Below are 56533 nucleotides of genomic sequence, written 5' to 3' on the forward strand. Positions count from 1 at the left end.
TCGCGCTGGGCGCCGCCGTGCTGTGGCTGATCCTCGGCGTCTCGGCGGGTGTGCTCTCCGCGCTCAAGCGCGGCAGCCTCTGGGACCGCGGCGCGATGGTCGTCGCGCTCTCGGGCGTCTCCCTGCCGATCTACTTCACCGGCATGGTCGCCCTGTCGATCTTCGTCTACGGACTCGATCTGTTCGACGGGCAGTTCGTGCCCCTGGACGAGAGTTTCACCGGCTGGTTCGGCGGCATGATCCTGCCGTGGATCACCCTCGCGTTCCTGTACGCGGCGATGTACGCGCGCATCACCCGGGCCACCATGCTCGAGATCCTCGGCGAGGACTACATCCGTACCGCCCGCGCCAAGGGCCTCAAGGAGCAGACCGTCATCGGCAAGCACGCCATGCGCTCCACGATGACGCCGCTGCTCACCATGCTCGGCATGGACCTCGGCGCCCTCATCGGCGGTGCGATCCTGACCGAGACGGCGTTCAACCTGCCCGGCCTCGGCCAGGCCGTGCTCAACGCCATCAAGACCCAGGACCTGCCCATCATCCTGGGCGTGACCCTGATCACTTCTCTCGCGGTGCTCGTCGCCAACCTCGTGGTGGACATCCTGTATGCCGTGATCGACCCCCGAGTGAGGCTCGCATGACCGAACTCAGCAAGAGCGGAGCGGCCGTGGGCGAGCCCACCCCCGCCTCGCCCGCGCCGTCCGCCTTCCTCGAAGTGCGCGACCTCAAGGTGCACTTCCCGACCGACGACGGCCTGGTCAAGTCCGTCGACGGGCTCAGCTTCCAGCTGGAGAAGGGCAAGACGCTCGGCATCGTCGGCGAGTCCGGCTCCGGCAAGTCGGTGACCTCGCTCGGCATCATGGGCCTGCACACCGCCGGCCAGTACGGCAAGCGCAAGGCCCAGATCTCCGGTGAGATCTGGCTGGACGGCACCGAACTGCTGTCCGCCGACCCGGACTACGTGCGCAAGCTGCGCGGCCGCGAGATGGCGATGATCTTCCAGGATCCGCTGTCGGCGCTGCACCCGTACTACACGATCGGCCAGCAGATCGTGGAGGCGTACCGTGTCCACCACGACGTCGACAAGAAGACCGCCAAGCGCCGTGCGGTCGAGATGCTCGACCGGGTGGGCATCCCGCAGCCGGACAAGCGCGTTGACAGCTACCCGCACGAGTTCTCCGGCGGTATGCGCCAGCGCGCGATGATCGCGATGTCGCTGGTCAACAACCCCGAGCTGCTGATCGCCGACGAGCCGACGACCGCCCTGGACGTGACCGTCCAGGCGCAGATCCTCGACCTCATCCGCGATCTGCAGAAGGAGTTCGGCTCCGCGGTCATCGTCATCACCCACGACCTGGGCGTCGTCGCCGAACTCGCCGACGACATCCTGGTGATGTACGGCGGCCGCTGCGTCGAGCGCGGCCCGGCCGAGGACGTGTTCTACCAGCCCCGGCACCCCTACACCTGGGGGCTGCTCGGCTCGATGCCGCGCCTCGACCGTGACCAGCAGGAGCGGCTGATCCCGGTCAAGGGCTCCCCGCCCTCGCTGATCAACATCCCGTCCGGCTGCGCCTTCAACCCGCGCTGCCCGTACGCGGACCTCCCGAAGGACAACGTCACCCGCACCGTCCGGCCCGAGCTGGCCGAGGTCGGCAGCCGGCACTGGGCCGCCTGCCACCTGGGCAAGGAGCAGCGGGAGCGTATCTGGACCGAAGAGATTGCGCCGAAGCTGTGAGTGACGACGAGAAAGCGGTGAAGATTCCCGCGCAGGCCGACGCGTCCGAGCAGGGTGCGACCCTCACCAAGGGCGCCGCCACCCTGACCGAGGACCCCGCCCCGGGCGAGGTCCTGCTCAAGGTCACCGGGCTGCAGAAGCACTTCCCGATCAAGAAGGGCCTGCTCCAGCGGCAGGTCGGGGCGGTGCACGCGGTCGACGGCATCGACTTCGAGGTGCGCTCCGGCGAAACGCTCGGCGTCGTCGGCGAGTCCGGCTGCGGCAAGTCCACGATGGGCCGGCTGATCACCCGGCTGCTGGAGCCGACCGGCGGCAAGGTCGAGTTCCAGGGCAAGGACATCACGCACCTCGGTGTGAACGGCATGCGCCCGCTGCGCCGTGATGTGCAGATGATCTTCCAGGACCCGTACTCGTCGCTGAACCCGCGCCACACCATCGGCACGATCGTCGGCGCTCCCTTCAAGCTCCAGGGCGTCGAGCCCGAGGGCGGCATCAAGAAGGAAGTGCAGCGGCTGCTGTCGGTCGTGGGTCTCAACCCCGAGCACTACAACCGCTACCCGCACGAGTTCTCCGGCGGTCAGCGCCAGCGCATCGGCATCGCCCGCGCGCTCGCCCTGAACCCGAAGCTGGTCGTGGCGGACGAGCCGGTCTCGGCCCTGGACGTGTCGATCCAGGCCCAGGTCGTGAACCTGCTGGACGACCTCCAGCAGGAGCTCGGCCTCACGTACGTGATCATCGCGCACGACCTCTCGGTGGTCCGGCACGTCTCGGACCGCATCGCGGTGATGTACCTCGGCAAGATCGTGGAGCTGGCCGACCGCGACCTGCTCTACAAGTCGCCGATGCACCCGTACACCAAGGCCCTGATGTCGGCGGTGCCGATCCCGGACCCGCGGCGCAAGAACGCCAAGAGCGAGCGGATCCTGCTCAAGGGCGACGTGCCCTCGCCGATCTCCCCGCCGAGCGGCTGCCGCTTCCACACCCGGTGCTGGAAGGCGACGCAGATCTGCACGACGACGGAGCCGGCGCTCGTCGAGCTGCGCACCGGCCAGCAGGTCGCCTGCCACCACCCGGAGAACTTCGCGGACCAGGCCCCGCAGGACACCGTCCTGCTGACCGCCGCGAAGGAGGCGGCGGAGCTGGTGGCCGACGAGGTGCTCGCCGAGTCGGCGGAGACCTCGGCAGCCGTGGCGGCGGAGGTCGCGGCGGAAGCGGAAGCGGCGGAGACGGAAGCCGGGGAGCCGGAAGCGGCGGAGGCCGCCGAAGCCCCCGAGGCCGCCGAAGCCCCCGAGGCTCCGGCGGAGGCCGTCGAAGCCCCCGAGGCTCCCGAAGCGTCCGAGGCTCCCGAAGCGTCCGGTGATGACGGTCCTGCCAAGGAGAAGTAAGTAACAGTGAGCCCCCGCCTTGCAATGTAAGGCGGGGGCTCAGTGCTGGGTGACAATGTAAGGGTGCTTCTGCAGATCTTCAGCCCTTCCATCCAGCACACGCTCGACCTGGCCGGCATCTTCGTGTTCGCCATCTCCGGCGCGCTGCTGGCCGTCCGCAAGAACTTCGACGTGTTCGGCATAGCCATGCTCGCCGAGGTCACGGCGCTGGGCGGCGGGGTCTTCCGGGACTTGGTCATAGGCGCCGTGCCGCCGGCCGCCTTCACCGACCTGGGGTACTTCCTCACGCCCCTGCTCGCCGCCCTGCTGGTCGTCTTCCTGCACCCGCAGGTGGAGCGGATCCAGGCGGGCGTCAACGTCTTCGACGCGGCCGGCCTCGGCCTGTTCTGCGTCACGGGCACGATGAAGGCGTACGACTACGGACTGGGCCTGACCGCGTCGGCCGCACTGGGGGTCGCGACCGGCGTCGGCGGCGGTGTGCTGCGCGACGTGCTGGCCAACGAGGTGCCCTCGCTGCTGCGCTGGGACCGCGATCTCTACGCGGTCCCGGCGATGGTCGGCGCCACCATGGTGGCGCTCAGCATCCGCTACGGCCTGCTCACCGAGCTGGCCGGCGGCCTGGCCGCGATCACGGCTTTCGTCCTGCGGCTGCTCGCGATGCGGTTCCACTGGCGAGCGCCTCGCGCGTGGAATCGTCGCTCGACCGTCCGCGAGGAGTAGCCCCCTTCTCCTTCCCCTTTCCCGGCTTCTCCGCTCCGGCCCTCCCCTCGCCGCCCACCCGGTGCTGGTCCAGCTGCGTCGTCAGCCAGCGGAACGCCGGCGACACCTGCGGCCGCCACAGCGCCATGGTGTGACCGCCCGCGCCGCTCGGGATGCGGACGACGTGCACGGTCGTCGGCGCCTTCGCCTCCTGCCGCATGGCCAGGGCGGCCTCGTAGCCGTCGTGCGGCTGGCCGGAGAGGTAGAGGGCCACCGGGGGCGGGACGGCCGCCCGGCGCAGCAGCAGGTACGGGTCGTTGGCCCGGCGCAGCCGCGGGTTCTGCGCGGCGAGCGAGTCGGGCTCGACGATCGGGTCGCTGTACCCGGACAGGCTCACGGCCGCGCGGTAGCGGTCGGGGTGGGCGACGGCGAGCTTGGACGCGCAGTGCCCGCCCGCCGAGTAGCCGGCGACCGCCCAGCCCTTGGGCGCGGGCTGGACCCGGAAGTTGTCCGTGACCATCTTCGGCACGTCGAGGCTGAGCCAGCTGTCGGCGTTCACGGTGCCCGGCACATTGGCGCAGCCGGTGTCCACGCCGGGCAGCAGGGTGGTGCGCGGCGCGACGAGGATGAACGGCGCGACCTTGCCCGAGCGCATCAGCGGGGCGAGCTGCTCGTGCACGCGCAGCGTCCCGTACCAGGCCTTCGGGGAGCCCGGGTAGCCCGGGAGCAGCTCCACGACGGGGAAGGTGCGATGCGCGTAGGCGGGCTCGTCGTACTGCGGCGGCAGCCAGACGTAGACCTCGGCGTTCACGCCGGAGATCCGGCCCTGGAGCTGGGTCACGCGCACCCCGCCGACCGCACGCATCCCCGGGCCCTGGGCCTGGGTGAACTTCTGCGCGACCCTGGGCAGCCGGTCCAGCGCGATCCCGCCGGTGCCGTCGGCGCCCAGGTCGGCGGCCTGCTGCACATGCGTGCCGGTGCCCAGCAGATCGTCCCAGGTGTCGTACAGGCCGTTGGCGTTGTTGACCGTCACGAAGACCAGGGCGACGGCCGTGCCCTGCGCGAACATCAGCATCAGCACCCGGGCCGCGGCGCGCAGGATCCGCGGCCCGCGCAGCCGCGACCACACCAGCAGCGGCAGTGCGACGGCGAGCACGGACAGCGCGATCAGGGTGTAGAGGAACGGAGTCCCGGTGAGGCTCATGTCCTTGCAGAGGGGAATCCGGGCGTCGAGGTCACGGACGAGTTCGGACACTTACCAAGAAATTGCGAGTGTTTCACGCGGAGGCAGCAAGGCGGGGCCAGGGCCGGGCCAAGGCAGGACCGACGCCGGACCGATGCAGGGCCAAGGCGGGGGCGCGGGGAAAGCTACCGCTTAGTATTATTCTGTTGTAGCGTTCAGGCATGCCAGAAGCAGCTATCGCGTGCGCGCGCATCGGCGACAGCGAGTTCGACCGCGACACCGCCCTCACCCCACGCGAGCCCGGCGTCTACGACCTCGATCTCTCGGCCGGCTGGACGATCATCAGCGCCGTCAACGGCGGCTACCTCCTCGCCGTCCTCGGTCGCGCGCTCGCGGACGCCCTGCCGCACCGCGACCCGTTCACGATCTCGGCGCACTACCTCACGGCCTCGCACCCCGGCCCCGCGGTCGTCCGCACGGACGTCGTCCGCACCGGCCGCACCCTGTCGACCGGCCAGGCCTCGCTCTTCCAGTACGACGACAGCGGCACCGAGGTCGAGCGGATCCGCGTCCTCGCCTCCTACGGCGACCTGGACTCCCTGCCGGACGACGTCCGCACGGCGGCCGCGCCGCCCGCCATCCCGCCCATGGACCAGTGCTTCGGCCCGGAGGACGGTCCGGCGCCCGTGGACGGCAGCTCCGCCATCACCGACCGCCTGATGCTCAAGCTCGACCCGTCGACCCTCGGCTGGGCGCTCGGACAGCCCTCCGGCAAGGGCGAGATGCGGGCCTGGTTCGGTCTGAAGGACGGCCGCGACCCCGACCCGCTCTCCCTCCTCCTCGCCGTGGACGCCCTGCCGCCCACCGCCTTCGAGATCGGCCTGCGCGGCTGGGTCCCCACGGTCGAGCTGACGGTCCACGTCCGCTGCCGTCCGGCCCCCGGCCCGCTGCGCGTCTCCATCACCACCCGCAACCTCGCCGGCGGCTTCCTGGAGGAGGACGCCGAGGTCTGGGACAGCGCGGACCGTCTCGTCGCCCAGTCGCGGCAGCTGGCGCGGGTCAGGCTCGGCTGAGCGGCTCCCGGCCGAGCCAGGCCGCCAACTCCGCGTAGGCGTCGGCCCCTTCGGGGACCGGGCGGGCCGGCTCGAAGGGCCGTCCGTCACGCGGGCCGTCGGGCAGCCCCGCCCGCGCGGCGGCCAGCGAGAACTCGGCCAGCTCCGGGTCGAGCGGCACCGGCCGGCCGAGTCCCTCGGAGAGATCCCAGGTGTGCGCCACGATCTCCATCACGTACGCGGACAGCGCCTCCCGGCCCGGGATGTCGCCCCGCGGCACCCGCACCGACCCGGCCATCCGCTCGTCGCTCGCCCAGGCCCTGAGCACCCGGGCCCTGATCTCGTCGTACGCCTGCGGCCAGCCGTCGTCCTCGACGCCGTCCACGAACATCCGTACGGCGAGCCCGTCGCCGCCCTCCCCGACGACCGCCATCCGCACGCTGCCGCCGACGATATGGCTGAGCAGCGTGCGGACGTCGTACTCGGTGCAGGGCGTCGGGCCGGTCAACTGCTCGGGCCGTACGGTCCCGATGAGCTCGGCCGCCTGCGCGGTGGCCCGGGTGTACAGGGGGCGTGGGTCGGTCATGGCGGAGCCTTTCGGATCGGAACCGGTGCTGCTCCTCGCAGACTTCCCGGAAAACCCGGCGACCGCCGTCGGCGACGGCGAGGCCGACCCGTATGGCGGGCCCGGTCCACGGTCCGGCCGCCGCCCCCCCCGTGGTCCGTGCGCTGTCCCCCGCGGTCCGTGCTCTGTCCCCCGTGGTCCGTGCGCTGTCTTCTGTCACGGAGCTGTACCAGCGCACTGACCGGGCATCAGGGGAGAACTCCCAGGTCAGCAGGGTTTGTTGGGTCGCGCTTGACCTGATTGACAGGCGGCGGACAGAGGAGGCTCAAGGTAGGCCTAAGCGCTGTTGGTTGAGTTCGCGGCCTCAGGTCCCCTTCATCTTCCATGGAGCTGTCTCTCATGAAGCGTGCGCTGATGCCCGTCCGTCTCGTCCCCGCGGTGGCGCTGCTGGCGCTCTCGCCCCTCGCCCTGGTGGCCTGCGGCTCGGGCGACTCCTCGTCCTCGAACAGCGGGACGACCAGCCAGCAGTCCTGCTCGCCGCCGACCGGCAACGCCTCGGGGATGCCCAGCGGTGCGCCCAGCGGCGCGCCGAGCGGCGCCCCCTCGGGCGCGCCCACCGGCGCCGCGGCCTCGGGCCAGCCGACGGGCGCCCCGACCGGGATGCCGACCGGTGTCCCGTCGGGCGCGCCGAGCGGCGGCCCCGGCGGCGGCGGTCAGGGCGGTCCCGGCGGGGGTCAGGGCGGCGGCTGCGGCGGTCCCGGCGGCGGCCAGGGGGCCGGCCAGGGGCAGCAGGCCCAGCAGCAGGGCTGACCGGCGGCTCATCCGCGGCGGTTCACCCACAGGGGCGGCGCACTCGGCATCGAGTGCGCCGCCCCTGTGCCGTACGGGCCGTCAGTCCCGCCAGTAGCGGCGGCCGATGCTGATGAGCCGCATCTGACGGGTCGCACGCCGGCGGATCTGCTCCCGCTCCTCCGGTGCGGCTTCCAGAGCCTCCAGGAAGAGCGAGGCGGTGCTGAGCATCTGGTCGACGTAGAGGTGCGAGAGCATCGACAGGTCGTCCTCGCTCCAGCCCTCGGCCTCGGCGTCCTTGGCCAGTTCGACCTGCACCTCCACGGCGAACCGGCCCAGTTGGTCGCGGATCGCCTCCCGCACCGGCTGGACCCCGCCGTGCCGTTCGCGGGCGATGAAGCGGACGTGCGCGGGGGACGCGCTCACATGACCGTCGATCAGTTCGACGGCCCGGTTGATGCGTTCCTCGCTGGAGTCGGCCGTGGTCACGGCGGTCCGGATCATCGGGTGCAGGCTGCCCAGCGCCTCCTCGACGAGCGCCACGCCCAGATCCGCCGTCGAGCGGAAGTGCCGGTAGAAGGCGGTCGGGGCGACCCCGACGGCCCGGGTGACCTCGCGCAGGCCCAGGCTGCTCAGGCTCTGCTCCTCCAGCAGCCCGAGCGCCGCGTCCAGGAGCGCCTGCCGGGTCTTCTGCTTCTGGGCCTGCCGGATGCCGAGGGTGTGACTCATGTCATCCAGTTAACAACTGTTCTCCGGAATTGCAAAGCCGTGCGGCGCGCTAGACTCAAGAGTCAGTGAACAACTGTAACCACAACTGTTCACCGAAACATAACGAGAGGCGGCCGAAGAGCCGTCCGGAGGGGGTTCCGTCCCATGCTGTTCCTTGTCGCCGCACTGCTGCTGTTCGGCGTCGTGATGGGCACAGTGGCCCACGCGTCGTTCACCTTCAGCCTCGTCGCCGCCACCGTGATCGCCGCCTGGCTCGGCGTCTTCGCGCTGCGCGAGCGCCACAGCCGCCGCCGGACGTCGGCCCACTGACCGCCCACCGACCGCCCGCGGCTCACGCGCGGATCACCCGTTCGCCGATCCCTCGACCGACAGGAGCTGAACGACCATGCGACTCACCGCACCGGCCGACCCGACCCCCGCCTCCGACCTCACCTCCAGCCCCACCCCCGCCCGCTCCACCGGCGTCCGGGACACGGACGGCATGGCCGTCGCGTCCTTCGTCCTGGGCCTGTTGGGCCTGCTCGTGCTCAATCTCTTCCTCGGCCCCATCGCCATCGTCCTCGCGACGGTCGCCCTGTGGCGGGGCACGGCCCGTCGTGGCCGCGCCTTCCTCGGTCTCGCCCTCGGCGTCGCCGATCTGCTGGTCCTGCTGGCGTTCATGCAGGCCGACTCCACGATCTCCTGGAACTTCTGAGCCGCGCGGCGCACCGCCCGGCCGCGGCCCAGGCCGACCTGGCAGCGAGGGCCTCTGTACAGCCCCCGTAGAATCGTGGCCACCATGGCATACCTCGACCACGCCGCGACCACGCCGATGCTCCCCGAGGCGGTCGAGGCACTCACCGCGCAGTTGAGCATCACCGGCAACGCCTCCTCGCTCCACGCCGCCGGCCGAAGGGCCCGCCGTACGGTCGAGGAAGCACGTGAGACCCTCGCGGAAGCGCTCGGCGCCCGCCCCAGCGAGGTCGTCATCACCTCCGGCGGCACCGAGGCCGACAATCTCGCGGTCAAGGGCCTGTACTGGTCGCGCCGTGACGCCGACCCGGCCCGCACCCGCGTCCTGGCCAGCCCCGTCGAGCACCACGCCGTCCTCGACGCCGTGCACTGGCTGGGCGAGCACGAGGGCGCCACGATCGAGTACCTGCCGGTCGACTCCTACGGGCGGGTCCACCCGGACGCCCTGCGCGAGGCGATCGCCCGCAACCCCCACGACGTGGCGCTGGCCACCGTCATGTGGGCGAACAACGAGATCGGCACGGTGCTGCCGGTCCGTGAACTGGCCGACGTGGCCGCGGAGTTCGACGTCCCGCTGCACGCCGACGCGGTCCAGGCCTTCGGCCAGGTCCCCGTCGACTTCGCCGCCTCCGGCCTCGCCGCGATGACGGTCTCCGGCCACAAGATCGGCGGCCCGTACGGCATCGGCGCCCTGCTGCTGGGCCGCGAGTACACCCCCGTGCCCGTCCTGCACGGCGGCGGCCAGGAGCGCCATGTCCGCTCCGGCACCCTCGACGTCCCCGCGATCGCCTCCTTCGCCGTCGCCGGACGCCTCGCCGCCGAGCAGCGCGAGTGGTTCGCCCGCGAGATCGGCGGCCTGCGCGACACCCTGATCGACGCGGTCCGCACGGCCGTCCCGGACGCGATCCTCGGCGGCGACCCCGTGGACCGGCTGCCGGCCAACGCCCACTTCACCTTCCCCGGCTGCGAGGGCGACTCGCTGCTGCTGCTCCTGGACGCGCAGGGCATCGAGTGCTCCACCGGCTCCGCGTGCACCGCCGGGGTCGCCCAGCCCAGCCATGTCCTGCTCGCCACCGGCACCGACCCCGATCTGGCGCGCGGCACCCTGCGCTTCTCCCTCGGCCACACCTCCACCGAGGCCGACGTCGAGGCGGTCGCGACGGCCATCGGACCGGCCGTGGAGCGCGCCCGGGCGGCGGGACTGATGTAGCGCGGCAGCATGACAGCGATGTCTAGTGTCGACACTCGGGCCGAATCTAAGGGTCACCTGTCAATATAGTGACTAGGTGTCGACAGTAGGTGACGCTTGCTCTACCTTCTGGCACAGGTTCCCGCCACCGCTGTCGACAGAAGGTCCCCTCATGACCCTCGTGCCATCGGGTGAACGCCGTCGCGTCGCCTTACCCGCCTCGGCCGCCGCCCTGCTCCTCCTGGGCGCCCTGGCTGCCGCGCCGGCCGCAGCAGTGGTCCCGCAGGCCGTGAGCGCCTCCTGCGCGGGCCCCCTCTCCTACGTGCAGTCGGCCGCCTCCGCGCCGGCCGCCGCGCAGACCCGGCACGTGGCCGCCGCCGACCTGGACGGCGACGGAGTGCTCGACCTCGTCGCCGCCAACCTCGACGCGGACTCGGCGACCGTGCTGCTCGGCAACGGCGACGGGACCTTCGCCGCCGGCGCCACGTACGCGGTCGGCACGCGCCCCTACCAGAGCGTCGTCGCCGACTTCGACGGCCGCGACGGCCCCGACCTCGCACTCGCCGACTTCGGTGGCGCCCAGGTCAGCGTGCTGCTGAACGAGGGCGACGGCACGTTCGGCACCGCCTCCGCCTCCGCCATCGACGTCGGGGCCTCGCCGCGGGCCCTGGCCACCGGCGACCTGGACGGCGACGGCGCGCCCGATCTCGTGGTCGTCGAGCAGGGCCCGAGCACCGTGCGCGTGCTGCTCGGCCGGGGCGACGGCACGTTCGACGACCGGGGCCAGACCGCCACCGGCAGCCAGCCGCACGGCGTCGTCATCGGCGACTTCGACGGCGACGGCTCACCGGACGTGGCCACGGCCAGCGTCGGCAGCGCGGGGGTGAGCGTCCTGCTCGGCGACGGCACGGGCGCCCTCGGCGCCTCGACCGAGTACGCGGCGACCTCCCGCCTCTACTCCCTCGCCCAGGGCGACTTCGACGGCGACGGCGCTCTCGATCTGGCCACGGTGAGCAACGGGACCGCCGCCCTGGACGTGCTGCTCGGCGCCGGCGACGGCACCTTCGGCGCGGCGACCGCCTACGCCGTCTCCGCGCTGCCGGTCGCGGTGGGCGCCGCCGATCTGGACGGGGACGGCCTCGACGACCTGATGGTCTCCTCTCTGCGGGGCGGCTCGGTCACCCTCTTCCAGGGCGCGAGCGGTGGCGGACTCACCGAACTCGCCGAGCTGCCCGCCACCGGCGCGTACGACGCGACGGCGGCCGACCTGGACGGCGACGGGATACGCGACCTCGCGGTGGCGAACAGCACCGCAGGCCAGGTGGACGTGTTCACAGGCGCCTGCCAGCCGCCGCACTCACCATGAACCTGGCCCGGGTGCGCTGGGCCAGGGGCTGCCGCCGGCACTTCCACTGCCGGCGGCAGCCTGCTGATGAGGCCCGGCCGAGCTGACGCGAAACGCCTAACTTTCCGTGACCATGAGGGACGCCATCATTCCCTCGTCCTCGTGCTGGAGCAGATGGCAATGGAGCATGTACATGTACGTGTCGTCGGTGAAGTCGGTGAACTTCATCGCGATCTTGATCGAGCCGCCGCCGACCACCTCGTAGGTGTCGAACCAGCCGAGGTCGACGCCGGTGGGCGTCTCACCGTTGATCGCGATCAACTGGAACGGCACGTCGTGCAGATGGAACGAGTGCTCCAACTGCGTGCTGTTGCTGATCGTCCACACCTCCTCGGCGTCCAGCGTGGTGCTGATCATCGCCATCCCGGCCATGGTGGTGCCCACCGAGCCGTTGATCGTCATGGTCCCGCCGGTGCCCTGGCCGAGGGTGATCGTCCGCGCGGCGAAGTCGGCCGTGTCGTACCGGGTGATGGTGTTGAGCGTGCTCGGCAGATCGGCGGGCGTGTCGGTGGCCTCCGGAGTCACCGTCAGGAAGTCGTACGTGCCGCTGCCGCCCCGGATCCAGCCCGTGGTGACGACGGCCTGAAGGGTGACCGCCTCCTCCAGGTCGAGGACGAACTCGGCCCGGGCGCCGGCCACCAGCCGGATCGTGGTCACCTCGGTGGGCGCGGTGAGATAGCCCTGGTCGGTGGCGATCTGGGTGAGCGTGCCGCCGTCGCCGCGCTGGACGGTCATGATGTCGGCGGGGGAGGCGTTCAGGACCCGGAAGCGGGTGCGCTTCTTGGTCGCGGTGAAGCCGAGGGTCGTGGAGTCGACGTTGGTGCCGTTGACCAGCACCGGGAAGCTGACGGTGGAGCTGCGATAGCCGGCGGCCTCGTACTTGATGTCGCCGGCGGTGTCGACCGCCAGACACTGCAGGATGATCGGGATGTCGTCGACGCCGTACTCGCTCGGCAGCGCGGCCGAGACCTCCGAGTCGTCCTCGACGATGATCATGCCCGCGAGCCCGTGCACGACCTGCTCGGCCGTGGTGCCCAGGGCGTGCGGGTGGTACCAGAGGGTCTTGGCCTCGTCCTTGATCTCGAAGGTGGGCGACCAGGTCTCGCCGTCGGCGAAGGCGTTCTGCGGGCCGCCGTCCATCTTGGGCGGGATGTGGGCGCCGTGGAAGTGCACGGTGGTCTCCGCGCCCAGGCTGTTGGTGATGTTCAGCAGGGCGGTGGTGCCGGTGGTCCACTTCATGGTCGGGCCGAGGTACGACCCGTTGTAGCCGGCGGTGGTGCTGGTGACGCCGGTGATCACCTCGTTGGTGCCGGTCTTGGCGGTCAGGGTGTAGGTGGTGGTGCCGTCGGCGGTGGTGCCCTCCAGCAGCTCCGGGATGGCGAGGGTGCCGGTGGCGGTCGTCGCCGCGGACGCCTTGTCGTTGTTGGCGCCGGTCAGCAGCGCGAAGGTCGCGCCGGCCGCCCCCAGCCCGACCCCGGCCATCCCGCCGAGGAACTTGCGCCGGTGCAGGCCCTTGCCGCCCCGGCCCTTCGTCTCCTTGGAGTGCTCGTCCTTGCGGCCCCGGCCGCTGCGTGCGTGGGCGCCCCTGCTCTGCTCTCCCGCGCCGGAGGCGGGATCTGTGGTGTGGGTCATGAGCGTGGAGCTTTGGGGTAAAGCCTATGTAAGGACTGAGCTGAACTTTGGAGCGAGCCGAGGACTCTGTGCGAGGGCCGTGTGCCACAACGTCCTTGAAAAAAGCCCAAGTTGGCAGGCCGCAGGTCATCTTCGGGGCGCGGGACACAACGGACGGCCGGCTCTCATCAACTGTTCACGATATTGAGCACATATGACCTGTGTCACAGGCGCTCATCAGCCGGCGACGGTCTGCGCCGTCTTCCGCGCCGCTTCGACGAGCCGCAGATACCGGTCCCAGTCCCAGTGCTTCCCGGGGTCGGTGTGATCCGTCCCCGGCACCTCCACGTGCCCGATGATGTGCTCGCGGTCCACGGATATGTCGTACCGCCGGCAGATCTCCGCGGTCAGCCGGGCCGACGCGGCGTACATCGCGTCCGTGAAGTCCTGCGGCCGGTCCACGAAACCCTCGTGCTCGATGCCGACACTGCGCTCGTTGTACGCGCGATTGCCCGCGTGGTACGCCACGTCCAGCTCCCGGATCATCTGCGTGACGCGCCCGTCCTGGCCGACGATGTAGTGCGTGGCGGCCTTGTGCCCCGGGTCCTCGAAGGCCTTCACGGCGCTGGCGAGATCGCCCTGCGTGACATGGATGACGACCATGTCGATCCCGAAGTCGTCCGGCCGGTCCGCCCAGCGGAAGTTCGCCTCCGACGCCGCCAACCAGCGCGCGCCCGTGTAATCCACCGCGCCCTCGACCCGTGCGCGGCGCACCCCGGGCAGCCGCCAGTACAGCCGCTCCAGTTCCTCCCACGCCAGCACGCCCGTGCCGACGGCGGCCGCCGCGCCGCCGATCAGCAGAGCACGCCGCCCGATCCGGCGGTCGGAGTCGCCTTTCCTCTCCCCCATGCGCAGTCCTTTCTCGGCCCTCGGGATCGTCAACGGATACTCGCGGGCTCCGGTTCCCGGCGCCCCGTACCCTGGGAGGGCTATGACTGAGACTGAGACCTCGCAGCGCCCCCGCCCCCTTCGCGTGCTCGCCGCCATGTCCGGCGGTGTCGACTCCGCCGTCGCCGCCGCCCGCGCCGCCGAAGCCGGCCACGACGTGACCGGCGTGCACCTCGCGCTCTCCGCGAACCCGCAATCCTTCCGTACGGGCGCGCGGGGCTGTTGCACCATCGAGGACTCCCGCGACGCCCGCCGCGCCGCCGACGTGATCGGCATCCCGTTCTACGTCTGGGACCTCGCCGACCGCTTCCGCGAGGACGTGGTCGAGGACTTCGTCGCCGAGTACGAGGCCGGCCGCACCCCCAACCCGTGCCTGCGCTGCAACGAGAAGATCAAGTTCGCCGCGCTGCTCGACAAGGCGCTCGCGCTGGGCTTCGACGCGGTGTGCACGGGCCACTACGCGCAGGTCGTCGTCCGCGAGGACGGCACGCGCGAACTGCACCGGGCCTCCGACATGGCCAAGGACCAGTCCTACGTCCTCGGCGTCCTGGACGACCGTCAGCTCGCCCATGCGCTCTTCCCCCTCGGCGACACCGTGACGACGAAGGACGAGATCCGCGCGGAGGCCGAGCGGCGGGGCCTGGCCGTCGCCAAGAAGCCCGACTCCCACGACATCTGCTTCATCGCCGACGGCGACACCCAGGGCTTCCTCGCCGACAAGCTGGGCCGGGCCGAGGGCGACATCGTCGACGAGTCCGGCGCGAAGATCGGCACCCACGAGGGCGCGTACGGCTTCACCATCGGCCAGCGCAAGGGCCTGCGCATCGGCACCCCGGCCGCCGACGGCAAGCCGCGCTACGTCCTCGACATCTCCCCGGTGAACAACACCGTGACGGTCGGCCCGGCCGCCTCCCTCGACGTCGGCGCGCTCACCGCGATCAAGCCCCGCTGGTGCGGCGCCGCCCCGACCGGCCCCGGCGTGTACACCGCCCAGCTGCGCGCCCACGGCGGCGAGACCGAGGTGACCGCGGAACTGATCGACGGCCGCCTGGAGGTCACGTTCACCGAGCCCGTCCGGGGCGTGGCCCCCGGCCAGGCGATCGTGCTCTACGACGACACGCGCGTGGTGGGCTCGGCCACGATCGCGTCCACGGTGCGGGCGACGGCCGGGGTCTCCTGAACCCGCGGGCCCAGCGGCCCCCTCGGCCCCGCGGCAGGCGGGCTTCCGGCCGTCAGTCCGGCTGCCCGAAGAACTCCGCCAGCACCGGCGCGAGAACGGTCGGGTCCACCATGTGGGTCTGGCCCTCGAGGGTGAGGTACGTGCCGTCGCCGACCGCGTCCGCGACGGCACGGACGGCCTCGCGCAGCCACGGCGGACTGGCCCCGCCCGCCACCGCCAGCACCGGCACGCCCACCGAGGCCAGCCGCTCCCGGGGGACCGCCCCGCCGGCCATGACGGCGTCGTCGTAGGCGAGGGTCGGCGCGATGGCCTCCATGCCCTCCCACATGGGCGACCGGCGCGCGCCCTGGATCATCTCCTCGGCCAGCCCCGTCAGCCGCAGGAACAGCTCGACGGCGTCCCCGAGGCGCCCGCGCGCGAGCGCCTCGGTGAGGTCCGCCGTGTACGCGGCGCGCTCCCGTACGCCCTCCTCGTCGACGGCGAACGGCGTCTCGTACACGGCCGCCCGGCGCACCGGCAGCCCGCTCGCCGCCGCCTCCAGGACCAGCGCACCGCCCGACGAGACGCCGTAGAGCGCCGCCTCGCCGCCCGCCGCGTCGACGAGGGCCGCCAGATCCTCGACCTCGCGCCGCACGTCGTACGGCGCCGTGTCACCGCTCCCGCCGCGGCCCCGGCGGTCGTACCAGAGGACGGTGAAGCGGTCCGCGAGCAGCCGGGCCAGGGGCGCCACGGTGCCGCCCGCGGACATCGCCCCGCTCACCAGGATGACCGCGGGGCCCTGTCCGGCGCTGGTGTGCGCGAGCTCGGTGCCATCGCGGGAAATCGTCTTCTTGTCCATGTCTGTCGAGACTGCCGCACGGCGGTGCGGTCATCGGGCTACGACACTTCCACCTCGTAGAAGCAGAGGTGGTTCCTGATCGCGGCGACGTCCGGCATGGGGTCGGGATACGACCACACCAGATCGGCCGCGTCCGGCAGCGACCAGTAGGAGGCCGTGCCCTTGAACGGACAGCGGGTGTGGGTCTCGGAGGCGGTCAGCAGGTCCATGCGGACGTCCGCCTCGGGGATGTAGTACCGCGCGGGACAGCCGGTCTCGTGCAGCACGAGGGCCCGGTCGGTCTCGGCCAGCACCCGGCCCGCGTGGACGGCCCTGATGTGCCGGTCGGCCTGCTCGACGGTGATCGTGTGTCCTCGGGTGTCTCCATGAGTCATGCCGGAAAAGCACTGGCGTGCGCCTCGTTCTTCCCGGATACGGTGACGGGATGCGCATCTGTGTCTTCCTCTCCGCCGCCGACCTCGCCGACCGCTACACGCGCCCCGCGCGCGAGTTCGCCGAACTGCTCGGCAAGGGCCGGCACACCCTCGTGTGGGGCGGTTCGGACACCGGGCTGATGAAAGTCGTCGCGGACGGCGTGCAGGAGTCCGGCGGCCGGCTGTGCGGGGTGTCGGTGACCTTCCTGGCGGCCAAGGCGCGGCCCGGCGCCGACGAGATGGTCATCGCCCGCGACCTCGCCGAACGCAAGCGGCTGCTCCTGGAGAAGGCCGACGCGGTGGTGGTCATGGTCGGCGGGACGGGCACCCTGGACGAGGCCACCGAGATCCTGGAGCTCAAGAAGCACGGCCACACCGACAAGCCGGTCGTGCTGCTGAACACGGCAGGCTTCTACGACGGCCTCAAGGAGCAGTTCCGGCGCATGGAGGACGAGGGCTTTCTGCCCCGCCCCCTCGCCGACCTGGTGTTCTTCGCCGAGGAGCCGGTGGGAGCGCTGGCCTACCTCGAAGAGAGCCAGGGCATCGCCTAGGTACGCCGTGATGCGAGCATGGCGGGCATGGCTATTCATGTGATCACCGGAGCGGGCTCCGGCATCGGCGCCGCCGTCGCCCGTCGGCTGCACGCGCGCGGGGACGAACTCATCCTGCACGCGCGCGACGCGGGCCGCGCGAAGGAGCTCGTGGCGCAGTTCCCCGGGGCCCGGACCCTGGTCGGCGACCTGGCCGACCCCGACAAGCTGAGCTGGGCCTTCTCCCACCAGTCGCTGCCGGACCGGGTGGACTCCCTGCTGCACATCGCCGGCGTGGTCGACCTCGGCCCGGTGGGCGAACTGACCCCGAAGTCCTGGCGCCACCAGCTCAACGTCAACCTGATCGCGCCCGCCGAGCTGACCCGGCACTTCCTGCCCCCGCTGCGGGCCGCCCGCGGCCAGGTGGTCTTCGTGAACTCCGGCGCGGGCCTGCGGGCGAGCGCCGACTGGTCCGCCTACGCCGCCTCCAAGCACGGCCTGAAGGCCCTCGCCGACGCGTTGCGGGCCGAGGAGCACGACAACGGCGTCCGCGTCACCTCCGTCTACCCCGGCCGCACCGCCAGCCCCATGCAGGCCAAGGTCCACCAGCAGGAGGGCCGCGAGTACGACCCCGCGGAGTGGATCGACCCGGAGTCGGTGGCGACGACGATCCTGACGGCGATCGACCTGCCCGCGGACGCGGAGCTCACCGACCTCACGGTACGACCGGGCCGCTGAGGGCCCGGGGGCTACGTAGGCTGCACCCGTGCACCCACATTTCAGTTTCGGCCCCGCCACCGGCATCGGCTCCATGCCGGGCGGCGACGCCCGCGAGACCGCCAAGACCGTCACCGGGTCCTTCGAGGACTTCCCCTTCCTGGCCGAGCTGCCGGCCCGCGGCCCCGGCGCCGACATGATCGGCCGGACCGCGGGGATGCTGGCCGAGCTGTACGCGCGCGTGGAGCCCAGCGGCTGGCGGCTCGGCGACCGGCCCGGGCGGGACACCAAGCGGGCCCGGTCCTGGCTGGGGGAGGACCTCGACGCGCTGGAGGAGTTCACACAAGGCTACGAAGGCCAGGTGAAGGTGCAGGCGGTCGGGCCCTGGACGCTCGCCGCCGCACTGGAGCTGAAGAACGGCGAAGCGGCCCTCTCCGACCCCGGCGCCTGCCGCGACCTCGCCGGCTCCCTCACCGAGGGCCTGCGCCAGCACCTCGCCGAGGTACGCCGCCGGCTGCCCGGCGCGCAGCTCGTGCTCCAGCTCGACGAGCCCTCGCTCACCTCCGTGCTCCGCGGCCATGTGAAGACCGCCAGCGGCTACCGCACCCACCGCTCGGTCGACCGGCAGGTCGTGGAGGCGACGCTCCGGGACGTCGTCGGGGTGCAGGGCGAGGACCCCGTCGTGGTCCACTCCTGTGCACCGGACGTCCCGTTCGCCCTGCTGCGCCGGGCCGGCGCGGCGGCCGTCTCCTTCGACTTCTCGCTTCTCACCGAGCGTGACGACGATGTCATCGGCGAGGCGGTGGAAGCCGGCACCCGGCTCTTCGTCGGTGTCGTGCCCGGCACCGATGCCGCATTGTCAGACCCTGCCGGTAGCGTCATGGGTGTCAGGACGCTGTGGCGCAGGCTGGGGCTGCGACCGGGGCTGCTCGCGGAGGCCGTCACCCTCACTCCGTCGTGCGGCCTCGCGGGGGCTTCCCCCGCGTACGCCCGCCATGCTCTCGCCCACTGCGTCCGGGCGGCGAGATCCCTCGCGGACAACCCAGAGTAACGGGAGGACCACACGGTGGCCGGCGACAGGCAAGCGGAGACGACGGTGCCCAGCGAGGCACGGGAGCAGCACGCGCAGCTCGCTGAGCAGATCGAGGAGCACCGCTTCCGCTACTACGTGAAGGACGCTCCCGTCGTCAGCGACGCGGAGTTCGACCGCCTCCTGCGCGCCGTGGAGGCGCTGGAGGAGGAGCACCCGGCGCTGCGCACGCCCGACTCGCCGACCCAGAAGGTAGCGGGCGCGTACGAGACGGAGTTCACGGCCGTCCAGCACCGCGAGCGCATGCTGTCGCTCGACAACGCCTTCGACGACCTGGAGCTCGCCGCGTGGGCCGAGCGCGTCCACAAGGACATCGGCGCCTCCGCCTACCACTTCCTGTGCGAGCTCAAGGTCGACGGCCTCGCCGTCAACCTCACGTATGAGAACGGCCGCCTCACGCGCGCGGCGACCCGGGGCGACGGCCGCACCGGCGAGGACATCACGCCCAACGTGCGCACCATCGCCGAGATCCCGGACCGCCTCGCGGGCGATGGAGTGCCCTCGCTGGTGGAGATCCGCGGCGAGGTCTTCTTCCCGATGGACAAGTTCGAGGAGCTCAACGCCCGGCTGGTCGAGGCGGGCGACAAGCCCTTCGCCAACCCGCGCAACGCGGCGGCCGGTTCGCTGCGCCAGAAGGACCCGCGGGTCACCGCCTCCCGCCCGCTGCACATGGTCGTGCACGGCATCGGCGCCCTGGAGGGCTACGAGGGCATGGACCGCCTCTCCGCGGCCTACGACCAGCTCAAGGGCTGGGGCCTGCCCACCTCCCCGCACAACAAGGTCGTCGGCGACCTCGACGGCGTACGGCAGTTCATCGCGTACTACGGCGAGAACCGGCACTCGGTGGCGCACGAAATCGACGGCGTCGTCGTCAAGCTCGACGAGATCCGGCTCCAGGGGCGGCTCGGCTCCACGGCCCGCGCGCCGCGCTGGGCGATCGCCTACAAGTACGCGCCGGAAGAGGTCAACACCAAGCTGGTCAACATCCGCGTGGGCGTCGGCCGCACGGGCCGGGTGACGCCGTACGCGCAGGTCGAGCCGGTGACGGTGGCCGGGTCCGAGGTCGAGTTCGCCACCCTGCACAACCAGGACGTGGTCAAGGCCAAGGGCGTCCTCATCGGCGACACCGTGGTGCTGCGCAAGGCCGGTGACGTGATCCCGGAGATCCTCGGCCCGGTCGTCGACCTGCGCGACGGCAGCGAGCGCGAGTTCGTGATGCCGGCCGAGTGCCCGGAGTGCGACACCCCGCTGCGCCCGATGAAGGAGGGCGACGTCGATCTGCGCTGCCCCAACGCCCGTACCTGCCCTGCCCAGTTGCGCGAGCGGCTCTTCTACCTGGCCGGGCGCAAGGCCCTGGACATCGACCACTTCGGGTACGTGGCCGCGGCCGCTCTCACGAAGCCGCTGGAGCCGCAGGAGCCGCCGCTGCTCGACGAGGGCGACCTGTTCGCCCTGACGATCGAGAAGCTGCTGCCCATCCGGGCGTACGTCCGCGACCAGGACAGCGGACTGCCCAAGCGGGACCCGAAGACGGGCGAGGAGAAGATCGCCACGGTCTTCGCCAACCAGGAGGGCGAGCCGAAGAAGAACGCGCTGGCCATGCTGGAGACCATCGCGGCCGCCAAGGAGCGCCCGCTGGCCCGCATCCTCACGGGTCTGTCGATCCGTCATGTCGGCCCCGTCGCGGCCGAGGCGCTGGCCCGCGAGTTCCGCTCGATCGAGCGCATCCAGCAGGCCACGAAGGAGGAGCTGGCGGGCACCGACGGCGTCGGCGCCATCATCGCGGCCTCGCTCAAGGAGTGGTTCGCCGAGGACTGGCACCAGGAGATCCTCCGCAAATGGAAGGCCGCCGGCGTCCGCATGGAGGAGGAGAGCTCCGAGGAGGACGAAGGCCCGCGGCCCCTGGAAGGTCTGACGGTCGTCGTCACCGGCACCCTCGAACACTTCACCCGCGACCGCGCCAAGGACGCCCTGCAGAGCCGCGGAGCGAAAGTGACCGGTTCCATCTCCAAGAAGACCTCGTTCGTCGTTGTGGGTGACAACCCTGGATCGAAGTACGACAAGGCGATGCAGCTGAAGGTGCCGGTGCTGGACGAGGACGGCTTCACCGTCCTGCTCGAACAAGGGCCCGAGGCGGCGGCCGAAGTCGCCCTCCCGACCGGCGAATCGACCGGCGGATCGACCGAGGAATCGGCTGAGAACCCGATCGAGAACTCGATCGAGGAATAACGAAGCTCAGCGGTTGAAGGCCACCCGATCGGCGCATACCAGATGCATACGGGTGGCCGGGGCGCATTCGGGCAACCGTCGACGACCGCTGCCCGTGGAAGCCTTCTGCGGCCTACTGTTGAGATGTGCGCCCGCCGTGCCCAGCTGCGGTCGGGGCATCCCCCTGCTCCTGAGGAGCAAAGGGAAAGGGTTCTCCAGCGCGGCGCCGCCCGGGGTTGTCGGGCAACTGGCCGCGTGGCGTGGGCACCGCCGGCCGTGAGAGGGACGGGAATGGAACCGACCGAGAGCGCCGCCGCGGACTCGACGGTGCGCCGACGCCGGGTCGCCGGCGTGTGGTGGGCGAGTTGGCGGACGGCGCGCTCCGAGCGAGCGCCGGGCGTACAGGCGTACCCGCACCGCCCCGCACCGCACACGGCCCCGCAGCCCACACCGCACCCCTCCCTGGAGAACCGCGCCTCCGCCGCACTGCCCCCCGGCATGCCCGGCGCCGAACCCGACCGGCACCTGTCCTGGCCCGCGCTGCCCGCCGCGGTCGTCGCCGGGGCCGCCTTCGCCCTCGGCGCCGGCTTCTACCGCGCCTTCACCGGCGGCCACGCGCTCTTCCCGTCCGGCACGGTCGGCTGGGCCCTGGCCCTGCTGGCCGGCGTCATCGTCGGCCATCTGGTCCTGCTGGGCCGCGCCCGCTGGTGGGGCGGCACCGGCTCCGGCGCCGCCCTCACCCTCGCCGTCCTGCTGCTCTACGGCTGGGTGCCGGCCGGCATGGTCAGCCTCACCGTCGTCGTCCTGGTCGGCATAGCCAGGCGCCACCGCTGGCGGCAGGGCGTCCTGCACGGCGCGGTGGACATCCTCGGCATCGGCACGGGCGCGCTGCTGCTGGCCGCCTGCGGCCGGATACCGTCCGTCGAGCGCCCCTGGACCCCCGACACCTGGTCGGTCTACACCGGCCCCCAGGTCGTCCTGGTGGCCGTCGCCTACCTCGCCGTCACCCGCGTCCTGCTCTGGTATCTGCACGCCCCCCGCACCGGCGGACTGCCCACCGTCGCCCGGACGGCCCTGGTCAGACAGGGTCTCGTCGCCGTCGCCCTGCTGGGCATCGCCCCGCTGATCTGCGTCGTGGCCGTGGCCAAGCCGATCCTGCTGCCGCTGTTCGCCATCCCGCTCATCGCCCTCGACTCCACCCTGTGGATAGCCCGCGCCCGCGCCGAGGAGCAACTGCGCGACCCGCTGACCGGGCTGCCCAACCGGCAGTGGCTCCTGGAGCGCATCTGGACCGCGCTGGACGACGCCGAGCGCATCGGCGTCCGGGCCGCGCTGATGCTGATCGACCTCGACCGGTTCCGCTCGGTCAACGACACCCTCGGCCATCTCGCCGGCGACCGGCTGCTGCTCCAGATAGCCGACCGGCTGCGGCTGGCCCTGCCGCGCGGTGCGGAGGTCGCGCGGCTCGGCGGGGACGAGTTCGCCGTGTTACTGCCGGTCGCCGACTCCACGACCTCGGCGAGCCGGATCGCCCGCGCCCTGGTCTCCGACCTCAGCTCGCCGCTCGACCTGGACGGGCTCACCCTCGTCCTGGAGGCGAGCGCCGGCGTCGCCGTCTTCCCCGACCACGCGCTCGACGCGGAGGGCCTGCTGCGCCGGGCGGACGTGGCGATGTACCAGGCCAAACGCGACCGCACCGGCGTCGAGGTGTACGAGTCCAAGCGCGACTCCAACACCCCCGACAGGCTCGGCCTGCTGGGCGACCTGCGGCGCGCGCTCGACGCGCACGAGGTGCAGCTGCACTACCAGCCGAAGGTCCGCTTCGACGGGCAGGTGGCGGGCCTGGAGGCACTGGTCCGCTGGGTGCACCCCGAGCGCGGGAAGGTGCCGCCGGACGAGTTCATAGCGATCGCCGAGTCCTCGGGGCTGATGCCCCATCTGACGGAGTACGTGCTGGACACCGCGCTCGGCCAGGTCGCGAAGTGGCGGGCGCAGGGCCTGTACGTGCCGGTCGCGGTGAACGTCTCCCCTCGCGACGTCCACACGCCGGGCTTCGCGGGGTCGGTCGCGGCGCGGCTGGCCCGGCACGGGGTGCCCGCGGGATCGCTCCAGCTGGAGATAACCGAACACGTCCTCCTGGAGGACCCGCAGCGCGCCGCCGACACCCTCAACGGTCTGACCGGCCACGGCGTGAAGATGTCCCTGGACGACTTCGGCACCGGCTACTCCTCCCTGGTCCATCTGCGCCGGCTGCCGGTGAGCGAGCTGAAGATCGACCGCTCCTTCGTGGCCCGCCTCGCCATCGACAACGAGGACGCGGAGATCGTGCGCTGCACGGTCGACCTCGCGCATTCCCTGGGCCTGCTGGTGGTCGCCGAGGGCGTCGAGGACGACGAGACCTGGGAGCGGCTGCGCGACCTCGGCTGTGACGCCGTCCAGGGCTGGCTGGTGGCCGCGGCGATGCCCCCCGAGGAAACGACGGCCTGGCTCCGCGCCCGCGGTTCGCGCGGCTGGCAACGCCCGCGGGCGGCACTGCCGGCGGCAGCGACCGACGAGTAGCACCGGAGGGGCTGAAAATCAGCCCCTCCGGCGTTTGAGGAGCGGGGTCCGGGGCGGAGCCCCAGAAGGATGGGACGGGCAGGGGCGGCGGGGGCGAGGAACCGTGTCACCGGTTCAGAGCCCCGCCCCCTAGGATTGGCCCCAAACCACATCTCACTTCACTCACCCCAGAGGAACGCTGCATGCCTGGCATCACGCGCGAGGAGGTCGCCCACCTCGCCCGGCTGGCGCGTCTGGAGCTGAAGCCCGAAGAGCTCGAACACTTCGCGGGACAGCTGGACGACATCATCGGCGCGGTCGCCCGCGTCAGCGAGGTCGCCGACCAAGACGTACCGCCGACCTCGCACCCGCTCCCGCTGACGAACGTCATGCGCGCGGACGAGGTCCGTCCGTCGCTCACCCCCGAGCAGGCGCTCTCCGGCGCCCCGGCCCAGGAGCAGCAGCGTTTCAAGGTGCCGCAGATCCTGGGGGAGGACTAACCGCCATGACGGACCACGTCACCATCATCAAGCTCACCGCCGCCGAGACCGCCGCGAAGATCGCCTCCGGCGAGCTCACGGCCGTCCAGGTCACCGAGGCGCACCTCGCGCGCATCGAGGCCGTCGACGAGAAGGTCCACGCCTTCCTGCACGTCGACCGCGAGGGCGCACTCGCCCAGGCCCGCGCCGTCGACGAGAAGCGGGCCCGGGGCGAGCAGCTCGGCCCGCTGGCCGGCGTCCCGCTCGCGCTCAAGGACATCTTCACCACCGAGGGCATCCCGACCACCGTCGGCTCGAAGATCCTCGAAGGCTGGATCCCGCCCTACGACGCGACGCTCACCAAGCGGCTCAAGGCCGCCGACGTCGTCATCCTCGGCAAGACCAACATGGACGAGTTCGCCATGGGGTCCTCCACCGAGAACAGCGCCTACGGCCCGACCGGCAACCCCTGGGACCTCACCAAGATCCCCGGCGGCTCCGGCGGCGGCTCCTCCGCCGCGCTGGCCGCGCACATGGCCCCCCTCGCCATCGGCACCGACACCGGCGGCTCCATCCGCCAGCCGGCCGCCGTCACCGGCACGGTCGGCGTCAAGCCGACGTACGGCGCGGTCTCCCGCTACGGCATGGTCGCCTTCTCCTCCTCCCTCGACCAGGGCGGGCCCTGCGCCCGCACGGTCCTGGACGCGGCGCTGCTGCACGAGGTCATCGCCGGGCACGACCCGCTGGACTCGACGTCGATCGACGCGCCCGTCCCGCCGGTCGTCGAGGCCGCCCGCAACGGCAGCGTCGACGGCATGCGCGTCGGCGTCGTCAAGCAGTTCCGCGGCGAGGGCTACCAGGCCGGCGTCATCCAGCGGTTCGACGAGTCCGTCGCGCTGCTGAAGGAGCTGGGCGCCGAGATCGTCGAGCTGGACTGTCCGTCCTTCGACCTCGCCCTGTCGGCGTACTACCTCATCGCGCCGTCCGAGTGCTCGTCCAACCTCGCCCGCTTCGACGGTCTGCGCTACGGCCGCCGCACCGGCGACGACGGCGCCCATTCGGCCGAGGAGGTCACCTCCCTCACCCGTGAGGCGGGCTTCGGCCCCGAGGTGAAGCGCCGCATCATGCTCGGCACGTACGCGCTGTCGAGCGGCTACTACGACGCCTACTACGGCTCCGCCCAGAAGGTGCGCACGCTCATCACGCGCGACTTCGAGAAGGCCTTCGAGCAGGTCGACGTGATCGTCTCCCCGACGACCCCGACCACCGCCTTCGCGATCGGCGAGCGCGCCGACGACCCGATGGCGATGTACCTGGCCGACCTGTGCACCATCCCGACCAACCTGGCGGGCAACGCGGCCATGTCGCTGCCCTGCGGTCTCGCCCCCGAGGACAACCTCCCGGTCGGGCTGCAGATCATCGCCCCCGCGCTGAAGGACGACCGGCTTTACAAGGTCGGAGCCGCCGTCGAGGCCGCCTTCGTGGAAAAGTGGGGGCACCCGCTCCTCGAGGAGGCTCCGTCGCTGTGAGTGCACTGAACAAGGCCAAGGGCTTCAAGAAGTCCAAGTCCGGCACGTACCTGTCCATGGCCGGCACCGCGTTTGGCGCGATCGGCGTCGCCAAGCAGATCAAGAGGGCCCGCGCCGAGAACGACACGCTGCGGCTGATCGACGCCACCGTGTCCGCGGTCGCCGTCGTCACCGGTCTCGCCATCCTGTACCGCGAGCTGAAGCGGCTGGGCGACGACGACGTCCTGCTGGGCTGAGAGGGAAGTTTCACCGTGACCACCACGACCGACCTGGAGTCGTACGAGGACGCGCTGGCGTCGTACGACCCCGTCATGGGCCTTGAGGTCCATGTCGAACTCGGCACCAAGACGAAGATGTTCTGCGGTTGTTCGACCGAACTCGGTCAGGACGCCAATACGCAGACCTGCCCCACCTGCCTCGGCATGCCCGGCGCGCTCCCGGTCGTCAACGCGATCGGCATCGAGTCGGCGATCAAGATCGGTCTCGCGCTGAACTGCGAGATCGCCGAGTGGTGCCGGTTCGCCCGGAAGAACTACTTCTATCCGGACATGCCGAAGAACTTCCAGACCTCCCAGTACGACGAGCCGATCGCCTTCAACGGCTTCCTCGACGTGCAGTTGGAGGACGGCGAAACCTTCCGCGTGGAGATCGAGCGCGCCCACATGGAGGAGGACACCGGCAAGTCGACGCACGTCGGCGGCGCCACCGGCCGGATCCACGGCGCGTCCCACTCCCTGCTGGACTACAACCGCGCCGGCATCCCGCTCATCGAGATCGTCACCAAGCCGATCGAAGGCGCGGGCGAGCGCGCTCCCGAGGTCGCCCGGGCGTACGTCCGCGAGCTGCGCGAGGTCATCAGGGCGCTCGGCGTGTCGGAGGCCCGCATGGAGATGGGCCAGATGCGCTGCGACGTGAACCTGTCGCTGCGCCCGCACGGCCGGGAGAAGTTCGGCACCCGCAGCGAGACCAAGAACGTGAACTCGCTGCGGTCCGTGGAGCGTGCGGCCCGGTTCGAGATCCAGCGGCACGCGGCCGTCCTGAACAGCGGCGGGACGATCATCCAGGAGACCCGCCACTTCCACGAGGACACCGGGTCGACGACCTCGGGCCGGGTGAAGGAAGAGGCCGAGGACTACCGGTACTTCCCGGAGCCCGACCTGGTGCCGATCGCCCCGTCGCGCGCGTGGGTCGAGGAGATCCGCGCCGGGCTGCCCGAGCTGCCGTTGGCCCGCCGGGGCCGGCTGATCGCCGAGTGGGGCGTCTCCGCCACCGACATGCAGTCGATCCTCAACGCCGGCGCCCTGGACCCGATCGTCGCCACGATCGACGCCGGCGCCGACGCGGCCTCCGCCCGCAAGTGGTGGATGGGCGAACTGGCCCGCAGCGCCAACGAGTCCGGAAAGTCCCTGGACGAGCTGGCGATCACGCCCGAGCAGGTCGCCCGGGTCACCGAGCTGGTCACCGCCGGGGATCTGAACGACAAGCTGGCCCGCCAGGTCATCGAGGGCGTCCTCGCGGGCGAGGGCACCCCGGACGAGGTCGTCGTCAAGCGTGGGCTGAAGGTCGTCTCCGACGACTCCGCGCTCGGCTCGGCCGTCGACGAGGCCATCGCCGGCAACCCTGGCGTCGCCGACAAGATCCGCGGCGGCAAGGTGGCCGCCGTCGGCGCCCTGGTCGGCGCCGTGATGAAGGCCACTCGCGGACAGGCCGACGCGGCCCGCGTCAAGGAGCTGATCCTCGAGAAGCTGGGCGTCAGCGAGGGCTGAGACCCGGGAACTTCACGAAGGGATGCACCGAGTCGTCGGTGCATCCCTTCTCCCGTTCTCAGCCCGACGCGCTACGCTCGCCCGCCATGAGTGCACGAACCGACTCCGACCCCGACAGCGACATAGACGACGGCGGAACGAAGGACGGCGAGACAAAGGACGGCGACATCGAGGACACGGACGACGAACTCGACTTCGAGGACGCCCGGCGGGCCCGCTGGACCGCGACCGGCACCGGAGCGCTGCTCACCCTCGCCGGCCTCGCCGCCTCCCTCCTGCGCCTGACCGGCTCCTCCCCGGCCCTCGTCCCGGCGGCCTACGCCCTCGGCGCCGCCGTCTGCGCCCTCGCCGCGCTGCTGGGCTCCCGCGGCCGGACCCGGCGCGCCCTCTGGCTGCTGATCGCCGGCGTGATGGTGATGGCGTTCGGCGACCAGGTCGACTGACAGGCGCCGACTGACAGGCCTGTCGTTATTGTCTTGTGATCTGGCTCCCACTCTTGTGAAAAGACGCACGATCGAAACAAACGATCTCTTGCGCCTGCGAGAGTGATACCGCATCAGTCATACGTTCTTTGCGGGCTGTTTCCCGGTCAAAGATCCACAATTCACCTCCGGGAGCACGTCAGTGGCAGCCCTTGCTCGATGGTGTGTGCGCAACCGCTTTCTCACGCTTCTGCTCTGGCTTCTCGCGCTCCTCGGCACGGCCTCGGCCGCCATCGCCACCGGCTCCGCGTACTCCAACGACTACGAGGTCCCCGGCACCGAGTCCGGCCGAGCCGCCCGACTGCTCGCGGAGGGCTTCCCGGATCTCGGCGGCGACAGTGACACCGTTGTCTGGCACACCGCCTCGGGCACCGTCCGCGCCGCCGACGTCGAACAGACCATGACCGGCACCCTGGAGAAGATCGCCGACCTGCCCGGCGTCAGCTCCGTCTCCACCGCGCGGACCAGCACGGACGGACACACGGCCTACGCCGTCGTCACCTTCGCCGACCGCGCCGAGGACATCGACGCCTCCGAGGCGCGAGCCGTCGTACGGACCGCGAAGGCGGCCGAGGGCGACGGGCTCCAGGTCGAGCTGGGCGGCAGCGCCATCGCGCTCACCGAGTCCAGCGGCGGGCATCTCGCCGAGGCCGTCGGCGTGGTCGTCGCCGCGGTCGTGCTGTTCCTCGCCTTCGGCTCGCTCGCCGCGTCGCTGCTGCCCATCGCCACCGCCCTGGTCGGCGTCGGCACCGCGTACGCCGGCATCGTGCTGCTCGGACACGCCATGACCGTCGCCGACTTCGCGCCCATGCTCGGCATGCTCGTCGGCCTCGGCGTCGGCATCGACTACGCGCTGTTCATCGTGACCCGGCACCGGCGCGGGCTGAAACGGGGGCTCTCGGTCACCGAGGCCGCCGCGAACGCCGTCGCCACCACCGGACGCGCGGTCGTCTTCGCGGGCGCCACCGTCTGCATAGCCCTGCTCGGCATGTTCATCCTGCGGCTGAGCTTCCTCAACGGCGTGGCGATAGCGGCCTCCCTGACCGTCGTCCTCACCGTCGCCGCCTCCGTGACGCTGCTGCCCGCGCTGCTGTCCTTCATCGGCATGCGCGCCCTCAGCCGACGCGAGCGCCGCCGGCTCGCCGAACACGGGCCCCGGCCGGAGGTGCCGACCGGCTTCGCCGCCCGCTGGTCGGCGTTCGTGGAGCGCCACCCCAAACTGCTCGGCGCCATCGCCCTGGGCGTCATCTCCGTCCTCGCGCTGCCCACCTTCGCCCTCCACCTCGGCACCTCCGACCAGGGCAACGCCCCGAAGTCCGCCACCACCCGCCAGGCCTACGACCTCCTCGCCGAAGGCTTCGGCGCCGGCGTCAACGGTCCGCTGACGCTGGTGACCTCCGTCCACGGCGCCGAGGACCGGCTCGCCCTCGACAACCTGGACCTCGCCCTGCGCACCACCGAGGGCGTGGCGTCCGCGACCCCGGTGACCTTCGACTCCGCCGGCCGCACCGCGTACCTCACCGTCGTGCCGGAGTCCGCCCCGCAGTCACAGCGCACAAGCGAACTCGTCGACCGCCTGCGCACCGAGGTGCTGCCCCGCGCCGAGACCGGCACCTCCCTCGATGTGCACGTCGGCGGGGTGACCGCCGGGTACGACGACTTCGCGGACGTCATCGTCGGCAAACTGCCGCTGTTCGTGGGCGTCGTCATCGGCCTGGGCTGTCTGCTGTTGCTGCTCGCGTTCCGGTCCGTCGGCATACCGCTCAAGGCCGCCGCGATGAACGTGGCCGCCGTGGCCGCCGCCTTCGGGGTCGTCGTCGCGATCTTCCAGTGGGGCTGGGGGAGCGAGCTGCTCGGCCTCGGCCGGGCCGGGCCGATCGAGCCCTTCCTCCCCGTGATCATGGTGTCGGTGCTGTTCGGCCTCTCCATGGACTACCAGGTCTTCCTGGTCAGCCGGATGTACGAGGAATGGCTGGAGACCGGCGACAACCGGCGCGCCGTCCGGATCGGCCTCGCCGAGACCGGCAGCGTGATCAACTCCGCCGCCGTCATCATGATCTCCGTCTTCCTCGCCTTCGTCCTCAGCGGCGACCGGGTGATCGCCATGTTCGGCATCGCCCTCGCCTCGGCCGTCGCCCTCGACGCGTTCGTCCTGCGCACGCTCCTCGTCCCCGCCCTCATGCATCTGCTCGGCGGCGCCAACTGGTGGCTGCCGCGCTGGCTGGACCGGCGGCTGCCGCGGATCAGCATCGAGCCGCCCGAGTCCCGCGCCGCCCATGAGAGGCTCACCGAGGCAGTGGAGGCACTGGAGAAGGGACCGCGGCCGGATGTACGCGATATCGCTGGGTGACGACGGAGCGGAACTGCGCCCCCTGGAGCCCTGGCACGCCGAGGAGTTCCTGGCGCACCTGGAGCGCGGCCGGGAGTTCATCAACCAGTACGTCCCGTTCGGCTCCAAGGCCACCGACGCGGCCGGCGCACGGGAGGTCCTGCAGCGGTACGCCGATATGCGCGCCGCCGACACCGGCTCGCTGCACGGCATCTGGCTGGACGGCACGCTCGTCGGCGGGGTGCTCTTCCTGAACTTCGACGCCGAGGCCGCGAACTGCGAGGTCGGCTGCTGGCTGGAACCCGACGGCACCGGCCGCGGGCTGATCACCCGGGCCATGCGGGTGCTGATCGACTTCGCCGTGGAGCAGCGCGGGATCCAGCGCGTCGAATGGGTCGCCTCCGCCGGGAACACGCCCAGCCTGAACGTCGCCCGGCGACTGGGGATGACCCGCGACGGCGTCCGCCGGCAGGCCTACCCCTATCGTGGGGTGCGGCACGACCTCGAAGTGTGGTCCGTGCTGGCCCAGGAGTGGCGCGACGCACACGCGCGCGACGCTCACAACGATCATTAAGGGACCTCTCAGAGAGCGTCCGTACGGTGCGAGGTATGGGAACCAAGACTGTTGACGAGGCCGGCGCAGAGACCGGCCCCGAGGCGAAGACCGACGACAAGAAGGTGGACGTCACCAAGACCGACGCCACGGACGAGGTGACGCAGCCCCAGGAGAGCGACGAGGCCGCCGACACCGAGGAGACCGACGACGCCGACGAGGCCGCGGACTTCGAGGAGGGCGCCGACGTCGTCGTGGCCGAGGAGGGCCCCACCGGCATCGGCCAGGGCGCGGGCGCCGTCGTCGCCGCCGTGCTCGGCTTCGTGTCGCTCACCGGCAGCTGGATCGGCACGGTCGCCGGAGCCCGCCAGAACGTCGTCGGCCAGCTGGAGATGTCGTCGAGCACGAACGCGAGCGTCTCCAAGCAGATCGAGGTCGTCTACGGCGACGCCTGGCAGACCACCGCGCTGTGGGGCGGCCTGTTCGCGCTGGCCGCGCTGGTCGTAGCCGTCGTCGTGCTGGCCCGCCCGGCCTTCGGCAACCCCGCCCGTCCGCAGGCGGCCTGGATCAAGTCGGTCTCCTGGGCCGGCCTCACGCTCGGTGTCATCGGACTGCTCCTGGCCGTCCTGAAGTACACCGACGCACTGCTCGGCCTGCCCTCCGCGAGCTGAGTACCCGCACGTCACGAGGGGTCTTAGACCGACCGTAAGCACCTTACGGCCGGCCTAGGGCCCCTCAGGCGCGTCTAAGGCCCCGCCCGCCGCCGAAGATGCGGAACTCTCCCGATGTGACGCACCCCCCTGGGAGACGAAGGTTGAGGCATCGCACCGAGCGAAGCCGGAAAAACCGACCTCAGGGGACGCACACCATGTACGAGTACGAGTTTCAGCAGGCCCGCTCCGCCGAACTGCTCCGCCGGGCCGCACACGAGCGGCAGGTCCGCGAGGCCGTCCGCGGCGCTCGCGCCGCCCGCCGCGAGGCCGCCGAACGCGCCGCCGCCGAACGCTCGGAAGGCGGCGCCGAGAGCGAATCGCATACCGGCCGCCTCCGCAGGCTCCGGTTCGCCCGGCCGGCGTGAGCCCCCGGGCGGGGGCCGGCACGGTGGCGGAGGGCGGCCGCACGGGGGTCGGCCGCCCTTCCGCGAACAGCCCGGGCAGCCCGGGCGGCCCGGCGATAACCGCTGGGCCGCCCGCGCGTCCGCATGCCATGCTCGCCCCCGTGGAGACCAGGTCCGTCAGCCCCGTCTTCGTCGGTCGCGCCGACGAGTTGGACACCCTGAGCGACGCGCTCTCCCGCGCCGCCGCGGGAGAGCCGCAGGCACTGCTCATCGGCGGCGAGGCCGGGGTCGGCAAGACCCGGCTCGTCGAGGAGTTCGCCACGGCCGCCCACCGCCGGAACGCGGTCGTCGCGCTCGGCGGCTGCGTCGAGATCGGCGCCGACGGACTGCCCTTCGCCCCCTTCTCCACCGCCCTGCGCGCCCTGCACCGGGCCCTGCCGGACGAAGTCGCCGCCGCCGCGGCCGGTCAGCAGGAGGAACTCGCCCGGCTGCTCCCGGAGCTGGGCCGCAGCGGGGCCGGCCGGCACAACGAGGAGGGCATGGCGCGGCTCTTCGAACTCACCGCCCGCCTCCTGGAACGCGTCGCCGCCGACCGCACGGTCGTCCTCGCCCTGGAGGACCTGCACTGGGCCGACGCCTCCACCCGCCACCTCCTGTCCTACCTGCTGCGCACCCTGCGCACCGGCCGGCTCGTCGTCCTCGCCACCTACCGCGCCGACGACATCCACCGCCGCCACCCGCTGCGCCCCCTGCTCGCCGAACTCGACCGGCTGCGCACCGTCCGGCGTCTCGAACTCGCCCGCCTCACCCGCGACGAGGTCTGCCGCCAGATCGCCGGGATCCTCGCCCGGGAACCCGACCCCGACCTGGTCGACGACATCTTCCAGCGCTCCGACGGCAACGCCTTCTTCGTCGAGGAACTCGCCGTCGCCGCCCACGAGGGCTGCCGCCCCGGCCTCACCGACACCCTGCGCGACCTGCTGCTCGTCCGCGTCGAGGCGCTGCCCGAGGGCGCCCAGAAAGTCGCCCGGATCGTCGCCGAGGGCGGTTCCACCGTAGAGTCCCGGCTGCTCGACGCCGTCGCCCGGCTCGCCGAGGACGAGCTCATCGAGGCACTGCGGGCCGCTGTGAACGCCAACCTCCTGCTCGCCACCCCCGCCGGGGACGGCTACCGGTTCCGCCACTCCCTGGTCCGCGAGGCCGTCAGCGACGACCTGCTGCCCGGCGAACGCTCCCGCCTCAACCGCCGCTACGCCGAAGCACTCCAGGCGGACCCGACGCTCGTCCCCGCCGACGAGCGCGTCATGCGGCTCGCCAGCTACTGGTACCACGCGCACGACCCGGCCAAGGCCCTGCCCGCCGTCCTGGACGCGTCCGTCGAGGCCCGCTCCCGGCGCGCCTACAGCGAACAACTGCGGCTCCTGGAACGGGCCATGGAGCTGTGGGAGACCGCGCCCGAGGAGATCCGGGCCGCCCTGCGCGCGGTCGACTACACCGAGTCCTTCCCTCCCCCACTGCCTGAAGGGCGCGGGGGGACCCCCAGCGGCTGCGACCCGGCCACCACCCCGCTGCGCTACCTCGACCTCATGGCGGAAGCCGCCGTCGCCGGCCGCTACTGCGGGGAACGGGAACGCGCCGTGAAGATCACCAAGCGGGCGCTGCGCCTGCTCCAGGACGACAACGACCCCCTGCGCTCCGCCTGGTTCTGGGTGCAGCGCTCCCGGCTGCTGCGCTCCCTGGGCCGGGGCAGCGGCCGCGAGGAGCTGGCCGCCGCGCAGGACCTGGTGCGCGGTCTGCCGCCCAGCGAGGTGCACGCCGAGGTGCTCATGCACATCGCCAACTGGTGCATGGTCCACGCCCCCGGCCCCGACGCCTTCGCCGACGCCGAGCGGGCCGTGGAGTACGCCCGGCTGGTCGGCGCCCGCGAGACCGAGCTCAACGCCCGCCAGATCCTCGGCGTCCTGATGGTCCACGCCGGCCATATCGAGGCCGGGCTCGCCGAGCTGAACGAGGTCAGGGAACGGGCCCTCGCCGAGGACATGCCGTCCGTCGCCCTCAACGCCTACGTCAACCTGCCCGCCGAACTGGAGGCGGTCGGCCGCTCCCGCGAGGCCGTGCCGATCCTGGAGAAGGGCCAGGCCTACGCCGAGCGGCACGGACTGCCCGACACCGAGGCCTGGATGGCGGGCAACCTCACCGAGTCCCTGTTCTCCCTGGGCCGCTGGGCGGAGGCGGACCGCGCCTGCGCCCTCGCCGGACGGCTCGGCCAGGGTGTGTCGATCCGCGGCACGCACGCCGGTCTGCGCGCCGAACTCGCCCTCGCCCGGGGCGACCTCGCGGACGCCGGCCGGCAACTCGCCGCCTCAGAGGACTTCTTCGCCAACCACGATCACGCGCCCCAGCACCACTTCCCCCTCGCCCGCCTCGCCATCGGACTCGCCGCGGCCGAGGGGCGCCCGCTGGACGCCCGCGCCCGCATCGCGCGCGTCCTCGACCGCGACTTCCCGCCCGGCGCCCAGAACTACGCCTGGCCCCTGCTGCTCGCCGCCGCCTCCGCGGAGGGCGACGCCCGCGCGCTGCCCGCCGCCGAACCGGGGCGTGCCGACCTCCTCGACCGGATCCGCGCCGCCGCCAAGCAGCTCGCCACGCTCGCCCCCGTCTGGCAGGCCCACGAACGCTGGGTCCGCGCCGAACTCCTGCGCGCCGAGGGCCGCACCGACCCGGACGACTGGTCCGAGGTGGTCGCCGCCTTCGAGCGCCTCGAACGCCCCTACGACCTGGCCCGCACCCGGTACCGCCTCGCCGAGGCCCTGCTCTCCGTCGGCGGCGACGACGAACGCGACCGCGCCGCCGAACTCCTCCGCCTCGCCCACGCCGTCGCCGGCCACCTCGGCGCCCGCCCCGTGGCCGAAGCCGTCACCCTCCTCGCGCGGCGCGCCCGGCTCTCCCTGGCCCACACCCCGCACCGCGCGGACCCCGAGGCCGACCCCCTCACGGCCCTCGGCCTCACCAGCCGCGAACGCGACGTCCTGCGCCTGGTCTCGGCCGGCCGCAGCAACCGCCAGATCGCCGAGGAGCTCTTCATCTCCCCGAAGACCGCGAGCGTCCACGTCTCGAACATCCTGTCCAAGCTCGACGTCACCGGCCGCGGCGAGGCAGCGGCCCTGGCCCACCGACTGCACCTGTTCCCGCCGGGGGCGGGGGAGGGGTTGGTGGCGCGATAATGGCGGCAGTCCACTAGGGAGGAGCCGTGTTGTACCAGATCGAGTACACCGAGCGTGCGGCAGCGCAGCGCGACACGTTGCCGGAGGACCGACGCAAGCTCTTGGAGCGTGGGCTCCTGAAACTTGCCGAGGACCCGTTCACGCCTCTGTCCCAGGCTGTCAGCGGCGAGGACATCCGTGTCGTGTCGGTCGCTCCGGGGCTGACTGTCGACTACATGGTGCACCGGGCTTTCCTGATCCTGGTGTCCGTGGCGATCCTCGACCAGTCGCTCATCAACGAGTAACCGCCGACCCGACGCGGCCCGGAAGGGAACAGCGATGTTCAACGCCTTCGAGGAACTGTTCTCACCGGGTCGCAAGCACACCCGGGACGAGCAGAACAGGCTGGAGCTGACCCGGGAGGACGTCGGGGACGCCGATCCCGGGCGCGGCCCGATAGACCTCGCGTCGGGCAAGGTCGTGGTCAGGGCCCCCGAACCGGAGGACGAGGACGGCGCCGCGAAGGGGCGCGGGGAACTGCGCGACCAGCCACGACGGACCCGCTGACGAAGTACCTGATCTCCGGCGGAGCGCTTTCGCGGAGCGTCAGCTCACCTGGAGCTCCAGTATTCGGTCGTCGCCCGACTTCGGGTCACCGCGCCCGTCCGTGTTGCTCGTCGTGACCCACAGTCTGTCGCCGCCCGCCGCCACCACCGTGCGCAGCCGCCCGTACTCGCCTTCGAGGAAGGCCTGCGGGTCTGCCGAGGCCGCCGTGCCGTTCAGCGGGATGCGCCACAGGCGCTGTCCCCTCAGCCCCGCCATCCAGATCGAGCCCTCGGCGTAGGCGATGCCGCTGGGAGAGGCGTCGTCGGTGCCCCACTGGGCTATCGGGTTCCGGTACGCGTCGTCCTCGGACCTGCCCTCCGCCTTCGGCCAGCCGTAGTCGGCGCCCGGCTCGATCGCGTTCAGTTCGTCCCATGTGTTCTGGCCGAACTCCGACGCGAACAGACGCTGCTTGGAGTCCCAGGCCAGCCCCTGCACATTGCGGTGGCCGTACGAGTACACCGCAGAGTCCGGGAACGGGTTGCCGGCGGCCGGTTCGCCCTCCGGGGTCAGCCGCAGGATCTTGCCGCCCAGGGACTTCTTGTCCTGGGACAGACCTCGGTCGCCGCTTTCGCCCGTGCCGACGTACAGCATCTTGTCCGGGCCGAAGGCGATCCGCCCGCCGTTGTGGATCGTGCCCTTCGGGATGCCCCTGAAGACCGTGTCGGGCGCCCCCAGCCGGTCCCCGGCGGGCCGCTTCGCGTCGTAGATCATCCGGACGATGCGGTTGTCCGAGGCCGAGGTGAAGTACGCGTAGACCATGTGGTCGGAGGCGTAGTCGGGGGAGAGGGCGAGGCCCAGCAGGCCGCCCTCGCCCGCGGCGGAGACGCCCGGCACCTCGCCGACCTCGGTCTTCGCGCCCGTCTTCGCGTCCACCAGCGTGATCGTCCCCTCGTCGCGTGAGGCGACCAGCAGGCCGCCCTCGGGAAGGGGAGCGAGGCCCCAGGGGCTGTTCAGGCCCTCGGCGACCGTACGCACCACCTTGACCGTGCCCTTCGCGGGCGGGGTCTCCTCGGCGGACGGGGCGGACGAGGACGCGGACGCCGTCGTCGTACCTCTCGGCGAGGCGGTTCCGGCCGCCCCGGCCGTTCCTCCGCCGTCGGAGGAGCAGCCGGCCGTCAGCAGGAGTGCGCTCGTGGCCATCACGGCCGACACAGCTCGACGTTGCACGATCATGTCCCTTCGGCACGGAGGCGCCTTCGGCGGGCCCCACTTGTCCTACGCCGCAGAGCCCTCAGGGGTTCCCGATCCACCCGAACCCACCCCGAAAGCGGGACGCCCAGCGGCCCCCGAAGCGGGATCCACGAGACGGCAACCGGCGCGGGACCCGGGGCGGGACCCGGGGCGGGACCCGGGGCGGAGCCCGGCGGGGGACCCGGGGCGGAGCCCGAGGCGGTAGCCGAGAGCGGGGCTTACTCCCACGAACCCCGTGCCGCCGGCAGTTCCGCCACCTCCGCCAGGTCCTGCGGCGTCAGCCGCAGTGCCGATGCCTCCGCGTTCTCCGCTGCCCAGCGCTCGTGCTTGGCGCCCGGCACCGGGACCACGTGCCGGCCCTGCGCCAGCACCCAGGCCAGGGCCACCTGCGCCGCCGTCACCGCGTCCCCGTGCCGGGCGGCGACCCGGCGCAGACCGGCGACGATCGGCTGGTTCGCGGCCATCATCTCGGCGGTGAAACGCGGGTGCCGGGCCCGCATGTCGTCGGGCTCGAAGCCCTCGCCGGGGGTCAGCGTGCCGGTCAGGAAGCCGTTGCCGAGCGGCATCGCCGCCACGAAGCCGATTCCCCGCGCCGCGCACCACGGCAGCAGGTCGTCCAGCGCCTCCGGCGACCACACCGACAGCTCCGCCTCCACCGCGCTCACCGGGAAGACCTGCTGCACCCGCCGCAGCTGCCGAATCGTTCCGTCGTGCAGTCGCCCACCGGATCGCCCACCGGATCGCCGACCGCCCCGCGCGCCCATCGCGCACAGCCCCAAGGCCCGCACCTTGCCCGCCGCCACCAGCTCGGCCATCGCGCCCCAGGTCTCCTCGACCGGGACCTCGGGGTCGGCGCGGTGCAACTGGTAGAGGTCGATGACATCCGTCTGCAACCGTCGCAGGGAGGCGTCGCAGGCCCGCTTCACATACCCGGGACGGCCGTTGGCCACGATGTGCTGCTCACCGACGAGCAGACCGACCTTCGTCGACACGAACGCATCCTCGCGCCGCTCCTTCAACACCCGCCCCACCAGGAGCTCGTTGGTGAACGGGCCGTACATGTCGGCGGTGTCCAGCAGGGACGAACCCGCGTCCAGCGCCCGGTGCACCGCCCTCAGCGACTCGTCGCCCCGCTGCCGCGACCCGCTGTACGCCCAGCTCATCGGCATGCACCCGAGTCCGACGGACCCCACCTCGAGCGCCCCCGCGCCGATCCTCCTGCGCTCCACCTGCCCGAAACCCTCCCTCTCCAGACCCCCCAACCTAACGTCTGTGTCGACGTGTGCCTGACATAGCCTCCTGCCCATGAGCTCAGACATGGCACTCGACGTATGGCTGCCCCTTCCGCCAGAGGACATCGACGGTCTTCCCGAGGGGCTCGACTACCGCTTCTGGGACGGCGGCGAGGACGGGGACCAGGAGTTCCCGGCCGATCCCGCGGACTGCGCCTTCTATGTGGTGCCCTACCTGAAGCAGCAGTCCGTGAAGGTACGGCCGCTGCGGCAGATGCGCCGCCTCCAGGTCGTGCAGACGCTCAGCGCCGGCGTCGACGACGTCAGCGTCCAACTGGCGGACCTCGTGCCCGGTGTGCGGCTGTGCAACGCGCGCGGGGTGCACGAGGCGAGCACCGCTGAACTCGCGCTCACCCTCACCCTCGCCGCCCTGCGCGGCGTCCCCGACTTCGTGCGCGCCCAGGACAAGGGGCTGTGGCAGAGCGGCTTCCACCCCGCGCTCGCCGACAAGAACGTGCTCATCGTCGGGTACGGCTCCATCGGCTCCGCCATCGAGGACCGGCTCGTGCCCTTCGAGGTGGCGCGGGTGGCGCGCGTCGCGCGCTCCTGGCGCACGACGGCGCGCGGGCCTGTGCATCCGATCGCCGAACTGCCCGCCCTGCTCCCCGAGGCGGACGTCGTGATCCTGTCCACGCCGCTGACCGAGAGCACGCTCGGCCTGGTCGACGCCGACTTCCTGGGCCGTATGAAGGACGGCGCACTGCTGGTCAACGTGGCCCGCGGCCCGGTCGTCGACACCGAGGCGCTGCTCGCCGAACTGGAGACCGGCCGCATCACCGCCGCGCTGGACGTCACCGACCCCGAGCCGCTGCCCCCGGGCCACCGGCTGTGGACCGCGCCGGGCGTGCTCGTCAGCCCGCACGTCGGAGGCCCCACCTCCGCCTTCCTGCCCCGCGCCAAGCGCCTGCTGGTGGACCAGTTGGGCCGCTTCGTGAACCGGGAGCCGCTGCGCAACGTGATCCTTACGACGGGCACGGCGAACGGATCGTGACGACCGGGGCACACCTGTAGTCCGGTTCGGGCACCCTCCGCAGTCCCCCGGACGCGGTCCGTACCTCTTCCGGGCGCATATGCCGATGATCGTCACGCAGCGTAGAGGAACTATGTCCCTGAGTGACGAGACTGGTGTATCGTCCCGACAGGGGCTGCGCCGCGCACTTTCGGCGTGAGGGATGGATATTTCAGACTTGTGAGGGGGGCGACGGGCGATGCACGGCCTTTGGACGAACGATCCGACGCGGCGGAGCCGCCGGCGGCGACCCTGGCGCTCGACCGCGCGTAGGCACGGTCACGACACTCACCGCCACCGGAGCCACGCACAGCCGGTGTTCTCGGACCCGAGGGATTCGGGAGCGACGCGGACCGGGAGGACCCGGTGAGCTCGCCCACCACCTCCACGACTCTCCTCGACGGAAAGCTGCGCACGCAGCCCTCGACGGGGACGCCACGCACCGTGCCGCCGGCCAAGGGCGGCCCCGCATCGAACCTCCTCCACCAACTGCTGCTGGCCCTGCTGTGCGCGGGATACGCCATCGGTTCCGCGCTCGGCTGGGGGTCGGACGAACTCGCCCTGATCATGGGCGACTTCGGACTCAGCGCCGCGGCGGGCACCGCCGCCGTCTCCTGCTTCCTGTACGCGCGCACCCGCCGCATCCGCTTTCGACCCGCCTGGCTGCTGTTCGCGCTCTCCTCGGCGATGGCGGCCCTCGGCAACCTGGTCTGGGGGTGGTACGAGGTGGTCCTGGGCCGGCCCGTGCCCAGCCCCAGCTACGCCGACCTGTTCTTCCTCTGCTTCGCGCCCCCCGCCATCGTGGGACTGCTCGTGCTCGCCGCCCGACCGATGACGAAGGCCGGCTGGGTCTGCCTGGCGCTGGACGCCTGGCTGATCGCCGGCTCGCTGCTCACCCTCTCCTGGAGCCTCGCGCTCGCCCAGGCGGCGAAGTTCGACGGGCCCAGCGTGGCGCACGCGGCGCTGTCGCTGGCGTATCCGCTGCTCGACATCGCCCTGGTGAGCATGGTGCTGGTGCTGCACTTCCGGCGCACCGCGGTGAACCGCTCGGCGGTCAACACCGCCGTCGGCGCCCTCGCGCTGACCGTGATGTGCGACGCCCTGTTCACCTCACCGCTGCTGCACAACAACTACCGCTCGGGCCAACTGCTCGACGCGGGCTGGTTCGCCGGCTCGCTGCTCCTGGCGTACGCGCCCTGGGCCGCCTCCCGCCAGCAGGGACCGGCGTCGGACGAGGGGCACACGCGTGTGGTGCACGAGCACGTACCCGGCCACCGCACCGGCGGCTACCCGCACGGACCGTCGCACCCGGCCGCTCACCCTGCCGCCCACGCGTCCGCCCACCCGGCCGCGCAGACGCCTCCCCAGGGCGGCGATCACGGCCGGTATCCGGCCACCCGGCCCATCACCGGCTCCCTGGCCGCGCTGACGCCCTATCTCGCCGCCGCCGTCTGCACCCTGGGGATCCTCTACAACGTCCTCAACGGCCGCAGCGTCGACCGCGTGGTGCTGCTGACCGGCGGCGCCGTCGTGCTCGCCCTGGTGGTGCGCCAGGGGATCATGCTGCTCGACAACATCACCCTCACCCAGGAACTGGCGCAGAAGGAGAACCACTTCCGCTCCCTGGTGCAGGGCTCCAGCGACGTCATCATGATCGCCGCCCCCAGCGGCATCCTGCGCTACGTCTCCCCGGCCGCCGCCGGGGTCTACGGCCGGCCCGCGGAAGAGCTGGTCGGCAGCGAACTGGCGAACCTGATCCACCCGGAGGACCTGGGCTGCGTCGTGCACGAGGTGCGCCGCTTCCTCGCCGCGAGCCCCCAGGACGAACCCACGACCCGCATCGAGTGCCGCTTCCGCTCCGGCGACGGGGGCTGGCTCAACGTCGAGTCGACCGTCAACCGGCACCACGGCGGCCTGATCTTCAACAGCCGGGACGTGACCGAGCGCGTCCGCCTCCAGGCGCAGCTCCAGCACAACGCCGAGCACGACCCGCTCACCGACCTGCCCAACCGCGCGCTGTTCACCCGGCGCGTCCAGCAGGCCCTGTCCGGCCGCCGCAGCTCCGACCGCGGCCCCGCGCTGCGCAACACCGCGGTCCTCTTCATCGACCTCGACGGCTTCAAGGCCGTCAACGACACCATCGGCCACGCGGCCGGGGACGAACTGCTGGTCCAGGCCGCCCGCAGGCTCCACGAAGCGGTCCGCAAGGGCGACACCGCCTCCCGGCTGGGCGGCGACGAGTTCGCCGCGCTGATCGTCGGCGACGGCACCCGCGACCGGGCCGCCCGGGAACGCCACATACTGGAACTCGCCGACCGGCTCCGGCTCACGCTCTCGCAGCCCTACCTGATCGACGGCAACGAGGTCCGGGTCGCCGCGTCCATCGGCGTCGCCTTCGCCGAACCGGGGCTCGGCGCCGGAGAGCTGCTGCGCAACGCCGACCTCGCCATGTACCGCGCCAAGGCGGGCGGCAAGGGCCGGGTCGAGCTCTACAAGCCGCAGATGCAGCAGGACGTCGTACGCAAGGCGGAGCTGGCCACGCGGCTGCGTGCCGCGCTGCACGACGGCGAGTTCGCCCTGCTGCACCAGCCCGTGGTGCGCCTGGAGGACGGCCGGATCTCGTCGGTCGCCGCGCAGGCCCGCTGGCGCTCCTCCCAAGGAGTGCTCTTCACGCCCGCCGAGTTCCTGCGGGTCGCGGAGGACAGCGACAAGACGGCCGAGCTGGACCGCTGGCTGCTGGAGGAGGCCGTCGAACAGGCCGCCGACCGGGCCGCCGGCGGGCTCACCGTGCCCGTGGTCGTGCGGGTGGGCGCCCGGCGGCTGCTGGACCGGTCGATGCCGCTGGGCTCCGTCGAGGCCCTGCTGACGCGGCACGGGCTGCCGTCCGGGTCGCTGGTGGTCGAGCTGTCCGACACCGACCCCAGAGTCCCGCTGGACGAGCTGGAGCGCCGGCTGGCGGCCCTGAAGCGCCTCGGCGTCCGCATCGCCCTGGACGGCTTCGGCAGCGGCTACGCGACCTTCACCGCACTGCGGCGGCTCCCCGTCGACGTGCTCAAGCTCGACCGCTCGCTGGTCGAGGGGGTCGTCGAGTCCGCGCGGCTGCACAAGATCACCGGTGGGCTGCTGCGGATCGCCGGCGATCTCGGACTGCAGTCCGTGGCCGACGGCGTGGACCTGCCCGAGCAGGTCGTCGCCCTGCGCGCGCTGGGCTGCACGCACGGCCAGGGCATGGCGTTCTCCGGACCGCTGGACGAGTACCGGCTGCGCCGGGGGCTCGCGACCGGCCGCTACCCGGTGCCGCACGGCCCGGCCGAGCCGGCGTTCGCGGGCGGCGGCGCGGGGGTGTACACCAGTGGGGTGACTGCCGCAGTGACAGCCGTTCTGGGGAGCGGAAGTGCCCTTCGCTCACATAATGAGACTCCCGTCCCACCCACTTGACAGTCGGTGCGCGCCAGGGGGAGGGTCAATGCCATGCGCACCCGAATTCTCGTACTTGGAAAGCGCGTCGGCTGACGCTGGTGACGTCCGGGAGGACCCGGAACGCACAGCGACCCACACCCGGCGCGCTCCCCTCGCTTGCCTTCTGGCACGAGGGGTTTTTTGTTGCACAAAACCCGCAGGACCCCAGCCAGACCCTCAGTGAAACCCTCAGTAAAACCCTCAGCATCGAGAAGAGAATGCCGATGACCGAGCAGGCCACCGGGGCTCATCCGCAGCCACGGCCCCGATCCGGAGGACAGCACTCCGCTTCCGTCGAGCACGTGACGGGTGCGCAGTCCCTCATCCGTTCGCTCGAGGAGGTCGGCGCCGAGACGGTATTCGGCATTCCCGGCGGCACGATCCTGCCCGCCTACGACCCGATGATGGACTCGACGAGGGTCCGCCACGTCCTGGTCCGCCACGAGCAGGGCGCGGGTCACGCGGCCACCGGATACGCGCAGGCCACCGGCAAGGTCGGCGTCTGCATGGCGACGAGCGGCCCCGGCGCGACCAACCTGGTCACCCCGATCGCCGACGCCCACATGGACTCGGTGCCGCTCGTGGCGATCACCGGCCAGGTGGCGTCCAAGGCGATCGGCACGGACGCCTTCCAGGAGGCGGACATCGTCGGCATCACCATGCCGATCACCAAGCACAGCTTCCTGGTCACCAAGGCCGAGGACATCCCCCGGGTGATCGCGCAGGCCTTCCACATCGCCTCCACCGGCCGCCCCGGCCCGGTCCTGGTCGACATCCCCAAGGACATCCTCCAGGCGAAGACGACGTTCTCCTGGCCGCCGGTCATGGACCTGCCCGGCTACCGCCCGGTGACCAAGCCGCACGCCAAGCAGATCCGGGAGGCCGCCAAGCTGATCACCGCCGCCAAGCGGCCGATCCTGTACGTCGGCGGCGGTGTCATCAAGGCCGGCGCCACCGCAGAGCTGAAGGTCCTCGCCGAGCTGACCGGCGCGCCCGTCACCACCACGCTGATGGCGCTGGGCGCGTTCCCCGACAGCCACCCGCAGCACCTGGGCATGCCGGGCATGCACGGCTCGGTGGCCGCCGTCACCGGTCTGCAGAAGGCCGATCTGATCGTCGCCCTCGGCGCCCGCTTCGACGACCGCGTCACCGGCAAGCTCGACAGCTTCGCGCCGCACGCCAAGATCGTCCACGCGGACATCGACCCGGCCGAGATCGGCAAGAACCGCGCCGCCGACGTGCCGATCGTGGGGGACGCCCGCGAGGTCATCGCCGACCTGATCCAGGCGGTGCAGAAGGAGCACAGCGAGGGCCAGACCGGCGACTACGCCGCCTGGTGGAAGGACCTCGACCGCTGGCGCGAGACCTATCCGCTGGGCTACGACCAGCCCGCCGACGGCTCGCTCTCCCCGCAGCAGGTCATCGAGCGCATCGGACGACTCGCCCCCGAGGGCACGATCTTCACCGCGGGCGTCGGCCAGCACCAGATGTGGGCCGCCCACTTCATCCAGTACGAGAAGCCCGCCACCTGGCTGAACTCCGGCGGCGCGGGCACCATGGGCTACGCGGTCCCGGCCGCGATGGGCGCCAAGGCCGGCGCCCCGGACCGGCCGGTCTGGGCGATCGACGGCGACGGCTGCTTCCAGATGACCAACCAGGAACTCACCACCTGCGCCCTGAACAACATCCCGATCAAGGTCGCCATCATCAACAACGGCGCCCTCGGGATGGTCCGCCAGTGGCAGACCCTGTTCTACAACCAGCGGTACTCCAACACCGTGCTGCACAGCGGTCCGAACGACGTCAACCCCGACGCCCGCGGCACCCGCGTCCCCGACTTCGTGAAGCTGTCGGAGGCCATGGGCTGCCACGCGATCCGCTGCGAGTCCCCGGACGACCTCGACAAGGTCATCGAAGAGGCGAACTCGATCAACGACCGCCCGGTCGTCATCGACTTCATCGTCCACGAGGACGCCATGGTGTGGCCGATGGTCGCCGCCGGCACCTCCAACGACGAGATCCTGGCCGCCCGGGACGTCCGCCCCGACTTCGGCGACAACGAAGACGACTGAGCGAGAGAGACGTAAAGAAGACATGTCCAAGCACACGCTCTCCGTCCTGGTGGAGAACAAGCCGGGCATCCTGGCCCGGATCGCCGCCCTGTTCTCCCGGCGAGGCTTCAACATCGACTCGCTCGCCGTCGGCGTCACCGAGCACGCCGACATCTCCCGCATCACGATCGTGGTGAGCGTCGACGCCCTGCCGCTGGAGCAGGTCACCAAGCAGCTCAACAAGCTCGTCGAGGTGCTGAAGATCGTCGAACTGGAGCCCGGAACCGCCGTTCACCGCGAACTCGTTCTGGTGAAGGTGCGCTCCGACAACGAGACGCGCTCCCAGATCGTCGAGATCGTCCAGCTGTTCCGCGCCAAGACGGTCGACGTCTCCCCGGAGGCCGTGACCATCGAGGCCACCGGCAGCCACGACAAGCTGTCCGCCATGCTCAAGATGCTGGAACCGTACGGCATCAAGGAGCTGGTCCAGTCCGGCACGATCGCGATCGGCCGCGGCGCCCGTTCGATCACGGACCGTTCGCTGCGCGCGCTCGACCGGTCGGCGTAAGTATGGGAACGGACGGGTCGGCGTCACCGGCCCGTCCGTGTCCCGCCCGTATACCGAGACCCCGAGACTTCCCTTCCGCCCGCCGTCATACGGTGGGACGCAACACCTGCACACAAGGAGAGAACCCAAAGTGGCCGAGCTGTTCTACGACGCCGACGCCGACCTGTCCATCATCCAGGGCCGCAAGGTCGCGGTCATCGGTTACGGCAGCCAGGGCCATGCGCACGCGCTGTCGCTGCGCGACTCGGGCGTCGACGTCCGCGTCGGTCTGCACGAGGGCTCCAAGTCCAAGGCGAAGGCCGAGGAGCAGGGCCTGCGCGTGGTGACGCCCGCCGAGGCCGCCGCCGAGGCCGACGTCATCATGATCCTGATCCCGGACCCGATCCAGGCCCAGGTCTACGAGGAGTCCATCGCGCCGAACCTGAAGGACGGCGACGCGCTGTTCTTCGCGCACGGCTTCAACATCCGCTTCGGCTTCATCAAGGCCCCGGCCGGCGTCGACGTCGCCCTGGTCGCCCCCAAGGGCCCCGGCCACCTCGTGCGCCGCCAGTACGAGGAGGGTCGTGGCGTCCCCGCCATCGCCGCGGTCGAGCAGGACGCGACGGGCAACGCGTTCGCGCTGGCGCTGTCGTACGCCAAGGGCATCGGCGGCACGCGCGCGGGCGTCATCAAGACGACCTTCACCGAGGAGACCGAGACCGACCTGTTCGGTGAGCAGGCCGTGCTGTGCGGTGGCACCTCGGCGCTGGTCAAGGCGGGCTTCGAGACGCTGGTCGAGGCGGGCTACCAGCCGGAGATCGCGTACTTCGAGTGCCTGCACGAGCTGAAGCTGATCGTGGACCTCATGTACGAGGGCGGCCTGGAGAAGATGCGCTGGAGCGTCTCCGAGACCGCCGAGTGGGGCGACTACATCACCGGCCCGCGCATCATCACCGACGCCACCAAGGCCGAGATGAAGCAGGTCCTCGCGGAGATCCAGGACGGCACCTTCGCGCAGAACTGGATGGACGAGTACCACGGCGGCCTGAAGAAGTACAACGAGTACAAGACGGCCGACTCCGAGCACCTGCTGGAGACCACCGGCAAGCAGCTCCGCAAGCTGATGAGCTGGGTGAACGACGAGGCGTAAGCCCTGACCCCGCGACGGCGCCGCCGGCTTCGGCGCGCCGTCGCGGGGCTCATTTCGGGAGGCGTAAGGCGACCTCCGGGGCAGCACTACACTGCTGCACTACATACGCGTTCAGGCCCACAGCGTCGTGCGTCTTCCACGCGGCTAGCCCCTCCTCCGCTGCGGCCGTCGGGACGGCCGTCCGCACGCTTTGGACTTGTGAGGACTCACGTGAGCTCGAAACCTGTCGTACTCATCGCTGAAGAGCTGTCGCCCGCGACCGTGGACGCGCTTGGCCCGGACTTCGAGATCCGGCACTGCAACGGAGCGGACCGAGCCGAACTGCTCCCCGCCATCGCCGACGTCGACGCGATCCTGATCCGCTCGGCCACCAAGGTCGACGCCGAGGCGATCGCCGCCGCGAAGAAGCTGAAGGTCGTCGCACGGGCCGGCGTCGGCCTGGACAACGTCGACGTGCCTTCCGCCACCAAGGCCGGCGTGATGGTCGTCAACGCCCCGACCTCCAACATCGTGACCGCCGCCGAACTGGCCTGCGGTCTGCTGCTCGCCACCGCCCGCCACATCCCGCAGGCCAACGCCGCGCTGAAGAACGGCGAGTGGAAGCGCAGCAAGTACACGGGCGTGGAGCTCGCCGAGAAGACCCTCGGCGTCGTCGGCCTCGGCCGCATCGGCGCGCTCGTCGCGCAGCGCATGTCCGGCTTCGGCATGAAGGTCGTCGCGTACGACCCCTACATCCAGCCCGCGCGCGCCGCCCAGATGGGCGTCAAGGTGCTCTCGCTGGACGAGCTGCTCGAAGTCTCCGACTTCATCACCGTCCACCTGCCGAAGACCCCCGAGACGGTCGGTCTGATCGGCGACGAGGCGCTGCGCAAGGTCAAGCCGAGCGTGCGCATCGTCAACGCCGCGCGCGGCGGGATCGTGGACGAGGAGGCGCTGTACTCGGCGCTGAAGGAGGGCCGGGTCGCCGGCGCCGGCCTCGACGTGTACGCGAAGGAGCCCTGCACGGACTCCCCGCTGTTCGAGTTCGACCAGGTCGTCGCCACCCCGCACCTCGGCGCCTCCACCGACGAGGCGCAGGAGAAGGCCGGCATCGCGGTCGCGCGCTCGGTGCGCCTCGCCCTCGCGGGTGAGCTCGTGCCGGACGCGGTGAACGTCCAGGGCGGGGTCATCGCCGAGGACGTCAAGCCGGGTCTGCCGCTGGCCGAGCGGCTGGGCCGGATCTTCACCGCGCTCGCGGGCGAGGTCGCGGTCCGCCTCGACGTCGAGGTCTACGGCGAGATCACCCAGCACGATGTGAAGGTGCTGGAGCTCAGCGCCCTCAAGGGCGTCTTCGAGGACGTCGTCGACGAGACCGTCTCCTACGTCAACGCGCCCCTGTTCGCGCAGGAGCGCGGTGTCGAGGTACGGCTGACGACCAGCTCCGAGTCGGCCGACCACCGCAATGTCGTCACCGTGCGCGGCACGCTGTCGGACGGCGAGGAGGTGTCGGTCTCCGGCACGCTGGCCGGTCCGAAGCACCTCCAGAAGATCGTCGCCGTCGGCGAGTACGACGTCGACCTCGCGCTCGCCGACCACATGGCCGTCCTCAAGTACGAGGACCGGCCGGGCGTCGTCGGCACCGTGGGCCGGGTCTTCGGCGAGGCGGGCATCAACATCGCCGGCATGCAGGTCGCCCGCGCGGCGGTCGGCGGCGAGGCGCTGGCGGTCCTGACCGTCGACGACACGGTTCCCGCCGGGGTGCTGGCGGAGCTCGCCAGCGAGATCGGCGCGACGTCCGCGCGCGCGGTGAACCTCGTCTGAGGTTCCCCTCCTCAAACGCCGGACGGGCTGAACCAGCCCGTCCGGCAGTCGTTTTTCGGCGCGTTCTACAGCCGGGCCGCCTTCAACGCCATGTGCAGGAGCAGGCGGGCCTCGCCGTCGTCCAGGTCCAGGCCGGTCAGCTGCTCCACCCGGGACAGCCGGTAGTACAGCGTCTGGCGGTGGATGCCCAGCTCGGCGGCCGTGCGGCCGGCCTGGCCCGCGCAGTCCAGGTACACCTCCGCCGTGCGGGCGAGTTCGCGGTGGGCGGGAGCGAGCAGTTCCCGTACGGCGGGGTCCTGGGGGGACCGCGGCGGCAGGGAGGTCAGCAGCCGGTACGGGCCGATGGACGCCCACTGCGCTACGCGGCCCAGCCGGGGCTCCGCCAGAGCGGCCCGCGCCGACGCCGACGCCTCCTCCCAGGCGGCCCCGAGCTCCGCCAGACCGACGCGCCCGGCGGCCACTCCCGCGGCCGCCTCGCCCGCCCGTTCGAGGAGCCGGGCCGCCGTCGACGTCGCCGGGGTGAGGGTGTCCGTCGAGCGCAGCCGGACCAGCAGCGCCAGCGACTGGGACGCCGTGCCCCACGGCACCGTGCACAGCGCCGTCGCCCCCGGCAGCGTCCGCACGGAAGGGGCCTCGTCCGGGTCGGCGGACGGCCACGGGGTCACGCACACCACCGTGTGCGGTCCGTCCGCGCGGGCGCCGAGCGCGGTGCGCAGCTCCGCGACCGCCATGTCCCGCTGCCAGCCGGGCTGCGCGGTCAGCACCGCCCGCAGCTCCCGGGTGAGGTCGGCCCCGTGCTGCGCCTCGTCGGCGAGCAGCGCGCCGATCCGGGCGGTCACCTCCATCGCGGCCGCCAACTGCGCCTGAGACGGCCCGGGGTCGTCGTCCAGCAGCCAGACGTAGCCGAGGACGACCCCCCGATGCCGTACCGGGAGGCAGACCCGGCCCCGGTAGACCCCCGCCTCCGGGGTCGGCGGGATCCGGACCGGGCCGCTCGCGCGCGTGATGCCGAAGCCCTCGAACCAGGTGCGGACGGCCGCCGTGGAGCGCCGGGTCAGGATCGAGCGGGTGCGCACCGGATCCAGCGCGGACGCGTCCAGCTCACCCTCGCTGTCGTACGCGCCGAACGCGATCAGCTCGAAGTCCCGGTTCTCCAGGGTCGCGGGAGCGTCGAGGAGCTCCGAGATCTCATCGACCAGTTCCTGGTAGTCGCCTTTGTAGTCGGCTGTCACCCGGGCATTCTCCCGCATTTTCGAAAGCCTTCATACATCTGTCTGAGATCTGTGGCAGGGATGCGTGACAGGTGTCGATGGCCGACGATCGGAGGGATCCTTAGGTTTCACGGTGGTTCTATCTGCTGGTTTGTGGAGGTGCCCCGTGCTGGGTCCCGTGATTCTTGCCGCGTCGCGCAGCGACCGGATGCGACGCCTGATCTCGGCGGCCCCGGTGACGAAGCAGGTCGTGGACCGCTTCATCCCCGGCGAGACGGTCGACGACATCGTCCCGATCGTCGAGGAGCTCACCGCCGGGGGGCTGGAGCTGACGATGGACGTCGTCGGCGAGGACATCACCACCCCCGGACAGGCCGCCGCCGCCCGCGACGCCTATCTGGCCCTGATCGACCGGCTCGCCGGGCTGGAGCTCGGCGAACGGGTCGAGATGTCCGTCAAGCTGTCCATGTTCGGACAAGCGCTCGACGGAGGGCATGAGCTGGCGCTCGCCAACGTCCGGCCGGTCGTCGAGGCCGCCGCCGCCATCGGCACCACCGTCACCCTGGACGCCGAGGACCACACCACCCTCGACTCGATGTTCGCCATCCACGACGCACTGCGGGAGGACTTCCCGCAGACCGGCTGCGTCATCCAGGCGTACCTCTTCCGCACCGAGGGCGACGCCCGCCGACTCGCCGCGAACGGCAGCCGGGTACGGCTGGTCAAGGGCGCCTACAAGGAGCCCGCCGAGGTCGCCTACCAGCAGAAACACGAGATCGACAAGGCGTACGTGCGGATCCTGAGGATCCTCATGGACGGCGCCGGGTACCCGATGGTCGGGTCCCACGACCCGCGCCTGATCGTCATCGCGCAGGAACTCGCCCACCGCGCCGGCCGCAAGCTCGACGAGTACGAGTTCCAGATGCTCTACGGCATCCGCAGCGACGAGCACCTGCGGCTGGCCGCCGAGGGCCACCGCATGCGCGTCTACACCGCCTACGGCACCGACTGGTACGGCTACTTCATGCGCCGCCTGGCCGAGAAGCCGGCCAACCTGCGGTTCTTCGTCCGCAGCATGATCACCAAAGGCTGAGCCCGAACACCCGCTCAAGTTCAAGGAGTTACGGATCTCATGGACGCTGTGACCCAGGTCCCCACCCCCGTCAACGAGCCGGTGCACGGCTACGCCCCCGGCTCGCCCGAGCGCGCCCGGCTGGAGGTCAAGCTCAAGGAGCTGGCCGACAACCCCGTCGAGCTGCCCTGCACCATCGGCGGCGAGCGGCGGATGGGCGGCGGCAAGCGGTTCGACGTCGTGCAGCCGCACCACCACAAGGCCCGCCTCGGCACCTACGCCAACGCCACCCGGCAGGACGCCCAGGACGCCGTCGACGCGGCCCTCGCCGCCGCGCCCGCCTGGCGCGCGATGTCCTTCGACGACCGCGCCGCGATCATCCTGCGCGCCGCCGAACTGCTCGCCGGTCCCTGGCGCGAGACGCTGGCCGCCTCCACCATGCTCGGCCAGTCGAAGACCGCCCAGCAGGCGGAGATCGACTGTCCCTGCGAACTGGTCGACTTCTGGCGCTTCAACGTCGCCTACGCCCGCCAGATCCTGGCCGAGCAGCCCCCGGCGAACTCGCCGGGCGTCTGGAACCGCCTCGACCACCGCCCGCTCGAAGGCTTCGTCTACGCGATCACGCCGTTCAACTTCACGGCCATCGCCGGCAACCTGCCGACCGCGCCCGCTCTGATGGGCAACGTGGTCGTGTGGAAGCCGTCGCCGACCCAGACCCACGCGGCCGTCCTGCTGATGCAGCTGCTGGAGGAGGCCGGGCTGCCCAAGGGCGTCATCAACCTCGTCACCGGCGACGGCATCGAGGTCTCCGAGGTCGCCCTGAACCACCGCGACCTCGCCGGCATCCACTTCACCGGCTCCACCAAGACCTTCCAGTACCTGTGGAAGACGGTCGGCGCCAACATCGAGAAGTACCGCTCCTACCCGCGGCTCGTCGGCGAGACCGGCGGCAAGGACTTCGTCGTCGCCCACCCGAGCGCCGACCGCGCGGTCCTCAAGACCGCCCTCACGCGCGGCGCGTTCGAGTACCAGGGCCAGAAGTGCAGCGCCACCTCGCGCGCCTACATCCCGGCGTCGATCTGGAACTCCGGCTTCAAGGAGGAGTTCGCGGCCGAGGTCGACCACCTGACCATGGGCGACGTCACCGACCTCACCCACTTCATCGGGGCCGTCATCGACGAGCGTTCCTTCGCCAAGAACAAGGCCGCCATCGACCGCGCGAAGGAGGACCCGACCTGCACGATCGTCGCGGGCGGCTCCTACGACGACTCGGTCGGCTGGTTCGTCCGCCCGACCGTCGTGGAGTGCACCGACCCGGCGAACGAGGTCTTCACGACCGAGTACTTCGGCCCGTTCCTCGCCGTGCACGTGTACGACGACAGCTCGGCCGACGCCTACGACGCGATGCTGACGCAGATGGAGTCGGTCTCCGACTACGCGCTCACCGGCTCGGTCATCGCGAACGACCGCGCGGCCGCCGCGTACACGATGGAGAAGCTGCGCTACGCGGCCGGCAACTTCTACATCAACGACAAGTCGACCGGCGCCGTCGTCGGCCAGCAGCCCTTCGGCGGCGGCCGCGCCTCCGGCACCGACGACAAGGCCGGCGCCCCGCAGAACCTGATGCGCTGGACGCTGACCCGCGCCATCAAGGAGACCCTGGTCCCGCCGACCGACTACACGTACCCGCACATGGGCTGACATCCGCTCCGCGCGCCCCGCCGGAGTGCGGCTGTGGGCCGCGCGGCCGGGGCGCGCCGCGGCGGGCGAGGCCCTGGTGCTGTGCCACGGCGGGCCCGGACTGTGGGACACGTTCGAGGACGTGGCCGCCGGGCTCGACGACCTGGCGCCGGTGATCCGCTGGGACCAGCGCGGCTGCGGGCGGTCGGAGCGCTGCCCCGGACCGTGGACCACCGAGCGCTTCGTGGCGGATCTGGACGCCGTTCGGCGGCACTTCGGCCTCGAACGGATGACACTGCTCGGCCATTCCTGCGGCGCGCAGCTCGCGCTGAGCTAGACGCCCTGAACGCCGAGGCCGGACGCGCCTGGGCGGCCCGAGCTGTGCGCCGCCTGCCAGGCGCTCGACGTGCCCGTGACGATCGTCGACGGCGCACTCGACATCCGGCCGCGTTCGGCCGTCGACCCGCTGGAGCGGGCCCTGCCGCGGGGACGGCGGGTGATCTTTCCGGAGGCCGGGCACCTGCCGTGGGTGGAGCAGCCGAGGGGCTTCCGGGAGGCCGTGGCGGCGGCCCTCGGCGAGGCCGCCGTCTCAGATAGTAGGAAGTCCGAGTATTTGTAGAGACAGGCGCGCGCTCCTCGCTTAACTTTGTAGGAGCCGAACGTCTCGCTCGATCAAGCGAATGGCGGTCGTGAGCCGGGCCCCGTGCAGGCAACCCCTGCGGCCCGCCCCCCCCGCCCACCGGCGTCTCGCACCCCCCTTCCGCACTCCCTGGAATTCGAAGGAGTCGATTCCCCATGGCCGAGACGACCGTCCGCCGCCGAGTCCGTCACGTCTCCGGTACGAGCGAGTCCGACCGCAAGAACGCCGCCGCCGCCCTCCAGCGCGCCCTCGACCGCCGCGACAACGGCGGCGAGACCGGCCACTGAGCCGATCCGCGCCGATCCGCGCCGTACCCCGACTCCCCGTCCGTATGGCGGACAGTTCATGTCATCCCATGGGACGGAGGAGTAGGGTTCCCGCATGTCTCGCAGCCTCAATCTCGCAGTGATCCCCGGTGACGGCATCGGCCAGGAGGTCGTGGCCGAAGGTCTCAAGGTCCTCTCCGCCGTCCTCCCGCAGGATGTGAAGCTGGAGACCAAGGAGTACGACTTCGGCGCCCGGCGTTACCACGCCACCGGTGAGACCCTCACCGACGCCGACACCGAGGCGCTTCGGCAGCACGACGCCATCCTGCTCGGCGCGATCGGCGACCCGAGCGTCCCGTCCGGCGTCCTGGAGCGGGGCTTCCTGCTCAAGCTGCGCTTCCTCTTCGACCACCACGTCAACCTGCGTCCGTCGAAGCTCCTCCCGGGTGTCGCCACCCCGCTGGCCGGCCAGCCCGAGATCGACTTCATCGTGGTCCGCGAGGGCACCGAGGGCCCGTACACCGGCAACGGCGGCACGATCCGCAAGGGCACCCCGCACGAGGTCGCCACCGAGGTCTCCGTGAACACGGCCTTCGGCGTCGAGCGCGTCGTCCGGGACGCGTTCGCCCGCGCCCAGGCCCGCCCCCGCAAGAAGCTGACGCTGGTCCACAAGAACAACGTGCTGGCCTTCGCCGGACACCTGTGGACGAACGTCTTCAACCGGGTGGCCGAGGAGTTCCCCGAGGTCGCCACCGACTACATCCACGTCGACGCGGCCACGATCTACCTGGTCACCGACCCGGGCCGGTTCGACGTCATCGTCACCGACAACCTCTTCGGCGACATCATCACCGACCTCGCCGCGGCCGTCTCCGGCGGCATCGGTGTCGCCGCGAGCGGGAACATCAACCCGTCCCGCGAGTTCCCGTCGATGTTCGAGCCGGTGCACGGCTCGGCCCCGGACATCGCCGGCCAGGGCAAGGCCGACCCCACCGCCACGGTCCTGTCCGTCGCCCTGCTCCTGCGTCACCTCGGCTACGACGCGGAAGCGGTCCGCATCGAGGACGCCGTCTCCGCCGACCTGGCGGAGCGCGGCTCGCTGCCCGCGCGCAGCACCTCCGAGATCGGTGACGCGCTCTCCGTACGAGTAGCCGGCTGACCCCGCGCTGCACGAAACTCTCGAAGCCGCCGGGTCGCAATCGCACCCGGCGGCTTCTCGTATGTCCGGCCGGGTGCCACCATCAACCCCTGGGTCGCATTCACGCCGTTTTCTTCCTCGGACCCCGCTTGCGATAATCGAACGCGGAGCCGCGGTATGAGGGAATGCTCGGACGTCCTAGCACCGGCCACCGGCCGTTCGGACGTGAGCGCGGCCCGTCACTACACAACCGGTGAAGGACACCACTCATGACGACGCCCACGATCGAGCTCAAGCCCTCCGCCATCCCGACCTCCGCCGCCGAGCGGCAGGCGATGCTGGCGAACCCCGGGTTCGGCCGCCACTTCACCGACCACATGGTGACGATCAAGTGGACCGAGGGCCGCGGCTGGCACGACGGCCAGCTCGTTCCGTACGCGCCGATCCCCCTCGACCCGGCCACCATGGTCCTGCACTACGCGCAGGAGATCTTCGAGGGGCTGAAGGCCTACCGCCGCCCCGACGGCTCCGTCGCCACCTTCCGCCCGGACCAGAACGCCAAGCGCTTCCAGCGCTCGGCCCGCCGCCTCGCCATGCCCGAACTGCCGGTCGAGACGTTCATCCAGGCGTGTGACGCCCTCGTCGCGCAGGACAAGGACTGGGTGCCCGCGCACGGCGGCGAGGAGTCCCTCTACCTGCGCCCCTTCATGATCGCGACCGAGGTCGGGCTGGGCGTGAAGCCGGCCAACGAGTACCTCTTCCTGGTCATCGCCTCGCCCGCCGGCGCCTACTTCCCGGGCGGCGTGAAGCCCGTCTCCATCTGGGTCTCCGAGGAGCACGTCCGCGCCGTCCCCGGCGGCATGGGCGACGCCAAGACGGGCGGCAACTACGCCGCCTCCCTGCTCGCCCAGGCCGAGGCCGCCGCGCAGGGCTGCGCCCAGGTCTGCTACCTCGACGCGGTCGAGCGCAAGTGGGTCGAGGAACTCGGCGGCATGAACCTGTACTTCGTGTACGAGGACAGGATCGTCACGCCGTCCCTGACCGGCTCCATCCTGGAGGGCGTCACCCGCGACAGCCTCCTCACCGTCGCCCGCGACCTCGGCTACCGGGCCGAGGAGGGCCGCGTCTCGGTCGACCAGTGGCAGCGCGACGCGCAGAACGGCACGCTCAAGGAGGTCTTCGCCTGCGGCACCGCCGCCGTGATCACCCCGGTCGGCACCGTCAAGCGCACCGGCGGCGAGTGGCAGCAGGCGGACGGCGAGCCCGGGGAGGTCACCGTCCGGCTCCGCCAGGCCCTGCTGGACATCCAGCGCGGCACGGCCGAGGACCGGCACGGGTGGATGCACCAGCTGGGCTGATCAGTCGCCCGGCGTTGACGGACGGGCTGCTACTGCCGCGGTGATCACCGCATTGCTCGCATTCTGAGACACCCGGTGAGCACGGGGGCAGTCTGTGCCAGACTGCCCCCGTGCTCTCGTTCGCCATGATTATTGGCAGCAGGCGCGCCGGTCCGCAGTGACCGCTCCGTACGACACGGTACGAGCGGACATCGTGTCCTCGACCCGCGCGCAGACCTCTCGCACCCGCGAGAGGTTTTTCGCATTTCTGGCCCACCACAGCCGGGAGCGAGAGCGCGAGGGACCATGGGGGGATGGTGGAGCCGGTCATTCCGGTAACGACCGAGATCCAACACAGGAGCCTTCAGACCATGACCGAAACCAGCGAACTCGACGACTCCTTCCACGTCTTCGACACCACCCTGCGCGACGGCGCGCAGCGTGAGGGCATCAACCTCACCGTCGCCGACAAGCTGGCCATCGCCCGGCACCTGGACGACTTCGGAGTGGGCTTCATCGAAGGCGGCTGGCCCGGCGCCAACCCCCGGGACACCGAGTTCTTCGCCCGCGCGCAGGAGGAGATCGACTTCAAGCACGCCCAGCTGGTCGCCTTCGGCGCGACCCGCCGGGCCGGCGCCAAGGCGGCGGACGACCCGCAGGTCAGGGCGCTGCTGGAGTCGGGCGCCGGGGTGATCACCCTGGTCGCGAAGTCCCACGACCGCCATGTCGAGCTGGCGCTGCGCACCACGCTGGAGGAGAACCTGGCGATGGTCGGCGACACCGTGTCCTTCCTGAAGGGCCAGGGCCGCCGGGTCTTCGTCGACTGCGAGCACTTCTTCGACGGCTACCGCGCGAACCCGGAGTACGCCAAGGCCGTCGTCCGGACGGCCGCCGAGGCCGGCGCGGACGTGGTCATCCTCTGCGACACCAACGGCGGCATGCTCCCGGCGCAGATCCAGGCGGTCGTCTCCACCGTCCTCGCCGACACCGGCGCCCGCCTCGGCATCCACACCCAGGACGACACCGGCTGCGCCGTGGCCAACACCCTCGCCGCGGTCGACGCGGGCGCCACGCACGTCCAGTGCACGGCGAACGGCTACGGCGAACGGGTGGGCAACGCCAACCTCTTCCCGGTGGTCGCCGCCCTGGA

At 71.5% G+C, this 56533-nt stretch carries 52 protein-coding genes (2 of these 52 only partly in view); 42 read left to right on the top strand and 10 right to left on the bottom strand.

What is annotated here, in order from left to right:
* From ACWCPF_RS28790 to ACWCPF_RS28805, 4 genes are all read left to right on the top strand, one after another.
* On the top strand, positions 1-641 hold the 3' portion of the coding sequence (locus ACWCPF_RS28790; protein WP_451048020.1) for an ABC transporter permease. Its footprint begins 358 nt before the window's first position; only the last 641 of its 999 coding nucleotides appear in the window; its start codon lies off the left edge, out of view; the stop codon is at positions 639-641.
* Positions 638-1735 carry an ABC transporter ATP-binding protein gene (locus ACWCPF_RS28795; protein WP_451048021.1) on the top strand — a complete coding sequence of 366 codons (1098 nt, stop codon included), beginning with the start codon at positions 638-640 and terminating at the stop codon, positions 1733-1735. The genes ACWCPF_RS28790 and ACWCPF_RS28795 overlap by 4 nt, the downstream gene beginning before the upstream one ends.
* Entirely contained in the window at positions 1732-3120 is a 1389-nt protein-coding gene (locus ACWCPF_RS28800) for an ABC transporter ATP-binding protein (protein ID WP_451048022.1), read from the top strand. Before ACWCPF_RS28795 ends, ACWCPF_RS28800 begins: the two co-directional genes overlap by 4 nt.
* A gap of 63 nt (positions 3121-3183) precedes the next feature.
* Positions 3184-3840: a trimeric intracellular cation channel family protein gene (locus ACWCPF_RS28805; RefSeq protein ID WP_451048023.1), complete on the top strand. Its 657-nt coding sequence runs from the start codon at positions 3184-3186 to the stop codon at positions 3838-3840.
* On the opposite strand, the gene ACWCPF_RS28810 is transcribed toward ACWCPF_RS28805, so the two are convergent.
* A complete protein-coding gene (locus tag ACWCPF_RS28810) occupies positions 3749-5023 on the bottom strand; it encodes an alpha/beta hydrolase (RefSeq protein ID WP_451048091.1) in 1275 nt (424 codons plus the stop codon). The genes ACWCPF_RS28805 and ACWCPF_RS28810 overlap by 92 nt on opposite strands.
* 200 nt (positions 5024-5223) lie before the next feature.
* Here ACWCPF_RS28810 and ACWCPF_RS28815 point away from each other — a divergent pair, with 200 nt between their 5' ends.
* Complete coding sequence (locus ACWCPF_RS28815) at positions 5224-6075, top strand: thioesterase family protein (protein ID WP_451048024.1); 852 nt, start codon at positions 5224-5226, stop codon at positions 6073-6075.
* Here the strand turns inward: ACWCPF_RS28815 and ACWCPF_RS28820 are convergent.
* Positions 6062-6640, bottom strand: a complete 579-nt coding sequence (locus ACWCPF_RS28820) for a TIGR03086 family metal-binding protein (protein WP_451048025.1) — start codon at positions 6638-6640, stop codon at positions 6062-6064. The genes ACWCPF_RS28815 and ACWCPF_RS28820 overlap by 14 nt on opposite strands.
* Positions 6641-7018: 378 nt before the next feature.
* Here ACWCPF_RS28820 and ACWCPF_RS28825 point away from each other — a divergent pair, with 378 nt between their 5' ends.
* A complete protein-coding gene (locus tag ACWCPF_RS28825) occupies positions 7019-7429 on the top strand; it encodes a hypothetical protein (RefSeq protein ID WP_351916470.1) in 411 nt (136 codons plus the stop codon).
* A gap of 81 nt (positions 7430-7510) precedes the next feature.
* Here ACWCPF_RS28825 and ACWCPF_RS28830 read toward each other — a convergent pair whose 3' ends face one another.
* Positions 7511-8137: a TetR family transcriptional regulator gene (locus tag ACWCPF_RS28830; protein WP_451048026.1), complete on the bottom strand. Its 627-nt coding sequence runs from the start codon at positions 8135-8137 to the stop codon at positions 7511-7513.
* A 144-nt stretch (positions 8138-8281) separates the two neighbouring features.
* Here ACWCPF_RS28830 and ACWCPF_RS28835 point away from each other — a divergent pair, with 144 nt between their 5' ends.
* From ACWCPF_RS28835 to ACWCPF_RS28850, 4 genes are all read left to right on the top strand, one after another.
* On the top strand, positions 8282-8446 hold the full coding sequence (locus ACWCPF_RS28835; RefSeq protein ID WP_451048027.1) for a hypothetical protein: 165 nt from the start codon (positions 8282-8284) through the stop codon (positions 8444-8446).
* A gap of 76 nt (positions 8447-8522) precedes the next feature.
* The gene (locus tag ACWCPF_RS28840) at positions 8523-8831 is read left to right on the top strand and encodes a DUF4190 domain-containing protein (RefSeq protein ID WP_451048028.1); all 309 of its coding nucleotides are present in this window, start codon (positions 8523-8525) and stop codon (positions 8829-8831) included.
* A gap of 84 nt (positions 8832-8915) precedes the next feature.
* Positions 8916-10079 carry a cysteine desulfurase family protein gene (locus ACWCPF_RS28845; protein WP_451048029.1) on the top strand — a complete coding sequence of 388 codons (1164 nt, stop codon included), beginning with the start codon at positions 8916-8918 and terminating at the stop codon, positions 10077-10079.
* Positions 10080-10230: 151 nt separating this feature from the next.
* On the top strand, positions 10231-11424 hold the full coding sequence (locus ACWCPF_RS28850) for an FG-GAP repeat domain-containing protein (RefSeq protein ID WP_451048030.1): 1194 nt from the start codon (positions 10231-10233) through the stop codon (positions 11422-11424).
* A 96-nt stretch (positions 11425-11520) separates the two neighbouring features.
* On the opposite strand, the gene ACWCPF_RS28855 is transcribed toward ACWCPF_RS28850, so the two are convergent.
* Together ACWCPF_RS28855 and ACWCPF_RS28860 are read right to left on the bottom strand one after the other, a co-directional pair.
* On the bottom strand, positions 11521-13095 hold the full coding sequence (locus ACWCPF_RS28855) for a multicopper oxidase family protein (RefSeq protein WP_451048031.1): 1575 nt from the start codon (positions 13093-13095) through the stop codon (positions 11521-11523).
* 216 nt (positions 13096-13311) lie between these two features.
* Entirely contained in the window at positions 13312-13983 is a 672-nt protein-coding gene (locus tag ACWCPF_RS28860; protein WP_451048032.1) for an N-acetylmuramoyl-L-alanine amidase, read from the bottom strand.
* A gap of 82 nt (positions 13984-14065) precedes the next feature.
* On the opposite strand from ACWCPF_RS28860, the gene mnmA reads away from it, so the two are divergent.
* A complete protein-coding gene (mnmA, locus tag ACWCPF_RS28865; protein WP_451048033.1) occupies positions 14066-15202 on the top strand; it encodes a tRNA 2-thiouridine(34) synthase MnmA in 1137 nt (378 codons plus the stop codon).
* Between the two features lie 52 nt (positions 15203-15254).
* Here mnmA and ACWCPF_RS28870 read toward each other — a convergent pair whose 3' ends face one another.
* Both ACWCPF_RS28870 and ACWCPF_RS28875 read right to left on the bottom strand, forming a co-directional pair.
* Positions 15255-16040 carry an alpha/beta fold hydrolase gene (locus tag ACWCPF_RS28870; protein WP_451048034.1) on the bottom strand — a complete coding sequence of 262 codons (786 nt, stop codon included), beginning with the start codon at positions 16038-16040 and terminating at the stop codon, positions 15255-15257.
* A gap of 38 nt (positions 16041-16078) precedes the next feature.
* Entirely contained in the window at positions 16079-16414 is a 336-nt protein-coding gene (locus ACWCPF_RS28875; RefSeq protein WP_451048035.1) for a DUF427 domain-containing protein, read from the bottom strand.
* 50 nt (positions 16415-16464) lie between these two features.
* On the opposite strand from ACWCPF_RS28875, the gene ACWCPF_RS28880 reads away from it, so the two are divergent.
* The 17 genes from ACWCPF_RS28880 to ACWCPF_RS28960 all read left to right on the top strand — a co-directional run bounded on the left by ACWCPF_RS28880 (position 16465) and on the right by ACWCPF_RS28960 (position 35501).
* Positions 16465-17004 (top strand): LOG family protein, encoded by a 540-nt coding sequence (locus tag ACWCPF_RS28880; RefSeq protein ID WP_451048036.1) that lies wholly within the window; start codon positions 16465-16467, stop codon positions 17002-17004.
* An 18-nt stretch (positions 17005-17022) separates the two neighbouring features.
* Entirely contained in the window at positions 17023-17721 is a 699-nt protein-coding gene (locus ACWCPF_RS28885) for an SDR family oxidoreductase (protein ID WP_451048037.1), read from the top strand.
* A 73-nt stretch (positions 17722-17794) separates the two neighbouring features.
* A complete protein-coding gene (locus ACWCPF_RS28890) occupies positions 17795-18751 on the top strand; it encodes a methionine synthase (protein WP_451048092.1) in 957 nt (318 codons plus the stop codon).
* Positions 18752-18766: 15 nt separating this feature from the next.
* Positions 18767-21019: an NAD-dependent DNA ligase LigA gene (gene ligA / locus ACWCPF_RS28895; RefSeq protein ID WP_451048038.1), complete on the top strand. Its 2253-nt coding sequence runs from the start codon at positions 18767-18769 to the stop codon at positions 21017-21019.
* Positions 21020-21289: 270 nt separating this feature from the next.
* Positions 21290-23557, top strand: coding sequence for a putative bifunctional diguanylate cyclase/phosphodiesterase (locus ACWCPF_RS28900; RefSeq protein WP_451048039.1), 2268 nt, complete (start codon positions 21290-21292; stop codon positions 23555-23557).
* 182 nt (positions 23558-23739) lie between these two features.
* Positions 23740-24036 (top strand): Asp-tRNA(Asn)/Glu-tRNA(Gln) amidotransferase subunit GatC, encoded by a 297-nt coding sequence (gatC, locus tag ACWCPF_RS28905; RefSeq protein WP_007384860.1) that lies wholly within the window; start codon positions 23740-23742, stop codon positions 24034-24036.
* Positions 24037-24041: 5 nt separating this feature from the next.
* Positions 24042-25544 (top strand): Asp-tRNA(Asn)/Glu-tRNA(Gln) amidotransferase subunit GatA, encoded by a 1503-nt coding sequence (gene gatA / locus ACWCPF_RS28910; RefSeq protein ID WP_451048040.1) that lies wholly within the window; start codon positions 24042-24044, stop codon positions 25542-25544.
* A complete protein-coding gene (locus ACWCPF_RS28915; protein WP_358806571.1) occupies positions 25541-25780 on the top strand; it encodes a hypothetical protein in 240 nt (79 codons plus the stop codon). The genes gatA and ACWCPF_RS28915 overlap by 4 nt, the downstream gene beginning before the upstream one ends.
* 15 nt (positions 25781-25795) lie before the next feature.
* Positions 25796-27310 carry an Asp-tRNA(Asn)/Glu-tRNA(Gln) amidotransferase subunit GatB gene (gene gatB / locus ACWCPF_RS28920; RefSeq protein WP_451048041.1) on the top strand — a complete coding sequence of 505 codons (1515 nt, stop codon included), beginning with the start codon at positions 25796-25798 and terminating at the stop codon, positions 27308-27310.
* An 86-nt stretch (positions 27311-27396) separates the two neighbouring features.
* A complete protein-coding gene (locus ACWCPF_RS28925) occupies positions 27397-27753 on the top strand; it encodes a hypothetical protein (protein ID WP_451048042.1) in 357 nt (118 codons plus the stop codon).
* Between the two features lie 181 nt (positions 27754-27934).
* Positions 27935-30142 carry an MMPL family transporter gene (locus ACWCPF_RS28930; RefSeq protein WP_451048043.1) on the top strand — a complete coding sequence of 736 codons (2208 nt, stop codon included), beginning with the start codon at positions 27935-27937 and terminating at the stop codon, positions 30140-30142.
* Entirely contained in the window at positions 30120-30695 is a 576-nt protein-coding gene (locus tag ACWCPF_RS28935) for a GNAT family N-acetyltransferase (protein WP_451048044.1), read from the top strand. Before ACWCPF_RS28930 ends, ACWCPF_RS28935 begins: the two co-directional genes overlap by 23 nt.
* A gap of 35 nt (positions 30696-30730) precedes the next feature.
* Positions 30731-31345, top strand: coding sequence for a hypothetical protein (locus ACWCPF_RS28940; protein WP_451048045.1), 615 nt, complete (start codon positions 30731-30733; stop codon positions 31343-31345).
* A 197-nt stretch (positions 31346-31542) separates the two neighbouring features.
* The gene (locus ACWCPF_RS28945) at positions 31543-31752 is read left to right on the top strand and encodes a hypothetical protein (RefSeq protein WP_451048046.1); all 210 of its coding nucleotides are present in this window, start codon (positions 31543-31545) and stop codon (positions 31750-31752) included.
* Between the two features lie 128 nt (positions 31753-31880).
* Positions 31881-34955, top strand: coding sequence for a helix-turn-helix transcriptional regulator (locus ACWCPF_RS28950; RefSeq protein ID WP_451048047.1), 3075 nt, complete (start codon positions 31881-31883; stop codon positions 34953-34955).
* A 26-nt stretch (positions 34956-34981) separates the two neighbouring features.
* Entirely contained in the window at positions 34982-35239 is a 258-nt protein-coding gene (locus ACWCPF_RS28955; protein ID WP_451048048.1) for a type II toxin-antitoxin system RelE family toxin, read from the top strand.
* Between the two features lie 34 nt (positions 35240-35273).
* The gene (locus ACWCPF_RS28960; RefSeq protein WP_451048049.1) at positions 35274-35501 is read left to right on the top strand and encodes a DUF6191 domain-containing protein; all 228 of its coding nucleotides are present in this window, start codon (positions 35274-35276) and stop codon (positions 35499-35501) included.
* Between the two features lie 39 nt (positions 35502-35540).
* Here the strand turns inward: ACWCPF_RS28960 and ACWCPF_RS28965 are convergent, their stop codons facing one another.
* Positions 35541-36713, bottom strand: a complete 1173-nt coding sequence (locus tag ACWCPF_RS28965) for a PQQ-dependent sugar dehydrogenase (RefSeq protein WP_451048050.1) — start codon at positions 36711-36713, stop codon at positions 35541-35543.
* A 236-nt stretch (positions 36714-36949) separates the two neighbouring features.
* Complete coding sequence (locus tag ACWCPF_RS28970) at positions 36950-37960, bottom strand: aldo/keto reductase (RefSeq protein WP_451048051.1); 1011 nt, start codon at positions 37958-37960, stop codon at positions 36950-36952.
* An 88-nt stretch (positions 37961-38048) separates the two neighbouring features.
* On the opposite strand from ACWCPF_RS28970, the gene ACWCPF_RS28975 reads away from it, so the two are divergent.
* The 6 genes from ACWCPF_RS28975 to serA all read left to right on the top strand — a co-directional run bounded on the left by ACWCPF_RS28975 (position 38049) and on the right by serA (position 48039).
* Entirely contained in the window at positions 38049-39014 is a 966-nt protein-coding gene (locus ACWCPF_RS28975) for a 2-hydroxyacid dehydrogenase (protein WP_451048093.1), read from the top strand.
* A 384-nt stretch (positions 39015-39398) separates the two neighbouring features.
* A complete protein-coding gene (locus ACWCPF_RS28980) occupies positions 39399-42470 on the top strand; it encodes a putative bifunctional diguanylate cyclase/phosphodiesterase (protein WP_451048052.1) in 3072 nt (1023 codons plus the stop codon).
* Positions 42471-42715: 245 nt separating this feature from the next.
* Positions 42716-44563, top strand: a complete 1848-nt coding sequence (locus ACWCPF_RS28985; RefSeq protein WP_451048053.1) for an acetolactate synthase large subunit — start codon at positions 42716-42718, stop codon at positions 44561-44563.
* A gap of 22 nt (positions 44564-44585) precedes the next feature.
* Positions 44586-45110: an acetolactate synthase small subunit gene (gene ilvN, locus ACWCPF_RS28990; RefSeq protein ID WP_351916523.1), complete on the top strand. Its 525-nt coding sequence runs from the start codon at positions 44586-44588 to the stop codon at positions 45108-45110.
* A 130-nt stretch (positions 45111-45240) separates the two neighbouring features.
* The gene (gene ilvC / locus ACWCPF_RS28995) at positions 45241-46239 is read left to right on the top strand and encodes a ketol-acid reductoisomerase (protein ID WP_351916525.1); all 999 of its coding nucleotides are present in this window, start codon (positions 45241-45243) and stop codon (positions 46237-46239) included.
* Between the two features lie 210 nt (positions 46240-46449).
* The gene (gene serA, locus ACWCPF_RS29000) at positions 46450-48039 is read left to right on the top strand and encodes a phosphoglycerate dehydrogenase (RefSeq protein WP_451048054.1); all 1590 of its coding nucleotides are present in this window, start codon (positions 46450-46452) and stop codon (positions 48037-48039) included.
* A 65-nt stretch (positions 48040-48104) separates the two neighbouring features.
* On the opposite strand, the gene ACWCPF_RS29005 is transcribed toward serA, so the two are convergent.
* On the bottom strand, positions 48105-49289 hold the full coding sequence (locus ACWCPF_RS29005) for a PucR family transcriptional regulator (protein ID WP_451048055.1): 1185 nt from the start codon (positions 49287-49289) through the stop codon (positions 48105-48107).
* A 127-nt stretch (positions 49290-49416) separates the two neighbouring features.
* Between ACWCPF_RS29005 and ACWCPF_RS29010 the strand changes: the two genes are divergently transcribed.
* From ACWCPF_RS29010 to cimA, 8 genes are all read left to right on the top strand, one after another.
* Complete coding sequence (locus ACWCPF_RS29010) at positions 49417-50343, top strand: proline dehydrogenase family protein (protein ID WP_451048056.1); 927 nt, start codon at positions 49417-49419, stop codon at positions 50341-50343.
* Positions 50344-50382: 39 nt separating this feature from the next.
* Positions 50383-52023 carry an L-glutamate gamma-semialdehyde dehydrogenase gene (gene pruA / locus ACWCPF_RS29015; protein ID WP_451048057.1) on the top strand — a complete coding sequence of 547 codons (1641 nt, stop codon included), beginning with the start codon at positions 50383-50385 and terminating at the stop codon, positions 52021-52023.
* A gap of 25 nt (positions 52024-52048) precedes the next feature.
* Positions 52049-52339: an alpha/beta fold hydrolase gene (locus ACWCPF_RS29020; protein ID WP_451048058.1), complete on the top strand. Its 291-nt coding sequence runs from the start codon at positions 52049-52051 to the stop codon at positions 52337-52339.
* A 69-nt stretch (positions 52340-52408) separates the two neighbouring features.
* On the top strand, positions 52409-52621 hold the full coding sequence (locus tag ACWCPF_RS29025) for an alpha/beta fold hydrolase (RefSeq protein WP_451048059.1): 213 nt from the start codon (positions 52409-52411) through the stop codon (positions 52619-52621).
* Positions 52622-52797: 176 nt separating this feature from the next.
* Positions 52798-52929, top strand: a complete 132-nt coding sequence (locus tag ACWCPF_RS29030) for a hypothetical protein (protein WP_351911685.1) — start codon at positions 52798-52800, stop codon at positions 52927-52929.
* A 94-nt stretch (positions 52930-53023) separates the two neighbouring features.
* Entirely contained in the window at positions 53024-54067 is a 1044-nt protein-coding gene (locus ACWCPF_RS29035) for a 3-isopropylmalate dehydrogenase (RefSeq protein ID WP_451048060.1), read from the top strand.
* A gap of 248 nt (positions 54068-54315) precedes the next feature.
* Positions 54316-55404, top strand: coding sequence for a branched-chain amino acid aminotransferase (locus ACWCPF_RS29040; RefSeq protein ID WP_451048061.1), 1089 nt, complete (start codon positions 54316-54318; stop codon positions 55402-55404).
* 350 nt (positions 55405-55754) lie between these two features.
* Positions 55755-56533 carry the 5' portion of a citramalate synthase gene (cimA, locus tag ACWCPF_RS29045; protein WP_451048062.1) on the top strand. Its footprint extends 826 nt past the window's final position, so only the first 779 of its 1605 coding nucleotides appear in the window; its start codon is at positions 55755-55757; its stop codon lies beyond the right edge, outside the window.

It is taken from the genome of Streptomyces sp. NPDC001858 (genome assembly GCF_053594615.1).

Excerpts from the sequence above, each read along its gene's own strand:
- ACWCPF_RS28985 (WP_451048053.1), top strand. The coding sequence starts at position 42,716 with ATGACCGAGCAGGCCACCGGGGCTCATCCGCAGCCACGGCCCCGATCC.
- ACWCPF_RS28860 (WP_451048032.1), bottom strand. The coding sequence starts at position 13,983 with ATGGGGGAGAGGAAAGGCGACTCCGACCGCCGGATCGGGCGGCGTGCT.
- ACWCPF_RS29040 (WP_451048061.1), top strand. The coding sequence starts at position 54,316 with ATGACGACGCCCACGATCGAGCTCAAGCCCTCCGCCATCCCGACCTCC.
- pruA (WP_451048057.1), top strand. The coding sequence starts at position 50,383 with ATGGACGCTGTGACCCAGGTCCCCACCCCCGTCAACGAGCCGGTGCAC.
- ACWCPF_RS28850 (WP_451048030.1), top strand. The coding sequence starts at position 10,231 with ATGACCCTCGTGCCATCGGGTGAACGCCGTCGCGTCGCCTTACCCGCC.
- ACWCPF_RS28820 (WP_451048025.1), bottom strand. The coding sequence starts at position 6,640 with ATGACCGACCCACGCCCCCTGTACACCCGGGCCACCGCGCAGGCGGCC.
- ACWCPF_RS28845 (WP_451048029.1), top strand. The coding sequence starts at position 8,916 with ATGGCATACCTCGACCACGCCGCGACCACGCCGATGCTCCCCGAGGCG.
- ACWCPF_RS28795 (WP_451048021.1), top strand. The coding sequence starts at position 638 with ATGACCGAACTCAGCAAGAGCGGAGCGGCCGTGGGCGAGCCCACCCCC.
- ACWCPF_RS28830 (WP_451048026.1), bottom strand. The coding sequence starts at position 8,137 with ATGAGTCACACCCTCGGCATCCGGCAGGCCCAGAAGCAGAAGACCCGG.
- ACWCPF_RS28890 (WP_451048092.1), top strand. The coding sequence starts at position 17,795 with ATGCCGGGCGGCGACGCCCGCGAGACCGCCAAGACCGTCACCGGGTCC.
- ACWCPF_RS28880 (WP_451048036.1), top strand. The coding sequence starts at position 16,465 with ATGCGCATCTGTGTCTTCCTCTCCGCCGCCGACCTCGCCGACCGCTAC.
- ACWCPF_RS28810 (WP_451048091.1), bottom strand. The coding sequence starts at position 5,023 with ATGAGCCTCACCGGGACTCCGTTCCTCTACACCCTGATCGCGCTGTCC.
- ACWCPF_RS28965 (WP_451048050.1), bottom strand. The coding sequence starts at position 36,713 with ATGATCGTGCAACGTCGAGCTGTGTCGGCCGTGATGGCCACGAGCGCA.
- ACWCPF_RS28855 (WP_451048031.1), bottom strand. The coding sequence starts at position 13,095 with ATGACCCACACCACAGATCCCGCCTCCGGCGCGGGAGAGCAGAGCAGG.
- ACWCPF_RS28835 (WP_451048027.1), top strand. The coding sequence starts at position 8,282 with ATGCTGTTCCTTGTCGCCGCACTGCTGCTGTTCGGCGTCGTGATGGGC.
- gatA (WP_451048040.1), top strand. The coding sequence starts at position 24,042 with ATGACGGACCACGTCACCATCATCAAGCTCACCGCCGCCGAGACCGCC.
- mnmA (WP_451048033.1), top strand. The coding sequence starts at position 14,066 with ATGACTGAGACTGAGACCTCGCAGCGCCCCCGCCCCCTTCGCGTGCTC.
- ACWCPF_RS28940 (WP_451048045.1), top strand. The coding sequence starts at position 30,731 with ATGGGAACCAAGACTGTTGACGAGGCCGGCGCAGAGACCGGCCCCGAG.
- ACWCPF_RS28885 (WP_451048037.1), top strand. The coding sequence starts at position 17,023 with ATGGCGGGCATGGCTATTCATGTGATCACCGGAGCGGGCTCCGGCATC.
- ACWCPF_RS28870 (WP_451048034.1), bottom strand. The coding sequence starts at position 16,040 with ATGGACAAGAAGACGATTTCCCGCGATGGCACCGAGCTCGCGCACACC.
- ACWCPF_RS28925 (WP_451048042.1), top strand. The coding sequence starts at position 27,397 with ATGAGTGCACGAACCGACTCCGACCCCGACAGCGACATAGACGACGGC.
- ACWCPF_RS28975 (WP_451048093.1), top strand. The coding sequence starts at position 38,049 with ATGGCACTCGACGTATGGCTGCCCCTTCCGCCAGAGGACATCGACGGT.
- ACWCPF_RS28935 (WP_451048044.1), top strand. The coding sequence starts at position 30,120 with ATGTACGCGATATCGCTGGGTGACGACGGAGCGGAACTGCGCCCCCTG.
- ACWCPF_RS28900 (WP_451048039.1), top strand. The coding sequence starts at position 21,290 with ATGGAACCGACCGAGAGCGCCGCCGCGGACTCGACGGTGCGCCGACGC.
- ACWCPF_RS29030 (WP_351911685.1), top strand. The coding sequence starts at position 52,798 with ATGGCCGAGACGACCGTCCGCCGCCGAGTCCGTCACGTCTCCGGTACG.
- ACWCPF_RS28950 (WP_451048047.1), top strand. The coding sequence starts at position 31,881 with ATGCTCGCCCCCGTGGAGACCAGGTCCGTCAGCCCCGTCTTCGTCGGT.
- ACWCPF_RS28815 (WP_451048024.1), top strand. The coding sequence starts at position 5,224 with ATGCCAGAAGCAGCTATCGCGTGCGCGCGCATCGGCGACAGCGAGTTC.
- ACWCPF_RS29035 (WP_451048060.1), top strand. The coding sequence starts at position 53,024 with ATGTCTCGCAGCCTCAATCTCGCAGTGATCCCCGGTGACGGCATCGGC.
- ilvN (WP_351916523.1), top strand. The coding sequence starts at position 44,586 with ATGTCCAAGCACACGCTCTCCGTCCTGGTGGAGAACAAGCCGGGCATC.
- ACWCPF_RS28825 (WP_351916470.1), top strand. The coding sequence starts at position 7,019 with ATGAAGCGTGCGCTGATGCCCGTCCGTCTCGTCCCCGCGGTGGCGCTG.
- ACWCPF_RS28840 (WP_451048028.1), top strand. The coding sequence starts at position 8,523 with ATGCGACTCACCGCACCGGCCGACCCGACCCCCGCCTCCGACCTCACC.
- ACWCPF_RS28960 (WP_451048049.1), top strand. The coding sequence starts at position 35,274 with ATGTTCAACGCCTTCGAGGAACTGTTCTCACCGGGTCGCAAGCACACC.
- ACWCPF_RS29005 (WP_451048055.1), bottom strand. The coding sequence starts at position 49,289 with ATGCGGGAGAATGCCCGGGTGACAGCCGACTACAAAGGCGACTACCAG.
- ACWCPF_RS28875 (WP_451048035.1), bottom strand. The coding sequence starts at position 16,414 with ATGACTCATGGAGACACCCGAGGACACACGATCACCGTCGAGCAGGCC.
- ACWCPF_RS28945 (WP_451048046.1), top strand. The coding sequence starts at position 31,543 with ATGTACGAGTACGAGTTTCAGCAGGCCCGCTCCGCCGAACTGCTCCGC.
- gatC (WP_007384860.1), top strand. The coding sequence starts at position 23,740 with ATGCCTGGCATCACGCGCGAGGAGGTCGCCCACCTCGCCCGGCTGGCG.